At 72.6% G+C, this 57,100-nt stretch carries 46 protein-coding genes (1 of these 46 cut by a window edge); 20 read left to right on the top strand and 26 right to left on the bottom strand.

The window, feature by feature from the left end; all coding sequences use genetic code 11:
• On the top strand, positions 1-1,282 hold the 3' portion of the coding sequence (locus ACZ4UB_RS34060; RefSeq protein ID WP_468076298.1) for a phosphatase PAP2 family protein. It extends 257 nt beyond the left edge of the window; 1,282 of the gene's 1,539 nt are visible here — the last part of the coding sequence; its start codon lies off the left edge, out of view; it ends in the stop codon at positions 1,280-1,282.
• A 25-nt stretch (positions 1,283-1,307) separates the two neighbouring features.
• Here the strand turns inward: ACZ4UB_RS34060 and ACZ4UB_RS34055 are convergent, their stop codons facing one another.
• Positions 1,308-1,910, bottom strand: coding sequence for a hypothetical protein (locus tag ACZ4UB_RS34055; protein WP_468076296.1), 603 nt, complete (start codon positions 1,908-1,910; stop codon positions 1,308-1,310).
• Between the two features lie 171 nt (positions 1,911-2,081).
• Here ACZ4UB_RS34055 and ettA point away from each other — a divergent pair, with 171 nt between their 5' ends.
• From ettA to ACZ4UB_RS34040, 3 genes are read left to right on the top strand one after another with little or no spacing between them, the layout of a single operon-like run.
• On the top strand, positions 2,082-3,746 hold the full coding sequence (gene ettA / locus ACZ4UB_RS34050) for an energy-dependent translational throttle protein EttA (RefSeq protein ID WP_467967922.1): 1,665 nt from the start codon (positions 2,082-2,084) through the stop codon (positions 3,744-3,746).
• 19 nt (positions 3,747-3,765) lie between these two features.
• The gene (locus ACZ4UB_RS34045) at positions 3,766-4,221 is read left to right on the top strand and encodes an acyl-CoA thioesterase (protein WP_354380305.1); all 456 of its coding nucleotides are present in this window, start codon (positions 3,766-3,768) and stop codon (positions 4,219-4,221) included.
• Entirely contained in the window at positions 4,218-4,931 is a 714-nt protein-coding gene (locus tag ACZ4UB_RS34040; protein ID WP_468076293.1) for a DUF8010 domain-containing protein, read from the top strand. Before ACZ4UB_RS34045 ends, ACZ4UB_RS34040 begins: the two co-directional genes overlap by 4 nt.
• A 192-nt stretch (positions 4,932-5,123) precedes the next feature.
• Here ACZ4UB_RS34040 and ACZ4UB_RS34035 read toward each other — a convergent pair whose 3' ends face one another.
• A complete protein-coding gene (locus tag ACZ4UB_RS34035; RefSeq protein WP_354380303.1) occupies positions 5,124-5,528 on the bottom strand; it encodes a globin in 405 nt (134 codons plus the stop codon).
• Positions 5,529-5,640: 112 nt separating this feature from the next.
• On the opposite strand from ACZ4UB_RS34035, the gene ACZ4UB_RS34030 reads away from it, so the two are divergent.
• Positions 5,641-6,648 carry a methyltransferase domain-containing protein gene (locus tag ACZ4UB_RS34030; RefSeq protein WP_468076291.1) on the top strand — a complete coding sequence of 336 codons (1,008 nt, stop codon included), beginning with the start codon at positions 5,641-5,643 and terminating at the stop codon, positions 6,646-6,648.
• On the opposite strand, the gene ACZ4UB_RS34025 is transcribed toward ACZ4UB_RS34030, so the two are convergent.
• The 14 genes from ACZ4UB_RS34025 to ACZ4UB_RS33960 all read right to left on the bottom strand — a co-directional run bounded on the left by ACZ4UB_RS34025 (position 6,629) and on the right by ACZ4UB_RS33960 (position 25,305).
• Positions 6,629-7,504, bottom strand: a complete 876-nt coding sequence (locus ACZ4UB_RS34025; protein ID WP_468076289.1) for an FHA domain-containing protein — start codon at positions 7,502-7,504, stop codon at positions 6,629-6,631. The genes ACZ4UB_RS34030 and ACZ4UB_RS34025 overlap by 20 nt on opposite strands.
• A 100-nt stretch (positions 7,505-7,604) precedes the next feature.
• On the bottom strand, positions 7,605-8,936 hold the full coding sequence (locus ACZ4UB_RS34020; RefSeq protein WP_468076287.1) for a hypothetical protein: 1,332 nt from the start codon (positions 8,934-8,936) through the stop codon (positions 7,605-7,607).
• A gap of 44 nt (positions 8,937-8,980) precedes the next feature.
• Complete coding sequence (locus tag ACZ4UB_RS34015; protein WP_468076285.1) at positions 8,981-10,456, bottom strand: PP2C family protein-serine/threonine phosphatase; 1,476 nt, start codon at positions 10,454-10,456, stop codon at positions 8,981-8,983.
• A gap of 3 nt (positions 10,457-10,459) precedes the next feature.
• Positions 10,460-13,282, bottom strand: a complete 2,823-nt coding sequence (locus ACZ4UB_RS34010) for a serine/threonine-protein kinase (protein ID WP_468076283.1) — start codon at positions 13,280-13,282, stop codon at positions 10,460-10,462.
• A complete protein-coding gene (locus tag ACZ4UB_RS34005; protein WP_468076281.1) occupies positions 13,279-14,538 on the bottom strand; it encodes a hypothetical protein in 1,260 nt (419 codons plus the stop codon). Before ACZ4UB_RS34005 ends, ACZ4UB_RS34010 begins: the two co-directional genes overlap by 4 nt.
• A 38-nt stretch (positions 14,539-14,576) precedes the next feature.
• Positions 14,577-15,611: a glutamate ABC transporter substrate-binding protein gene (locus tag ACZ4UB_RS34000; RefSeq protein WP_468076279.1), complete on the bottom strand. Its 1,035-nt coding sequence runs from the start codon at positions 15,609-15,611 to the stop codon at positions 14,577-14,579.
• Positions 15,611-17,008 carry a hypothetical protein gene (locus tag ACZ4UB_RS33995; RefSeq protein ID WP_468076277.1) on the bottom strand — a complete coding sequence of 466 codons (1,398 nt, stop codon included), beginning with the start codon at positions 17,006-17,008 and terminating at the stop codon, positions 15,611-15,613. The genes ACZ4UB_RS34000 and ACZ4UB_RS33995 overlap by 1 nt, the downstream gene beginning before the upstream one ends.
• Before the next feature lie 170 nt (positions 17,009-17,178).
• Entirely contained in the window at positions 17,179-18,237 is a 1,059-nt protein-coding gene (locus tag ACZ4UB_RS33990) for an N-acetylglucosamine kinase (RefSeq protein ID WP_468076275.1), read from the bottom strand.
• Positions 18,228-19,493 (bottom strand): 6-phospho-beta-glucosidase, encoded by a 1,266-nt coding sequence (locus ACZ4UB_RS33985; RefSeq protein ID WP_354380294.1) that lies wholly within the window; start codon positions 19,491-19,493, stop codon positions 18,228-18,230. The genes ACZ4UB_RS33990 and ACZ4UB_RS33985 overlap by 10 nt, the downstream gene beginning before the upstream one ends.
• A gap of 5 nt (positions 19,494-19,498) precedes the next feature.
• Entirely contained in the window at positions 19,499-20,407 is a 909-nt protein-coding gene (locus ACZ4UB_RS33980; protein WP_468076273.1) for a carbohydrate ABC transporter permease, read from the bottom strand.
• Position 20,408: 1 nt separating this feature from the next.
• A complete protein-coding gene (locus ACZ4UB_RS33975) occupies positions 20,409-21,350 on the bottom strand; it encodes a carbohydrate ABC transporter permease (protein WP_468076271.1) in 942 nt (313 codons plus the stop codon).
• Between the two features lie 3 nt (positions 21,351-21,353).
• On the bottom strand, positions 21,354-22,691 hold the full coding sequence (locus ACZ4UB_RS33970; RefSeq protein WP_354380292.1) for an extracellular solute-binding protein: 1,338 nt from the start codon (positions 22,689-22,691) through the stop codon (positions 21,354-21,356).
• Between the two features lie 151 nt (positions 22,692-22,842).
• Positions 22,843-24,072, bottom strand: a complete 1,230-nt coding sequence (locus tag ACZ4UB_RS33965) for an ROK family transcriptional regulator (protein ID WP_468076268.1) — start codon at positions 24,070-24,072, stop codon at positions 22,843-22,845.
• Positions 24,073-24,243: 171 nt separating this feature from the next.
• Positions 24,244-25,305, bottom strand: a complete 1,062-nt coding sequence (locus ACZ4UB_RS33960; protein WP_468076328.1) for a mechanosensitive ion channel family protein — start codon at positions 25,303-25,305, stop codon at positions 24,244-24,246.
• Positions 25,306-25,661: 356 nt separating this feature from the next.
• On the opposite strand from ACZ4UB_RS33960, the gene ACZ4UB_RS33955 reads away from it, so the two are divergent.
• From ACZ4UB_RS33955 to ACZ4UB_RS33940, 4 genes are all read left to right on the top strand, one after another.
• The gene (locus ACZ4UB_RS33955; RefSeq protein ID WP_468076266.1) at positions 25,662-26,228 is read left to right on the top strand and encodes an HNH endonuclease; all 567 of its coding nucleotides are present in this window, start codon (positions 25,662-25,664) and stop codon (positions 26,226-26,228) included.
• A gap of 310 nt (positions 26,229-26,538) precedes the next feature.
• On the top strand, positions 26,539-26,721 hold the full coding sequence (locus ACZ4UB_RS33950) for a hypothetical protein (RefSeq protein WP_468076326.1): 183 nt from the start codon (positions 26,539-26,541) through the stop codon (positions 26,719-26,721).
• A 13-nt stretch (positions 26,722-26,734) separates the two neighbouring features.
• Positions 26,735-28,804 (top strand): 4-alpha-glucanotransferase, encoded by a 2,070-nt coding sequence (locus tag ACZ4UB_RS33945; RefSeq protein WP_468076264.1) that lies wholly within the window; start codon positions 26,735-26,737, stop codon positions 28,802-28,804.
• 20 nt (positions 28,805-28,824) lie between these two features.
• The gene (locus tag ACZ4UB_RS33940; RefSeq protein WP_354380288.1) at positions 28,825-29,061 is read left to right on the top strand and encodes a hypothetical protein; all 237 of its coding nucleotides are present in this window, start codon (positions 28,825-28,827) and stop codon (positions 29,059-29,061) included.
• Positions 29,062-29,221: 160 nt separating this feature from the next.
• On the opposite strand, the gene ACZ4UB_RS33935 is transcribed toward ACZ4UB_RS33940, so the two are convergent.
• Complete coding sequence (locus ACZ4UB_RS33935; protein WP_468076262.1) at positions 29,222-29,710, bottom strand: MarR family winged helix-turn-helix transcriptional regulator; 489 nt, start codon at positions 29,708-29,710, stop codon at positions 29,222-29,224.
• A 105-nt stretch (positions 29,711-29,815) separates the two neighbouring features.
• On the opposite strand from ACZ4UB_RS33935, the gene ACZ4UB_RS33930 reads away from it, so the two are divergent.
• From ACZ4UB_RS33930 to ACZ4UB_RS33915, 4 genes are read left to right on the top strand one after another with little or no spacing between them, the layout of a single operon-like run.
• On the top strand, positions 29,816-31,108 hold the full coding sequence (locus ACZ4UB_RS33930) for an MFS transporter (RefSeq protein WP_468076260.1): 1,293 nt from the start codon (positions 29,816-29,818) through the stop codon (positions 31,106-31,108).
• A 36-nt stretch (positions 31,109-31,144) separates the two neighbouring features.
• Positions 31,145-32,089, top strand: coding sequence for an EamA family transporter (locus tag ACZ4UB_RS33925; RefSeq protein ID WP_468076258.1), 945 nt, complete (start codon positions 31,145-31,147; stop codon positions 32,087-32,089).
• A gap of 42 nt (positions 32,090-32,131) precedes the next feature.
• Positions 32,132-33,055, top strand: a complete 924-nt coding sequence (locus ACZ4UB_RS33920) for a DMT family transporter (protein ID WP_468076256.1) — start codon at positions 32,132-32,134, stop codon at positions 33,053-33,055.
• Between the two features lie 10 nt (positions 33,056-33,065).
• Complete coding sequence (locus ACZ4UB_RS33915; RefSeq protein ID WP_468076254.1) at positions 33,066-33,962, top strand: LysR family transcriptional regulator; 897 nt, start codon at positions 33,066-33,068, stop codon at positions 33,960-33,962.
• Between the two features lie 263 nt (positions 33,963-34,225).
• Here ACZ4UB_RS33915 and pepN (ACZ4UB_RS33910) read toward each other — a convergent pair whose 3' ends face one another.
• Together pepN (ACZ4UB_RS33910) and ACZ4UB_RS33905 are read right to left on the bottom strand one after the other, a co-directional pair.
• A complete protein-coding gene (pepN, locus tag ACZ4UB_RS33910) occupies positions 34,226-36,826 on the bottom strand; it encodes an aminopeptidase N (RefSeq protein ID WP_468076252.1) in 2,601 nt (866 codons plus the stop codon).
• Between the two features lie 175 nt (positions 36,827-37,001).
• Entirely contained in the window at positions 37,002-38,030 is a 1,029-nt protein-coding gene (locus tag ACZ4UB_RS33905; protein WP_468076250.1) for an aspartate-semialdehyde dehydrogenase, read from the bottom strand.
• A 265-nt stretch (positions 38,031-38,295) separates the two neighbouring features.
• On the opposite strand from ACZ4UB_RS33905, the gene ACZ4UB_RS33900 reads away from it, so the two are divergent.
• On the top strand, positions 38,296-39,777 hold the full coding sequence (locus ACZ4UB_RS33900) for a M28 family metallopeptidase (protein WP_468076248.1): 1,482 nt from the start codon (positions 38,296-38,298) through the stop codon (positions 39,775-39,777).
• Positions 39,778-39,895: 118 nt separating this feature from the next.
• On the opposite strand, the gene ACZ4UB_RS33895 is transcribed toward ACZ4UB_RS33900, so the two are convergent.
• Together ACZ4UB_RS33895 and ACZ4UB_RS33890 are read right to left on the bottom strand one after the other, a co-directional pair.
• Positions 39,896-43,219, bottom strand: a complete 3,324-nt coding sequence (locus ACZ4UB_RS33895) for a S8 family serine peptidase (protein WP_468076246.1) — start codon at positions 43,217-43,219, stop codon at positions 39,896-39,898.
• A 274-nt stretch (positions 43,220-43,493) separates the two neighbouring features.
• Positions 43,494-44,060, bottom strand: coding sequence for a CGNR zinc finger domain-containing protein (locus ACZ4UB_RS33890; protein ID WP_468076244.1), 567 nt, complete (start codon positions 44,058-44,060; stop codon positions 43,494-43,496).
• A gap of 124 nt (positions 44,061-44,184) precedes the next feature.
• On the opposite strand from ACZ4UB_RS33890, the gene ACZ4UB_RS33885 reads away from it, so the two are divergent.
• Positions 44,185-44,646, top strand: a complete 462-nt coding sequence (locus ACZ4UB_RS33885; protein ID WP_468076242.1) for a VOC family protein — start codon at positions 44,185-44,187, stop codon at positions 44,644-44,646.
• A 14-nt stretch (positions 44,647-44,660) separates the two neighbouring features.
• Positions 44,661-45,608, top strand: a complete 948-nt coding sequence (locus ACZ4UB_RS33880) for a pyridoxamine 5'-phosphate oxidase family protein (protein WP_468076240.1) — start codon at positions 44,661-44,663, stop codon at positions 45,606-45,608.
• On the opposite strand, the gene ACZ4UB_RS33875 is transcribed toward ACZ4UB_RS33880, so the two are convergent.
• Positions 45,584-46,543 (bottom strand): hypothetical protein, encoded by a 960-nt coding sequence (locus ACZ4UB_RS33875; protein WP_468076238.1) that lies wholly within the window; start codon positions 46,541-46,543, stop codon positions 45,584-45,586. The genes ACZ4UB_RS33880 and ACZ4UB_RS33875 overlap by 25 nt on opposite strands.
• 371 nt (positions 46,544-46,914) lie before the next feature.
• On the opposite strand from ACZ4UB_RS33875, the gene ACZ4UB_RS33870 reads away from it, so the two are divergent.
• Positions 46,915-47,646 carry a hypothetical protein gene (locus ACZ4UB_RS33870; RefSeq protein ID WP_468076236.1) on the top strand — a complete coding sequence of 244 codons (732 nt, stop codon included), beginning with the start codon at positions 46,915-46,917 and terminating at the stop codon, positions 47,644-47,646.
• Positions 47,647-48,188: 542 nt separating this feature from the next.
• On the opposite strand, the gene pepN (ACZ4UB_RS33865) is transcribed toward ACZ4UB_RS33870, so the two are convergent.
• Positions 48,189-50,744: an aminopeptidase N gene (pepN, locus tag ACZ4UB_RS33865; RefSeq protein ID WP_468076234.1), complete on the bottom strand. Its 2,556-nt coding sequence runs from the start codon at positions 50,742-50,744 to the stop codon at positions 48,189-48,191.
• A 164-nt stretch (positions 50,745-50,908) separates the two neighbouring features.
• On the opposite strand from pepN (ACZ4UB_RS33865), the gene ACZ4UB_RS33860 reads away from it, so the two are divergent.
• Positions 50,909-51,556: a mycothiol-dependent nitroreductase Rv2466c family protein gene (locus tag ACZ4UB_RS33860; protein WP_354380272.1), complete on the top strand. Its 648-nt coding sequence runs from the start codon at positions 50,909-50,911 to the stop codon at positions 51,554-51,556.
• A gap of 48 nt (positions 51,557-51,604) precedes the next feature.
• A complete protein-coding gene (locus ACZ4UB_RS33855; protein ID WP_468076232.1) occupies positions 51,605-52,339 on the top strand; it encodes a hypothetical protein in 735 nt (244 codons plus the stop codon).
• A gap of 35 nt (positions 52,340-52,374) precedes the next feature.
• Here ACZ4UB_RS33855 and ACZ4UB_RS33850 read toward each other — a convergent pair whose 3' ends face one another.
• From ACZ4UB_RS33850 to ACZ4UB_RS33840, 3 genes are all read right to left on the bottom strand, one after another.
• Entirely contained in the window at positions 52,375-53,031 is a 657-nt protein-coding gene (locus ACZ4UB_RS33850) for a superoxide dismutase (protein ID WP_354380270.1), read from the bottom strand.
• Between the two features lie 176 nt (positions 53,032-53,207).
• Positions 53,208-54,629, bottom strand: a complete 1,422-nt coding sequence (locus ACZ4UB_RS33845) for an amino acid permease (RefSeq protein ID WP_468076230.1) — start codon at positions 54,627-54,629, stop codon at positions 53,208-53,210.
• 137 nt (positions 54,630-54,766) lie between these two features.
• A complete protein-coding gene (locus ACZ4UB_RS33840; protein ID WP_468076228.1) occupies positions 54,767-56,146 on the bottom strand; it encodes an amino acid permease in 1,380 nt (459 codons plus the stop codon).
• Between the two features lie 245 nt (positions 56,147-56,391).
• Here ACZ4UB_RS33840 and ACZ4UB_RS33835 point away from each other — a divergent pair, with 245 nt between their 5' ends.
• Complete coding sequence (locus ACZ4UB_RS33835; RefSeq protein WP_354380267.1) at positions 56,392-56,985, top strand: biotin transporter BioY; 594 nt, start codon at positions 56,392-56,394, stop codon at positions 56,983-56,985.
• The last annotated feature ends 115 nt before the right edge of the window (positions 56,986-57,100 follow it).

Genomic DNA, 57,100 nt, shown 5'->3' with positions numbered 1-57,100 from the left:
GTGGTCGGTCCGCCGGACCAGGCCGCTGCTGGAGGGCGTGCCCGCCGCGCGGCGGCCGGCCCGGCAGCCCCGGACCACCTCCTTCCCCTCCGGACACTCGGCCTCCGCCTTCGCCTTCGCCTCCGGGCTGGCGCTGGAGTCGCCCGGCTGGGGCCTCGTCGCACTCCCGGTGGCGGCCTCCGTGGCCTTCTCCCGGGTGTACACCGGGGTGCACTACCCGACCGACGTCATGGCCGGGGCGGCGCTCGGCGTGGCCGCGGGGTGCACCGTGAGGTGGCTGGCCCGGGACATCGAGCGCCAGCGGGTCTCGCCGGGCGACGAGCGTCCGGCGGCCGACGCCCCCGCGCTGGCGGACGGCGAGGGGCTCACGGTGATCGTCAACCAGGGGTCGGGGACCGCCGCCGAGGCCGGGCTCGACCTGGTCCGGGAGCGCCTGCCCAAGGCCGAGCTGATCGAATGCCAAGGGCCCGACCTGCCCGCCGAGCTGGCCGCGGCGGCCGCGCGCAGCGCCGTCCTCGGGGTGTGCGGGGGCGACGGTACGGTGAACGCCGCCGCCACCGCCGCGCTGCGGGCCGGAGTGCCGCTCGCCGTGTTCCCGGGCGGGACCCTGAACCACTTCGCGCTCGACCTCGGGCTCGTCGGGATCGAGGACACCTGCCGCGCGGTGGCCGCGGGCCACGCCGTCAAGGTGGGAGTGGGCCGCTTCACGCCCGGTCCGGCCCGGGCGGAACCGAGCGACGACCCGAGCGCCGCCCCGGTGCCCGCGCCCGGCGCTAGCGGCCGGGAGGAGTTCGGGTACTTCCTCAACAACTTCAGCATCGGCGCCTACCCGGAGCTGCTCGGGCACCGGCTGCGGTGGGGACCCCGGATCGGTGGCGGGCCCGCCGCGCTGCTGGCCTCCTGGAAGGTGCTGCGCGCCGAGCGCCCCGTGCGCATGCGCCTGGCCGGGCGGAGCCGGGCCGTCTGGCTGCTCTTCGCGGGCAACGGGACCTACCAGGGCAGCGGTCCGACCCCGCGGTACCGGATGAGCCTCGGCGAAGGGCTGCTCGACGTACGCCTCGTCTTCGGCGGGGGGCGCCCCGGTCCGCGCCTGCTGGCCGCTGCCCTCGCGGGCCCGCTCACCCGCTCGCCCGTCCACACGGCGACCCGGCTGCGCAGCCTGCGGGTCTCGCAGGTCCCGGAGGGCACCCCGCTCGCCTACGACGGCGAGTACGCGCTGGCCCCCGGAGCCTTCGTCCTGGACGAGCTGCCCGACGCCCTCACCGTCTACCGCCCGCACTGACCCCCGCACCGGGGCCGCGGGCGCGTCACACCCCCGCCGGCCCCGTGCCCACCACGTCCGCGGCCGCGCGCGGCGCACCGACCCGCGGCGCCGGATCCGCGCCGAGGCCGGTCCGCATCGCCGTGCGGACGGCGTCCCAGTGGTCGCGCAGGCCCAGTAGCTCCGCGTGGACGTCCTCGAAGGAGACGTCCGGGTCCTGGGAGCCCAGGCGCAGCACCCGGCTGTAGACCCGGGCCAGGACGTCCATCAGCCGGTCCAGCTCCCCGAGCACCTCCCCGGACGCGATCATCTGGGCCTCGGCGAAGGCGGCGTGGTGCCCGCTCCGGGCCTCCTCCAGCGCCGCCCGCTCCGCCGGGGTGACCTCGTCGTCCCGCACCAGCCACAGGAAGGTCATCAGGGAGATCCGGTAGCGGCGGTAGGCGGCGCCCGCCGCGATGTAGCAGTCCCGCCGCAGGCCCAGCTCCGCGACCTCCCGCTCGCGCAGCCACTGCGCGTGCGCGGCCCGCTGCTGCCGCTCGAACTGGTCCGCCTGCACCCGGGCCAGCATCCGCTGCGACAGGGCGGTGGCCAGCAGCGTCCCGGCCACCCCCACGACCGCCGCGGCCAGTGCGACCAGTCCGTTGTCCACGCCGATTCCCCCGCCCCCGGTGCCCCCGGTCCTCCCCGATGTCAGGGACATCCTGCCGTGCGGCGACTGGGCTCGGGGGCGGTCGCGGGACCCTTCTCGTTTCCCCCAGGGGGTGGACGCCTGGCAAGATGGGGTGTATCTGCCCACCATCGATCTGCCGGACGGTTTCTCTTGGCTGAGTTCATCTACACCATGCGCAAGACGCGCAAGGCGCACGGCGACAAGGTGATTCTTGATGACGTCACCCTGAACTTCCTGCCCGGCGCGAAGATCGGTGTGGTCGGCCCGAACGGCGCCGGTAAGTCCACCGTGCTGAAGATCATGGCGGGGCTGGAGCAGCCGTCCAACGGTGACGCGTTCCTGTCGCCGGGCTTCACCGTCGGCATCCTCATGCAGGAGCCCAAGCTCGACGAGTCGAAGACCGTGCTGGAGAACGTCCAGGACGGCGCGGCCGAGATCATGGCCAAGCTGAAGCGCTTCAACGAGGTCGCCGAGGAAATGGCGACCGACTACACCGACGCGCTCATGGACGAGATGGGCAAGCTCCAGGAGGACCTGGACCACGCCAACGCCTGGGACCTCGACGCCCAGCTGGAGCAGGCCATGGACGCCCTGGGCTGCCCGCCCGGCGACTGGCCCGTCACCAACCTCTCCGGTGGCGAGAAGCGCCGCGTCGCGCTCTGCAAGCTGCTGATCGAGGCCCCGGACCTGCTCCTCCTCGACGAGCCCACCAACCACCTGGACGCCGAGTCGGTGAACTGGCTGGAGCAGCACCTTTCGCAGTACAAGGGCTGCGTCATCGCCGTCACCCACGACCGGTACTTCCTGAACAACGTCGCCGAGTGGATCCTCGAACTCGACCGCGGCCGCGCCATCGCCTACGAGGGCAACTACTCCACGTACCTGGAGAAGAAGGCCACCCGTCTCAAGGTCGAGGGCCGCAAGGACGAGAAGCGCCAGAAGCGCCTCAAGGAAGAGCTGGAGTGGGTCCGCTCCAACGCCAAGGGCCGCCAGACCAAGTCCAAGGCCCGCCTCGCCCGCTACGAGGAGATGGCGGCCGAAGCGGACAAGATGCGCAAGCTGGACTTCGAGGAGATCCAGATCCCGCCGGGCCCGCGTCTGGGCTCGATCGTGGTCGAGGTCAACAACCTCAACAAGGCGTTCGGCGACAAGGTCCTCATCGACGACCTGTCCTTCACGCTGCCGCGCAACGGCATCGTCGGCATCATCGGTCCGAACGGCGCGGGCAAGACCACGCTGTTCAAGATGATCCAGGGCCTGGAGACGCCGGACTCCGGCGCCATCAAGGTCGGCGACACGGTCAAGATCTCGTACGTCGACCAGAGCCGCGCCAACATCGACCCCAAGAAGACCCTCTGGGCCGTCGTGTCGGACGAGCTGGACTACATCAACGTGGGCCAGGTCGAGATGCCGTCCCGCGCGTACGTCAGCGCCTTCGGCTTCAAGGGCCCGGACCAGCAGAAGCCGGCCGGTGTCCTCTCCGGTGGTGAGCGCAACCGCCTCAACCTGGCGCTGACGCTCAAGGAGGGCGGCAACCTGCTGCTCCTCGACGAGCCCACCAACGACCTCGACGTCGAGACCCTCTCCTCGCTCGAGAACGCGCTCCTGGAGTTCCCGGGTGCGGCCGTGGTCATCTCCCACGACCGCTGGTTCCTGGACCGGGTCGCGACGCACATCCTCGCCTACGAGGGCGAGTCCAAGTGGTACTGGTTCGAGGGCAACTTCGAGTCGTACGAGAAGAACAAGATCGAGCGGCTCGGCGCGGACGCGACCCGTCCGCACCGCGCCACGTACAAGAAGCTCACCCGCGGCTGAGACTGAGGCTGAGACAAGCATGGCCAGACACCTCTACCGGTGCCCCTTGCGCTGGTCGGACATGGACTCCTTCGGGCACGTGAACAACGTGGTTTTCCTCCGCTACCTGGAGGAAGCCCGGATCGACTTCATGTTCCGGCTGGCGCCGGGGGAGGGCAGCGAGTCCTTCACGGGCGGTTCCGTCGTGGCCCGCCACGAGATCGACTACAAGCTGCCCCTCGTGCACCGGCACGAGCCGGTCCTCATCGAGTCCTGGGTGACCCGGATAGGCGCCGCGTCCCTGACCATCGGCTACGAGGTCAAGGACGTGGCGGAGGGCGACCGGCCCGAGCAGGTCTACGTACGGGCCTCGACCGTGGTCGTGCCCTACAACCTCGCCGAGGGGCGGCCCCGCCGCATCACGGCCGAGGAGAAGCACTTCCTGCAGAAGTACCTCGACGAGCCCACGGGCCCGGAAGGGGCCGTCGCGGCATGAGCGAACGGCTGTGCCTCGCCGATTCCGGGGAGGCGGCGGACCTCGCCGCCTTCCTGGGCCGGCTCGTGCACTACGACCGGGCCGCCGCGGTCCGCCTCCAGGTGGGCGGCGGCGCGCTCGCCGTCTTCGGCCGCCCGCCGTCCTTCGAGGTGCTGGCGATCCGCACGGCCCGGCTCGCGGAGCCGCTGGCCGCGGCGCTGGACCGGACCGTCTCCGCCGGGGAGTTCCTGGAGGCGATCGACGAGGCCTCGGGCAGCGCGACCGTGCCCGCGGCCGTCACCGGGCCGCCCTGGACGGGAGTACTGCCGCCCCGCGGCGGTTGGCAGCAGGTGCCGGGGCTGCCCGGCGCCGAGGCGATGCGCGCGGCCGTGGCCGGGGCCGTCGCCGAGTTCCGCGCCCGCGACGAGGCCCTGCCCGCCGCGCACCGGACCCGCGCCGAGCGCGACCGGATCGGCCGGGAGATCTGGTCCCGCACCCTGGGCGAAACCGCGCTGCCGTTGCGTGCCGTGCACGCCGCGCAGTCCCTGGGCTTCCTGCGGCCGGTACGGTCCACCGTGCCCGCGCAGCCCGCCGTGCCCGACGCCCCGGAGCCGGTGGCGCTGCTGGCCTGCGGGAGCTGGCTGCGGCTGCGCACCCCGTACGGCTCCGTCGTCACCCGTCGCCCGGGCGAGGGCGGCGGCCTGGGCGCGCTCCAGGTCCGCCCCGTCTAGGGAACCTCCTGCGGAGCCTCCTGCGGACCCCGCCGGTTCCCGGCCCGCCCTCCGGGGGCGCCTCAAACGCCGGCGGGGCTGACGGGACCGGCTCCGGAGCGCCCTTCGGGGGCGCCTCAAACGCCGGCGAGGCTGACGGGACCGGCTCCGGGGCGCCTCGAACGCCGCGGCGGGGCTGAGGGGACCGGGCTTTCAGCCCTCGGTGTTGATCATCGAGGCGGCGGCGTACGTCACGTAGCGCCACAGCTGGGCCTCGTGCTCCGGCGCCAGGCCCAGCTCGTCGATCGCGTCCCGCATGTGGCGCAGCCACGCGTCGTGCGCCGCCCGGTCCACCTGGAACGGAGCGTGCCGCATCCGCAGGCGCGGGTGGCCGCGGTCGTCGCTGTAGGTGGTCGGACCGCCCCAGTACTGCATCAGGAACAGCGCGAAGCGCTCCTCGGCGGGGCCCAGGTCGGCCTCCGGGTACATCGGACGCAGCAGCGGGTCCTCGGCGACCCCCTGGTAGAAGCGCCGGACCAGGCGGCGGAAGGTCTGCTCGCCGCCGACCTGCTCGTAGAAGGTCTGCTCCTGAAGGGTGCTCCGCGGAATCTCGTTCACCCGACCATCGTCTCAGACGCCCGGACGGAGGACCCCGGTCCTAGGACCACCGGATGCCCACCGGGCGCCCGGCCGACGGGCGGCGCCGCGGCGTCGGCAGCACAGTGGAACCATGGGCGGCACGGAGACCAGAGCGACCCGGGACCTGCGGGAGACGGCCCACTCGGCCCAGGTGCGGGAGCTGACCGCGGCCGGGGTGCTGACCGACCCCGCCTGGCTGGCGGCCTTCGCCGCGGTGCCCCGGCACGTCTTCGTCCCCTTCTTCTGGACCGGCCGCGGCGCGGGCCACGAGCGGCTCTGGGCCGAGGACCCCGATCCCGAGTGCCGGGCCCGCTGGCTGCGCGGGGTCTACACGGACGCCCCGCTCGCGACCCGGCTGCGCGACGGCGAGCTGGTGTCCTCCAGCAGCCAGCCCTCCCTCATGGCGCGGATGCTGGACGCGCTGGAGGTCCGGGACGGGAACAACGTGCTGGAGATCGGCGCCGGCACCGGTTACAACGCCGCGCTGCTGTGCCACCGGCTCGGCGAGGACCTGGTCACCACGGTCGACCTGGACGAGGAGATCACCGAATCCGCCCGGGCCCACCTCGCGCAGCTCGGCTACCACCCGGCCGTGGTCACCGGGGACGGGGCGCGCGGATGCCCGGCCCGGGGCCCCTTCGACCGGATCATCGTCACCTGCACTCTGCCGCTGGTCCCGGCCGCCTGGCTGCCCCAGTGCCGTCCGGGCGCGCGCGTGCTGGCGCCGCTGTCGACGGGGCTGATCGCCCTGCGGGTGCGGGACGCGGGCTTCGCGGAGGGCCGGTTCCTGCACACCTCGGCGTACTTCGTCCCGCTGCGCGGAGCGGGGGCCTCGCCCCCGTGGGTGGCGGCCGGGCTCCCGTACGAGCTGTTGGAGAACGAGCGCTTCCAGTTCATGCTGATCCTCACGGCGGGCGTGCTGCACCCCCGCGAGGCCCTGGACCTGTGGCGCCGCGAGGACCGCCCGTCGCGCGAGCGCTTCGGCGTGACGGTCACCGACGAGGGCCAGTGGTCCTGGCTGGACGACCCCCAGGGACCGTACGTCTGGCCCCTGGGAGACGAACCGGAAGGGACACCCTTTAGCCCCGGCGGACGGTGACCGTGGTCCAGGCGCCGACGTGGACGCGGTCGCCGTCGCGCAGCGGCACCGGTACGTACGGCTGGATCGGGTCCTCGCCGCCGTTGATGTAGGTGCCGTTGGTGGAGTTCTGGTCCACCACGGCCCAGCTGCCGTCGGGCTGCTGGACCAGGACCGCGTGGGCGTGCGAGACGCCCGGGTCCTCCGGGGGCACCGACAGGTCGACGTCCGGGGACTCGCCCGTGGAGGCGCGGCGGCGGCCGATGGTGATCTGGCCGCCGGACAGCGGGAGGTGCTGCTCCGGTGAGTACGCGGGCAGGTTGAGCCCCGCGGCCTCGGGGCCGCTGCGCTGCATCATGGCCATGAAGTACGACCGGTCGGGGCCGATCGTCGCGGTCCAGGCGCCGCCCTGGGGCGGGATCGGGACCTGCTCGGGCTGCTCGTACGTCGGGCGGTACTCGGCCTGCGGCGGCTGCTCCTGCACCGGCGGCGGCAGCACCCAGTCATCCTCGCGCTGCAAGGACTCGGCGGGCCGGTTGACCTGCGAGGGTCGCGAATCGCGGTACTCGTAGGGGTCCTGGGTGTACGAGGCCTCCGCGGTCGGCAGCGGCTGCGCGCCCGTGGTCACGGCCGGCCCGCGGACCGGGGCGGGCCCGGGGGTGGTCGCCGGGTTCGGGGCGATCGGCGTGTACGAGGTCGCCGTCCGGGTCAGGAAGTTGAAGCGGCACTCCTCGCAGTACGGGGCCATCGCCTCGCGCGGGGTCCGGCATTGCGGGCACAGCTCCGCCTGCGCGGTGGGCTCGCCCCCGGCCATCGGGAAGCTGCCGTAGTCGTAGGAGGGCGGCGCGGGAGGCTCGTGGCCACCCGCGGGGGCCATGCGGTGACCGCATACTTCGCACCAGTCGTCGGAGACCGATTGGTGCCCGTTCGGGCAGGTCGGCATGTCGGCCGTTCCCCCTTCTCCCTGCGTCGGGACGTCAGTTTCGCTTCACTCGAACGGTCTGGGTCGACCGTGTTTCGAGGGTCATCTCGTCGGCGTCGGCGACCTTCGCCTTCAGCCGCACAGTACCCGCAGCGACATCCACGACATCCACCACCTTTGCCAGCAGTTTCGCAGTGTCCTCGTTCCCGGACACACCGGCCAGCTGCACGGCACGGCCGAGTTTGGCGGTGGCGCCGCCTATATCGCCCAGTTTGCGTGCTTCCAGGCCCTGCTGGATGGCCTCGGCCAGCTCGGCCTGGCCGGTGTAGTGGGCCACCTGCGCGTTGATGGCGGTGGAGGCGGCCAGGTCGTCCGTCCACACCGCGCGGACCAGCCCCTGGGACTCGGAGAGCGTCGTGGCCGCCTCGCCCTCCCGGCCCGGCAGGACCAGGGAGACCCGGGAGGCGAGCATCTCCTGGCCGACGGAGGCGCCGGGCACCCGGACGCAGACGTGGTACTCGCGGGACTCGTCGCCCCAGGAACCCGTCGGGTAGTCACCGGCGCGCGGGCCGGCCGCGGTGCGGCGGTCGGTCAGGTCCTGCACGGCGGGCGCGACCTGCTTGACGTACTGGATCTCCGCGCCGACCGGGCTCCACAGCCGCAGCGCGACGTCGGCGACCTCCTTGCCCATGACGTTCTCCATCATGAGCGTGAAGTCCTCGGCCAGGTGGGCCGGATCGGCCACGATGTCGGCGGTGCCGAGCAGCGCGCTCGCGATGCCCGTCACCTCCTTGACCTCCCAGTCGGTGCCCACCCCGCGGGCGTCACAGGTGAACCGCCCGGCGCAGGCGTCGAGGGTGGTGCGCAGCAGCTCCGGGCTCTCGTGCTCGTTGCGGCCGTCGGTCAGCAGGATGCCGTGCCGGATGGTGGCGGGGGACTGGCGGAGCAGGCCGTCGGCGAGGCGCAGCCAGGTCCCGATCGCGGTGCCGCCGCCGGGGGTGAGGGCGTCGAGGGCGCCCTTGGCCTGGGCGCGCGTCACCGGGTCCGCGACCGCGAGGCGGCCCTGGCCGGGGTAGACCTCCCGGGCCACGTGCGTACCGGAGATCACGGCGAACGAGGTCCCGTCGTGCAGGGTGTCGATCGCGGCCGCCGTGGCCTCCCGGGCGCCGGTCATCTTGGCGGGCGGGTACGCCATGGAACCCGAACAGTCGACCATGATCACGACAGCCGCGCCGCTGCCCGGGGTCGCGACGCGGGTGGCGGCCGCGCCGCCGGTGGACGTGACCGTCACGATGGCGTGCACGTCCTGCCCGCCCACCGGGAGGAACTCGTTCTGGTACACCTCCAGGGTGAAGCGCGGTGCGCTCGGCTTGGCGAAGTTCGCCATCAGGACGGTCTCCTCGGGTGTGCGGCGGGCTGGTTGGCGGGGGGTCAGGCGGCGGGTGCGGCGGTCGCCTCGGGCACCGCGAACGGCACGACGGCCACGGTCACGTTGTCGTGGCCACCGCCGTCCAGGGCGTGGCCGACCAGCACCTGGGCGCTGTGCAGCGGTCGGGCGGCGGCATCGGCGGGCAGCACCCGGGCCATGTCCTGCGCGGATTCGGCGTAGTTCCACAGTCCGTCGGTGCAGACGACCACGACGCCGGGCCGGTCGGGCTTGAAGGCGACGGTGTGCGGCTCCAGTTCGTACGCGTCGGCGCCGAGCCAGCCGGTGATGGCGTGGGCGCGGACGTCGGCGTAGGCCTCGGCCTCGTTCATCAGGCCCGCCGCGACCATCTGGGCCGCCCAGGAGTCGTCCTCGGTGAGGCGGGCGGGCGGGGCGGAGCGGTCGTCGGGCACCCAGTACGCGCGGCTGTCGCCGACCCAGCCGATGATCAGCAGCCCGCCCGCCGTGACCGCGCCGACGAGGGTGCAGGCGGGGGCGTTCTGCGCGCCGGGGACCTCCGGGGCCAGGGCGTTGACGGCGGTGGAGGCGGCCAGGATCGCCTCGTGCATGGCCTGCTGGGGCAGGGCGCCGCGCGGCAGCGCGTCCAGCAGGGCCTCGTTGGCGGCGACGGCCGCGGCGGCGGAGGCCTCGTCGGGGCGGCTGGCCGAGGACACGCCGTCGCAGACGATGGCGACGGTCGCGGCGCTGCCGTCGGGCAGCGCGGTGGCCGCGACCGCGAAGGAGTCCTCGTTGCGGTGGTGGCGCAGGCCGCGGTCGCTGACGGCGGCGACGCTGCCGAGCTCCTCTTCGAGGTGGTCCCGCTCGCGGGGCTGGGCGTGGCCGCAGTGCTCGCAGTAGCCGTCGGTGTCGACGCGGCCCGCGCGGCAGGCGACGCAGGTCTTGCCGGTCGGCTCGCCGCCGGGGCCGGTCCCCGCCGCGGGCGAAGCCGCGGCCGAGGCGGCGTCCGCACCGCTCCCGGGGTGGTCGGTGGTCGCCCCGTCGGGCGCGGCGACGCCCCACCCGGCGGGCTCGTCGACGAGGGTCGGCACGGGCGCGGCGGCCCCGGCCGTGGCCGACCATCCCGCGCCGTAGCCGGCGCTCCCCGCGGCCGCCTCGGCGCGAGAAGCGGAAGCAGAAGCAGAACCGGAAGCAGAACCGGAGGCCGAACCGGAAGCCGGACCGGACACGGAGCCGGCAGCGGCCGGCTGCCCGGGCGGGTACAGCGCGGGCGCGGGCGCCGGGCCCGCGACGTGCGACGCGTCGGACCAGCCCGCGGGGCCCGAGGGCTCCGGCGTGCCGGCCGACGGCGGGAAGTCGGGCCGGGCCGCCGCCCGGCCGGGAGGTGTCAGGGCGACCGTCGGGTGGTCGTCCGGAGGCGGGGGATCCGCGGACAGGGCGTATCCGCAGACCCCGCAGAAGAGGTCACCCTCTTCCAGCGGTTCCGCACAGCTGGGGCAGCCCGACGGCCGATGCATCGACATCACTCACACCCACGTCCGTGGACGGAAACGGTTTGCCCGTTCCACCAGTTCGATCCTCTCCTCGCCCCGCTGCGCCAGACGGGCCAGGACCCGGTAGGAGCGTTCCAGGCCGAAGCGCAGCCCCCGCTCGTCCAGTTGGCTGCCGAGCAGCGAGGTCCGGCCGGGGTCAGGACCCCGGCTACCCGACAGTACCCAGTCGAGCGCCGAGCCCAGAACCTCCGCCGTCAGCACCTCGTAGCGCACGGCGTCCAGACCGAACCGTCGCAGCGCCTCCACCTGCCCGGAGGCCGCCCGCAGATCGTCCAGGAGCGGCTCCTCGGGGGAGCGGTCGCGCAAGCGTGCCCGTACGGCCGCCACCCGCGCGGCCGTGTAGTGGATGGACGACTCCGGTACGGATTCCAGCGTGCGCACGGCCGCGACCCGGTCCCCGGCGGCCAGCTGGACCCGGGCCAGCCCGAAGGCCGCGCTCACGAAGCCCGGGTCGGTGACCCAGACCAGGCTGTAGTACTCGGCGGCATTGTCCAACTGGCCCAGCACCTCCGCGCACAGGCCCAGCGCCAGCTTCGGCGCGGGCTCGCCGGGGAAGGCGTCGTAGATCGCGTCGAAGGACAGCGCTGCTATTTCGTCGTCCCCGGTGGCCAGGGAGGCGATCCCGCGCGCCCACACCACCCGCCAGTCGTCGGGGTGGTGGACCTCCAGCTCGGTCAGGGTCTCTCCCGCCACGGCGAGTTCGCCCAGCTCCAGGTGGGCCCGCAGCGCGCGCAGCCGCAGCTCGGCGGAGTCGGCGGGCGCCGCCCCCAGCGCCCCGAGCAGGTCGGCGGGCGCCGACGCCAGCAGCGCGGCCAGGAAGCCGGCATTGGGGTCGGCCGGGTCCACCAGCGGCACCGGCAGGGCCAGCGCGGTGCCCCGGGCGTCCAGCCCGGCGAGCGCCGCGGATCCGGGCACCCCGGCGGGGTACGCCCGTACGGCGGGCGGGGCCGGGAGCGGGGCGGCCCGCGGCGCCGGAACGGACGCCCCGACCGGATCCGGTCGCGCGGCGACCCCGAGGGTGCCCGGGCCGCCCGTCATGTGCGTGGCCGTCGTCGCCAGCGCGGGCACCGGGGTGGCGCCCGTGACGGGCACCACGGAACCCACGACGGACACCGCGGCGGCCGGGGCGGTCGCCGTCACGGCGGACACCGCGCCGTGGGCGCTGCCCGAGCCCACGGCCGGGGTGGGCGCCGGGCGGCGCCGGCCGAACAGTGCGCCGCGCCGCGAGGTCACGTCCCGCGCGCCCAGCCGGGACACCTCGGCCCCGGCCTCCTCGGCGAACAACAGGGTGTCGGTGACCCGCAACTCCGGCCCGAACAGGGTGGACAGCTGCGGTCGCGGCCTGCCCGTCTGGAGCGCGACCACCTCCCGCAGCACGCCCGTCAGCTGGTCGGCCATCTCCTGCGCCGAGGCGAACCGCCGCCCCGGATCCGGGTCGGTGGCCCGCACCAGCAGGCGGTAGAAGGACTCATAGCGCCGGAAGACCTCGATGTGGTCGGGGTCCGGCAGGCTGTCCGCGAAGACGTTCGTGTAGCCCTGGAAGTCGAAGGTCAGCACCGCCAGCGTGCGCGCGACGGTGTAGAGGTCGGAGGCCACCGAGGGCCCCAGCTCGGCGACTTCGGGCGCCTGGTAGCCGACCGTGCCGTAGATCGCCGATTCCTCGTCGTCCATCCGGCGGACCGCGCCCATGTCGATCAGCTTGAGCTGGTCGGCCTGCTGGATCGCGTTGTCGACCTTGAAGTCGCAGTACAGGAGGTTGCGGCTGTGTAGGTGACCGAGTGCCTCCAGCGCCTCGATGCCGTACGCGCAGGCCTGCTCGACCGGCAGCGGGTCGCGCCGCCCGTCCGCCCGGCGCCGCTCGTTGGCGATCTCCTTGAGGGACTTGCCGCCGACGTACTCCATCACGATGTAGCCGTCCAGCGAGCCGGTCCGCTGGTCGAGGTGCTCGACGAAGTTGTAGATCCGTACGATGTTGGAGTGCTCGATCTCCGCGAGGAAGCGCCGCTCCGAGATGGCCGCGGCCATCGCGTCCTGGTCCCCGGTGTCCAGCAGGCCCTTGAGGACCACCCAGCGGTCCGAGACCGCCCGGTCCACGGCGAGGTACACCCAGCCGAGGCCGCCGTGCGCCAGGCAGCCCGCCACCTCGTACTGGCCGTGCACCACGTCGCCCGAGGCCAGCTTGGGCACGAAGGAGTAGGGGTGCCCGCACTTGGTGCAGAACCCCTCGGTCCGGCCCGGCCGGTCGCCGCGCGCCCGACCGACCGGGGCCCCGCAATCCGACTTCGAGCAGAACCGCTTGCGCTCCGGCACCTCCGGGTTCTCCAGCACCGCGGCCGAGGGATCGGGGCGCGGCACCTCCGGTACGGACACCAGCCCGGCGCCGAGCCGCCCGCGGCCCGAGGGCCCGGACGCCGAGCCCGAACTGCGCACCGACACCGAGCGGCTGGACGCGGCGGTCCCGGACAGGGCGCGCGAGAGCCGCCCCGAGACCGAACGCCGGGAGGACGAGGAGCGCGAGGACCGCGCGGAGCGGGCCGAGCCGGAACCGCGCGCCGAGGGCTGCGAGCCCTGGGAGCCGCGCGCTCCGGCGCCCCGCGCCGCGCTGGTCATCCCGGTGGGCGGCGACACCAGCTCACCGGCTCCGGCCGACGCGCCCGCGGGCGACGTGGCTCCGGCCGGCGCGGCGCTCGGCAGCGGCGCCAGTCCGCAGGTGTCGCAGTACAGCTCCCCGCCGCCCATGTCCTCGTACGTGCCCGGGCAGCCGGGCCGGCCGCACGGAGTCCCGATCAGGCTCATGCGTCCTCCTTCCCCGGCCCGACGGGCCGGTCCTGCTGCGGCACCAATGACTCGGCGGCGACCTGCTGGTAGCGCAGGACGGCCTGCTCGGCGGCCCGTAGGTCGCAGGGCGCGCTCCACAGCATCCGCCGGGCCGCGTCGTACCGCTCAACGAGCAAGGGGTCTCCCGCCGTTCCGTGCCGGGTCATCTTCGCCCGGTACGCGTCCAGCCTGCCCCGCAGTTCGGCCCGCACCGCCAGCGGTGCGGTCACGGCTGTCAACGACGCCCGGGCCCGCTGCAGTTCCTCCTCGGCCCGGGCCTCCAGGGACTCCAGCAGGGGGGAGAGCCGGTGCCACTGGGACTGGCGCCGGTACTCGGCGGCCGCCGCGAGCTGTTCCTGGAGCACGGTCGGCGGTCCGCTGACCGCCGGCACCTCGGAGGCCGCGATCTTCGCCAGCACCTCGCCGCGCGCGGTCCGCGCCTCCGACAGCGTCCGGTCGGCCCGCGACAGCACGTCGCGCAGGCTGATCAGCCGCTGCTCGGCGTCCTGCCGCACGGTCAGCACCGCCTCCACCTCGCGGCGTACGTCCTCCAGCGCGCGCGCCGCCCGGTCGTAGCGGGCGGTGTCCGGTCGCCCGCCACCGGGCGCCGAACTGCCCTGGGTGGGCGTCCAGAAGGCCAGCGGGTCCTCGATGACCTGGGCGCGCAGCTCCGCCAGCTCGGCGGTGATCGCTTCCAGTTCGTCGCCCGAGGGGTGTGCGCCCGGGCGGACGCCGACGGAGTGCGCCAGCGAGCGCGTGCGGTGCAGCTCGGCGGCGAGCAGGTCTATCCGGGCGGGCAGCGCCGACCACACCGCGTCGGCGGCCACCACCATGTCCAGCGACGACGCGTACAGCTCGTTCATCCGGGCGACCAGCTCGGCGAGCGAGAAGCGCTCGGCCAGCTGGGCACCCTCCACCGCGCCGCCCGCGATCATCACCCCGGCGCCGCGCAGCCGCTCGGTCAGCTCGACCAGGTCCTCGCGGCTCGGCCAGCGGCGCCGCTCGCGCAGCTCCCGGGCAGCGCTGAGCGCCCCGCTGTAGGCGTCGAAGTAGGTCCACAGGCGGGTGATGGCGGCGTCGGCGGCGGCCCACCGCTCGCGGGTGATCCCGACCAGGGCGGCGCCCTCCAGCAGTCGGCGCCCGGCGTGGTCCTGGAGGGCGAGCAGCGAGGTCTCGACGGCCTCGTGCTCCGCGTCGAGCCGGGTCAGCGCGCGGTCGACGTCGTCCCGGTCCATCACCGCGGACCCGGCTCCTTCTGTTTCCGCCACGGCGCTCAGCCGTCCCGGTACTTGGGCGTCGGCGGGCCGGGGATGCCGGGCAGTACGGATTCCAGGTGGGTGCGGTAGGCCTTGACCCACTGGCTGCCGTCACCGCCCGCCCGGTAGTTCTCCAGCACCTTGTTGATCCGGCGCACCAGATCGGTCGCGTCCTTGTTCATCGCGACGCCGTAGAACTCCTTGGTGAAGGGCGAGCCGACCAGCTTGATCGTCGGGTCCTGCGCGGCCTGGCCGGCCGCGAGCGCGTTGTCCGTGATGATGCCGTCGACCTCGCCCAGCTGGAGCCGGACCAGGCAGTCCAGCTGGTTGGGGACCGTGACCGACACCGATCCGAAGCTGCTCTCCTTGAGCTTGCTCTCGGCGATGGAACCGGCCGCCGTGCAGATCTTGCGGCCCTTGAGGGAGCCGTCGTAGCCCGTGATGGGCGAGCCCTTGGGCGCGAGCACCTGCTGGCCCGCTTCGAAGTACGCGGTGGAGAAGGCGACGTCCTTGAGCCGGGCGCAGTTGATCGTCATGGTCCGCACGACGATGTCGACCCGGCCCTCCACCAGCGCCGGTATGCGCTGACTGGTCGGGATCGCCCGGTATATGACCGCGTTCTCGTCGCCCAGGATGTCCTTCGCTATCGCCTTCACCAGGGCGATGTCGAAGCCGTCGAGCTTGCCGTCGACCGGATTGCGGTAGCCCCAGCGGAAGCTGTTCTGGTCGACACCGGCGACGAGCTTGCCCGCCGCCTTGATCCGGGCGATGGCCGCTCCGTCCACCCCCGCCGGCCGCAGGCTGGCCTCCGGGTCCTGGCAGGTCTCCTCCACGCCGGGGGCGGCCGGTGCCACCGCGGGCGCGGCGACGCCCTGGTGGACCGTGCCGGTGCGGCCCGGCTCCGGGGCCGCCAGGGCCAGCGGCAGCAGGACGGCGGCCGCCGTCACCGCGCAGGCGGCGGCCATGGCGCTCACCCCGCCCCAGCCGCGCAGCCGCCGCGGGACCTGCCCGCCGCCGTCGCCTCGCTCCACCCGCAGCCCTCGCATCCGCATCACCTGTACTCCGAAAGCCTGCGCCCGATGCCGAGCAGCGCGGCCGCCGCTCCGAGGACCGCCAGGGCCGCCCCGCCCGTGACCAGGCCGCCCAGGGCGCCGAGCCCGGCGCGGGCGGCCCGGGTGAACTCCTGCTGTTCGTGCGCGATGGCCTGCTCCAGGGAGGCGTCCACCGTGTCGAAGGACGCCCCGCTGCTGTCCTTGCCCCCGATGACCTGGGGCAGCGCGAGGTCGTAGTCGCCCTTGTTGTCGGTCTCCCGGGCGGCCGCGTGCCGCTGCTTCCACTGGGTCACGCCCTCGACGGCGTGCGCGACGGGCGTCCGGCCGCTCGTGTCGTCGGCGAGCCGCGCGGCCTCGGCGAGGCCCGCGTCGAGGTCCTTCATGTTCTTGGAGAAGTCGACGTCGTACTTGTCGGACTTCTTGTCGTCGGCGAGGACGGCGCCCCGCGCGATCAGCGTCAGGTTCTCATTGGCCCGCGCCTGGAGCGAGGAGATCCGGGCGTCATTGAGCACCTTGAGCGACTCCTGCCCGCCCGAGCGGGCCTCGCTCAGCTCGGTCCGGGCCACCGTGTGCCCCACGGCCAGCCACAGGAGCACCACCGTGGACGCGGCGGTCGCCGCCAGCAGCCCGTGGTTGAAGACGCGGTGCGTGCGCCGGTAGTTGCGCCGCTGGGCCCAGACCAGGGCCCCGATGGCGAGCAGGCCCGTACCGAAGGAGCCCACGGGGAACGCGCGGGCGTCGTCGTAGTCCTGGTAGAGCCGGTCCGTCTCCGCCCGGTAGAGCCGCTGCGCGGCGGGCAGCAGCTGGGTGCTCATCTGCTCGTTGGCGTAGCGCAGGTAGGCCCCGCCGAGCGGGAGCCCCTGCCGGTTGGTGGCCCGGGCCTGCTCTATCAGGCCGGTGTAGCGGGGCAACTGCTCGCCGAGCAGCGCGATCTCCTTGCGGGACTCCTCGTCGCCGCCGGTGTTCGCCGCCGCGTTGACCAGGAGCCGGGAGGCGTTGGCGATGTCCTTCTCGTAGCGCTCGCGGACCTCGCGCGGCTCCTGGCCGCCGGCGAGGAACCCGCTGGAGCTCGCCGTGTCCGCGTCGGCCAGCGAGCGGTAGATGCTCGCGGCGTCCGCGCTGAGCGGCTGGCTGCGGCCGACCACGTCGTCGGCGGCGCCCGACCGGTCGGAGATCTCCCAGACCGTCACCACGCCGAAGAGGAGCACCAGCGCGGCCAGGGCCGCCCCGATGATCCGCAGCCGCCCGGGCTCGGTGGTCGCCGCGTCCCGCAGCCGCTCCACGCCCTCCGCCCACGCGCTGCGCCGCCCCGGCAGCGCCGGGTCGCCGCCGGCGGGCCCGACGGGGCCGGGCGTGGTCGTGGGCGCGGACGCGGGTGCGCGCGATGTGATGGCCACCGTGACCTCCCCCTCGGTCGTGGACTGCTCGGGAGCAGTATGGCCGTACTGACGGCTCAGCACAGCACCCGGTGCTGGATCTTGAAGTGATGTGCCCCCCGGCACCCCTTCACCGTCAATACGTTCCTACGGCCGCCACAGTTCCAGACATGACCCGGCTCGGGGCGGGTTCACCCGAAATGGGCACGGAGTTTTCCGTACGCGGCAGCCGGCGCACCGATCGCGTCCAGCCCCAGCAGCCCCGCGCCCAGCACCGGCGGCGCGGTCACCACCGACACCCGGGCCAGCGGGGCCCGTTCGGCGAGACCCGCCCCGACCCGGTCGTTGAGCCGGGCGTGCCCGGCCGCCAGGACGCTGCCGCCCAGGAGTACGGGCGCCTCCTCTTCCAGCAGGTCGAGCCGCTCCAGCGCCACCGCGGCCAGGGCCACGACCTCGTCCGCCTGCCGCTCCACCAGCGCGCGCGCCACCGGGTCACCGGCCCCGGCCACCGCGAAGAGCACCGGCACCAGCTCGTGCGTGCGCTCCGGCGCGATCGCGCCCAGGTGCACGGCCTCGATCAGCTCGGTCATCGACGCCAGCTCGAAGTGCTCCGGCAGGGCCGCGGCCAGCGCGGTCGGACCGCCCCGCCCGTCCTCGGCCCGGGCCGCCCACCACATCGCCTCGGCGGCGAGGCCGCCCCCGCCGCCCCAGTCGCCGGAGAGCTGGCCCAGCGCCGGGAAGCGGGCGGTGCGCCCGTCGGGGCGCATGCCCACGCAGTTGATCCCGGCGCCGCAGACCACGGCGACCCCCAGCGGCGGCCCGCTGCCCACCAGACCGGCCCGCAGGATGGCGAAGGTGTCGTTGCGGACCTCGACGGTGCGCCCCCACCCCCGTGCCCGCAGTCCCTCGGTCAGCGCCTCCTCCTCGACCGGGAGGTCCGCGCCCGCCAGACAGGCCGACACGTGGGCGACCCCGTCCACGGAAGCAGAACCAGAACCGGAACCGGAACCAGAACCGGAACCCGCCAGGTGGGCCGAGCCCACCGGCAGGCCCAGGGCCCGGGCCTTCGCCCGGGCCTCCTCCAGGGCCGGGGCGATCGCGTCGAAGGCCGCCGCGACGCCGACCGCCTGCGGGCGGAAGCCCGGCCCGCGCGCGGTGACGAGCACCGACCCGTCCGCGTCGACGAGGGCGAGGTCCGTCTTGCTGTTGCCCGCGTCGACGGCCAGCAGCACGGTGCCCCTCACGCCCATGCCAGGTGCTCCTTGTTGTGCGCGAGGAGCCGGTCGGTCAGTTGCTCGGCCAGGTCGAACTGCCCGACCAGCGGGTGCGCGAGCAGCGCCTTGGCCACGCGCTCGCGACCGCCGCGCACCGCGGCGTCCAGCGCGAGGTCCTCGTAGGCCGTGACGTGCGCGATCAGCCCCGCGTAGAGCGGGTCCAGCCGGGGCACGGCCAGCGGCACCGGGCCGGAGCGGTCGACCCGCGCCTGCACCTCGATGACGGCGTCGTCCGCGAGGAAGGGCAGGGTGCCGTTGTTCAGCGTGTTCACCACCTGCACGGGGCTGCCGCCGTCGCCGAGCAGCGCCGCCGCCAGGTCCACCGCGGCCTCCGAGTAGAAGGCTCCGCCCCGCTTCGCCAGCAGCGCCGGCTTCTCGTCGAGCGCGGGATCGCCGTACATCGCCAGCAGTTCCCGCTCCATCGCGGCCACCTCGGCGGCCCGCGAAGGCTTCTCGCCCAGCTCCCGGACCACCTCGTCGTGCGTGTAGAAGTACTTCAGGTAGTACGAGGGCACGACGCCGAGCCGGTCCAGGACCGCGCGCGGCAGCCGCAGGTCGGCGGCGACCGCGTCCCCGTGCTCCGCGAGCAGCCGCGGCAGCAGGTCCTCCCCGTCGGGGCCGCCGCGGCGCACCCCGAGCTCCCAGGTGAGGTGGTTCAGGCCGACGTGGTCCAGGTGCAGCTCACCGGGGGGCACGTCGAGCAGCGAGGCGAACTGCCGCTGGAGGGTGATCGCGACGTTGCACAGGCCGACCGCCTTGTGCCCCGCCTGGAGCAGGGCGCGCGTGACGATCCCGACGGGATTGGTGAAGTCGATGATCCAGGCGTTCGGGTTGGTGCGCCGGACCCGCTCGGCGATGTCGAGGACGACCGGAACCGTGCGCAGCGCCTTGGCGAGCCCGCCCGCGCCGGTGGTTTCCTGGCCCACGCAGCCGCACTCCAGCGGCCAGGTCTCGTCCTGCTGCCGGGCCGCCTGTCCGCCCACGCGCAGCTGGAGCAGGACGGCGTCGGCGTCCGCGACCCCGGCGTCCAGGTCGGAGGTCGTGGTGATCGACCCGGGGTGGCCCTGGCGGGCGAAGATCCGCCGCGCCAGCCCGCCGACGAGCTCCAGCCGGTCGGCCGCGGGGTCGATCAGCACCAGCTCGCTGATCGGCAGGGTGTCGCGCAACCGGGCGAAGCCGTCGATCAGTTCGGGGGTGTAAGTGGAACCGCCACCCACTACTGCGAGTTTCATGTTTCCTAGCCTTTCACTCCGGTCAGGGTGACGCCCTCGACGAACGCCTTCTGGGCGAAGAAGAAGAGGACGATCACCGGGGCCATGACCAGCACGGTCGCGGCCATGGTCAGGTTCCAGTTGGTGTGGTGCGCGCCCTTGAAGGACTCCAGCCCGTAACTGAGCGTCCAGGCGGCCGGATTGTCGGAGGCGTAGATCTGCGGGCCGAAGTAGTCGTTCCACGCGGCGAAGAACTGGAACAGCGCGACGGCGGCGATGCCGGGCTTGGCCATGGGCAGGACGACCCGCAGCAGCGTCCGCAGCTCCCCGCAGCCGTCGACCCGCGCCGCGTCCAGGTACTCGTCCGGGATGGTCAGCAGGAACTGGCGGAGCAGGAAGATGGAGAAGGCGTCCCCGAAGGCCATCGGGATGATCAGCGGCCACAAGGTCCCGGACAGGTCGAGCTGCTTGGCCCAGAAGAGGTACATCGGGATGACCACCACCTGTGGCGGCAGCATCATCATCGAGATCACCAGCAGCAGCGAGAGCCGCCGGCCGCGGAAGCGGAACTTGGCGAGGGCGTAGGCGACGGGCACCGAGGACACCACGGTCAGCAGCGTGCCGAGCCCGGCGTACAGCAGGGTGTTGCGCCACCACAGGAGGAACCCGGGGGTGTGCCACACCTTCGCGTAGTTGCCCCACTCCCAGGTGTGCGGCCACAGGTCGCGGGTGAGCGCCTGCTGGTTGCTCATCACCGAGGTGAGGAAGAGGAAGACGAAGGGGAGGACGAAGAAGAGCGCGGCGGCCACCCCGAGGGAGTGGACCGCGACCCAGTGCAGCACCTCGTCGCGGCGGTGGCGGGCCGTCGCCGGACCGGTCGCCGCGGCGGGCGGGGCCGTCTTCGGGGGCACGGTCGTGCCGGTGGTCACGGCCATCTCAGTCACCGCTTCCGATCAGTCCGCCACGGCGCCGCATCAGGAGCGCGGTGAAGGCCATGGACAGGGCGAAGAGGACGAGCGCGATCACACAGGCGGTGCCGTAGTCGAAGCGCTGGAATCCGAGGTTGTAGACGAGCTGGGGCAGGGTCAGCGTGGACTTTTCCGGGTAGCCGGGCTCGAACTGCTGGCCCGAGCCGCCGATCACCCCGGCCGCCACCTTCCCCGCGATCATCGGCTGCGTGTAGTACTGCATGGCCTGGATGACCCCGGTGACCACCGCGAAGAGGATGATCGGGGAGATGTTCGGCAGGGTGATGTGCCGGAACCGCGCCCAGGACCCGGCCCCGTCCAGCTCCGCGGCCTCGTACTGCTCCCTCGGTACGTCGAGCAGCGCGGCCATGAAGATCACCATCAGGTCGCCCACCCCCCACAGCGCCAGCGCGGTCAGCGCGGGCTTGGACCAGTCGGCGTCGGTGAACCAGCCCGGCGCGGGCAGCCCGACGGCCTCCAGCATCGTGTTGACCGGCCCGGTACCGGGATTGAGCAGGAAGACGAAGCCGAGGGTCGCGGCGACCGGCGGGGCCAGGTAGGGCAGGTAGAAGAGGGTGCGGAAGATCCCGACCCCCGTCTTGATCTTCGTGATGAGCAGGCCGACGCCCAGGCCGAAGGCCACCCGGCAGGCCACCATGATCACGACCAGCCACAGCGTGTTGCGCATCGCCGGCCAGAACATGGGGGACTTGGTGAACACGTACGACCAGTTGGCCAGGCCGTTGAAGACCGGCGGGCGGAAGCCGTCGTACTGCATGAAGGAGAAGTACACGGTGGACAGCAGCGGGTAGGCGAAGAAGACCGCGAACCCGATCAGCCACGGGGACATGAAGGCCGCGGTCCGCAGCGCGGAGCGGCGCCGCTTCGCGCGCGGGGTGAAGGTCGTCATGGCCTACTCGGCCTTCGCGATGTCCGTGTCGATCTGCTGGTCGGTCTTGGCGAGCCCGGCCTGGAGGTCGGACACGGCGCCCTTCTCGACCCCGTACGCGAAGTCCGCGAAGGTCAGCTGGTAGGTGCCGCCGTCGGCCTGGGCCGGGGTGGTGTTCGACTTCGCGTGCTTGGCGATGTCGATGAAGGTCTTGAACTCCGGCGTGACCTGGAGCTTGGGCGAGTCCAGGGCGGCGAGCGTGGAGGGGATGTTGTGGATGTCGTTGGAGAAGGCCACCACCGCGTCGGTGTCGGTGGTCATGTACTTCACCAGCTCCCAGGCGGCGGTCTGCTTGGGGCTCTTGGCGGCGATGCCCATGACGGTGCCGGACAGGTAGCCCTTGCCGTAGTCGGCCAGCTGGTCGTCCGGCACGGGCAGCGGCGCGGTGGCGATCTCGAACTTCGCCCCGGCCGCCTTCGCCATGGCGGCCCGCCACTCGCCGTCGATCTGCATGGCGACCAGGCCCTTGTGGAAGGGGTGTTCGGGACTCCACTCGTCACCGAAGGTCGTGCGGAACTTCTCCAGCTTGTCGTAGCCGCCCAGTTTGGCGACCAGGTCCTTCTGCGCGTTCAGCATCTTCGTGAAGGCGGGGTCCTTGGCCAGGTTCGACTTCCCGTCGGCGCCGAAGTACGTCGGGCTCCACTGCGCGGCCAGCCGCATCGGGGTGGTCTCGTACCCGTGGAAGGTGGGCATCAGGCCGAGCTGTTCGTAGCTGTCGCCGCTCTGCTTGGTGAGCGTCTGCGCGTCCGCGACGAACTGGCTCCAGGTCTTGGGCGGTTCGGTGATCCCGGCGGCGGTGAAGGCGGTCTTGTTGTACACGAGGCCGTAGGCGTCGTTGAGCAGCGGCAGCGTGCACTGGTTGCCCTTGAACTGGGTGTACTCCAGCAGGGTCTTGGGGAAGATCTTCGTCTTGTCGAGGCCCGACTTCGCGAGGAAGGGGTTCAGGTCCGCGAAGGCCTGCGAGGTGCAGAACTTGCCGACGCTGTCGGTGCTGAAGGACGACACGACGTCCGGGGCCTTGCTGCCGCCCGCCCGCAGCGCCTGGTTGATCTTCTCGTCGGTCATGTTGCCGGTGACCTTGACCTTGATCTTGGGGTGCGCCTTCTCGAACCGCTCGATGTTGGCCTCGATGGCCTTGACCTCGCGGGGCTCCACCCAGCCGTGCCAGAAGTTGAGGGTCACCTCTTTGTTCGGGTCGTCGGAGGAGCCGGCGCCGCTCTGCCCGGTACACCCGGTGGCGAGGGCGGATATCGCGGTGAGTGCGGCCGCGAGGGTGGTGAGGCGGCGGGTGCGTCCGGGCATGGCGGTGTCTCTCTCTGCGCGGGGAACGTCCGGTCGGGGTCCAGCGGGAGATGCGGGAGGTGCGGGGAGGTGCGGGGAGGTGCGGGTCGTGCGGGAGGAGCGGGCGGTGCGGCAGGTGGGGCGGGTGCGGCAGGTGGGGCGGGCGGGTGGATCAGCGGGAGGTGTCGAACACCTCGTCGCGGGTGGCGGCGAGCGCGCTCTCCAGCGCGCCGCGCAGCACGGGCCGCGTGCGCACCTCGCCGGTGACCAGCCGGGGCCGGGACGGGGCGAGGTCGGCGAGCTCGGTCTCGATCAGTTCGCGCAGCGGGTCCCCGCCCGCGGTGGTCACGGCACCGGAGAGCACCACGATCTCCGGGTCCAGTACGGAGACCAGGGAGGCGAGACCGGTGGCGAGCGCCAAGGCGTACGCCTCCAGCAGCCGCAGGTGCGCTCCCACGGGGTCGGCCGCGGCCCGCTCCAGCAGCTCCACCGCGCTGGCCACCTCGGCGGCGTGCCCCGGCGTGCCCGGCGCGGGCGGCTCCGTCCACGGCATCTCCAGGCCCAGCCCGGCGGCCAGCGCGGGCAGCACCTCCACGCCGGCCAGCTCCTGGTAGCCCCCGGAGTTCTCCCGGGTCACATGGCGCACCAGGGGCCGTCCGGGCACCGGCAGGTAGCCGACCTCGCCCGCGCCGCCGGTCCAGCCGCGGTGCAGCCGTCCGGCGATCACCAGGGCGGCGCCGAGGCCCTCCTCGTTCCACAGCAGGACGAAGTCCTCGTGGCCGCGGGCCGCGCCGAGGCGCTGCTCGGCGATGGCGGCGAGGTTCACGTCGTTCTCGTACTCGACGGGCATGGGCAGCGCCGCCGCCAGCTCCTCCAGGAGGGTGGGGGAGTGCCAGCCGGGCAGGTGGTCGGCGTAGCGCAGGACCCCCGTGCGCGGGTCGAAGGAGCCGGGGGAGGCGATGACCAGGCGGTGGACGTCGCCGCGCTGGAGCCCGGCGGCCTTGACGGCGTCGCCGAGCGCCTGGGTGACCTGGTCCACCACGGGGGTGCCCGGGCCCGGGTTGGGCAGCTCGCAGCTGCCCACGACCTCACCGGTGAGGTCGGCGACGGCGGCGACGATGCGGCCCGGGGTGACGTCGAGCCCGGCGGCGTAGGCCGCTCGCGCGTTGATCGCGTACAGCTGGGCGTTGGGTCCGGGGCGTCCGGTGGCGGTGCCGGTGGCGACGACCAGTCCGCGGGCCTCCAGTCGGGCCAGCAGTTGGGAGGCGGTGGGCTTGGAGAGGCCGGTGAGCCGGCCGATCCGGGTCCGCGACAGGGGGCCGTGGGCCAGCAGCAGGTCCAGTGCGGCGCGGTCGTTCATCGCGCGCAGCAGGCTGGGGGTTCCGGGGGTGGTGCTGGCCATGGGGTGTTCTCTCCCTGACGCAGGTGTGAACTGTTAGGTAAGTTTCCTATCAGCTGTCGGCCCATGTCAATGGCGGTGCGACAACGACGCTGCCCCCGCGGGGAACGACCTGCGGGGGCAGCGGCGGGCGCGATGGCGGGAAGGCCGCGCGAGCTGCGCGGACCGTGGCGCCTACTTGGTGATGCGGGGCATTCCCGGTCCGACGGGCGGCGGGATGGGGGTGGTGGCCATCGACTGGGGCGAGGCCGGGTTCGCCAGCGCGGAGGGTGCGGCGACGGCGGCCGACGGGTCCGCGGCCTCCTCCTCGTCCGCCGCGGCCGGCAATCCACCGACGATCCCGATGCCCGCGTCGTCGAAGGCCTCCTTGATCCGCCAGCGCAGCTCGCGCTCCACCGAGAACTGCTGGCCGGGCATGGTCTTCGCCGCGACCTTGACGGTCATCGACGCGAGGAGCACCTCGTCCAGGCCCAGCACCTCCACCGGGCCCCAGAGCCGCTCGTCCCACGGCGTCTCCTTCGCCATGGCCTCCGCGACGCCCCGGATCGCCTCGCGGATCCGGCCCATGCTCTCGGACGGCTTGACCTGGATGTCCACGCTCGCCGTCGACCAGCCCTGGCTGAGGTTGCCGATGCGCTTGATCTCGCCGTTGCGGACGTACCAGATCTCGCCGTTGTCCCCGCGCAGCTTGGTGACCCGCAGGCCCACCTCGACGACCTCGCCGGAGGCCACGCCCGCGTCGATCTTGTCCCCGACGCCGTACTGGTCCTCAAGGATCATGAACACGCCGGAGAGGAAGTCCGTCACCAGGTTCCGGGCGCCGAAACCGATCGCCACACCGGCCACACCGGCGCTCGCCAGCAGCGGGCCGAGGTTGATGTCGAGGGCGCCGAGCACCATCAGCCCCGCCGTGCCCAGGATCAGGAAGGACGCCACCGAGCGCAGCACCGACCCGATCGCCTCGGAGCGCTGGCGCCGGCGCTCGGCGTTGACCAGCAGCCCGCCCAGGGCCGTGCCCTCGACGGCCTCCGCACCGCGGTTCATCCGGCCTATGAGCTTGGTCAGCGACTTGCGGACCACCGAGCGCAGCGCCGCCGCTATCACGATGATCAGCAGGATCTTCAGGCCGAGGAACAGCCAGTCGGCCCAGTTGTCCTGGATGAAACCGGCGGCGTTGTTGACGCTCTGGGTTGCTTCCTCGGTGTTGCGGGGCACGACGGGTGCGTCGTCGGCCAGCGGATGCGGGGCGGCGGGCCAGGGCACGGCAGGAACCTCCAGGCGTAGCGGTCTGCCCGGCGAGGACACCCCCGGACGGGGTCCGGAGCGGATGCGCGGGCAGACCAACCACACTAACGGGGCAAGGCCCGTGACCCCGTTGCCGTGTTCCGGGGAGAGAGGGGACTCACGTCGCGGCGGCGGCGTCGTGCGGTCGGTGTGTCGCCGACGTGCCACCGATGCGCTGCCGATGTGGGCGAAAACACCTCCGACCCGTTACGGGCGCGTGGTGGCGCTTCGACCAGCGGTGAGGAGAGACTGGAAGGCAGATCGTCCCGGCGCGAGCCACGCGCCGCCGGCGTACAAGGAGGCAGTCCGTGCCGCACGTCCTGGTCCTCAATGCGTCGTACGAGCCCCTCGGCGTCGTACCGCTCCGCCGTGCGCTGGTCCTCGTCCTGGAGAACAAAGCGGTCTCCCTGGAGGAATCCGGCGCCTTCCTGCACAGCTCGACGAGGGTCGTCCCCGCGCCCAGCGTGGTCAGGCTCAAGCGATTTGTGCGGGTCCCCTACCGGGGGCCCGTTCCACTCACCCGGCGCGCGCTCTTCGCCCGTGACGGCGGGCGCTGCATGTACTGCGGGGCCGTCGCCACCAGCGTCGACCACGTCATCCCGCGCAGCCGGGGCGGTCAGCACGCCTGGGACAACGTCGTCGCCGCGTGCCGCCGCTGCAACCACGTCAAGGCCGACCGGCACCTGCTGGAACTGGGCTGGCGGCTGCGCCACCAGCCCGCCCCGCCGTCGGGGCTGGCCTGGCGGATCATCGGCACCGGGCACCGGGACCCGTGCTGGATGCCCTACCTCCAGCCGTACGGGGCCGCCGACGCGCTCGACCGCATCGGCGTGGCCGCGACCGACCCGTCCCGCATCGGCGCGGCGGTGTCCTGACCCCGGCGGCGGACCCGGCGGCAGGTGCGGTCCCCCCGCCGGGAGCCGCTGGGGGGCGTGCGGTGCGGGTCGCGCGCCCGTCCGGGCTCCAGTGCGCCGGGTCGCGGAGGCTCGGGTTCCGCCGGAGGCGGGCGTTCTGGTGGGGAACGCCGGGAATGCGGCACGGCCGGATGGGTAGGGCTGCGGTGTTCCCCGTAACGGGTCCCGCCCGCGCGTCGTCAGCCATGCGAGGAGTACCGCCGTGAACGCCCGCCCCGCCCACCAGCCCGCCCGCCCCGCCCGCTCCAGACCCGCCGCCGCCACGGCCGTCGTGCCCCTGCTCGCCCACCTGCCCCGGCGGCTCTCCGTGACCGAGGGCGCCACCTCCGGCCCGCTGACCAGCGAGTCCCCGCTCGCCGACACCGCCCACGCGCCGCTCACCAGCGAACCGCCGCTCACCGACGAGGCTCCGCTGACCAGCGAGCCGACCACCCCCGCGGCCGCCGCGGGTTAGCCGAGGGATACGCATGGACCTGGCCCGGCTCGCCGCCCACCACGGGGTCGCCACCTCCTACCACCCCTCCGAGGGCGTGACGGTCCAGGTGCCGGAGCGGACGGTCGTGGCCGTGCTCGGGCTGCTGGGCGTCGAGGCCGGGACCCCGCGGGAGGTACGGGGCTCGCTCGCGCGCGCCGAGCGGGAGGCGGCGGAGCGGCTGCTACCGGTCACCCTCGTGCACTGGGCGGGCGCCGAGCCCCCCGCCGCCCTCGCCGCGCTGCCGCCGGGCACCGAGGTCCGGCTGGTACCGGAGGCGCGGGAGGGGACGGCGGGCGAGCCGCTGGTCTGGGAGACCGGGCCGCGGGGGCCGCTCCCGGCCGCCGGGCTGCCGCTGGGGGTGCACCGGATCACCGTGACCCGGCCCGACGGGCGGACCGGCGCGGCCACCTTGATCGTGGCCCCGGACCGGGCGCCGGCCGCGCCGGAGCGCGCCCACGGGCTGCTGGTGCAGCTCTATTCGCTGCTGTCCGAGGACTCCTGGGGCATGGGCGACCTCGGGGACCTCGCGCGGCTCGCGCGCTGGGCCGCGCGCACCCACGGCGCCGGCTTCGTCCAGGTCAACCCGCTGCACGCGGCGGTCCCCGGCACGCCGACCGACCCCTCGCCCTACCGCCCCTCCTCGCGCCGCTTCCCCGACCCGGTGCACCTGCGGATCGAGGACCTCCCCGAGTACGCCGCCTGCCCGGACCGGGTGGCCCTGGCCGAGCTGGCCGCGCGGGGCGCGGGGCTGCGCCACCTGGTGCTGGAGAAGGACGCCCTGATCGACCGGGACGCGGTGTGGGCCCTCAAGCGGGCCGCCCTGGAGCTGTTGTACGCCGTCCCGCGCGAGGCGGACCGCGAAGCCGCCCTGGAGCGGTTCCGCGCGGAGGGCGGGCCCGCGCTGGCCCGGCACGCCGAGTGGTGCGCACTGGCGGAGCGGTACGGGGCCGACCCCGCGGCCTGGCCCGCGGACGCCTCGGCCGGGCCCGCGGAACTCGCCTTCCACGGCTGGCTGGCCTGGCTGACCGACGCCCAGCTGACCGCCGCCCAGCGCGGGGCGCGGGAGGCGGGGATGTCGGTGGGCATCGTCCACGACCTCGCGGTCGGGGCGCACCCCGAGGGCGCCGACGTGCGGGCCGCGCCCGGTACGTACGCCACCGGTGCCTGCGTGGGGGCCCCGCCCGACGCGTTCAACGCGCGCGGGCAGGACTGGGGGCTGCCGCCCTGGCGCCCCGACCGGCTCGCCGCCTCGGGCTACGCGCCCCTGCGCGACCTGCTGCGCGGGGTGTTCCGCTATGCCGGGGCGCTGCGGATCGACCACGTGATGGGCCTGTTCCGGCTCTGGTGGATCCCCCGGGACACCCCGCCCGCGGAGGGCACGTACGTCTCGTACGACGGCGAGGCCATGCTCGCGGTCCTGGTGCTGGAGGCCCACCGGGCCGGGGCGCTGGTCGTCGGCGAGGACCTCGGCACCGTGGAACCGGGGGTCCGCGAGGCCCTCGCCCGGCGCGGGGTGCTCGGCACCTCGGTGCTGTGGTTCGAGCGGGACTGGGCGGGCGGCGCTGCCCCGCTGCCCCCGGCGCACTGGCGCGCCGACTGTCTGGCCACCGCCACCACCCACGATCTGCCGCCCACCGCCGCCAAACTGGCGGGGGCTCACGTCGAACTGCGCGACCGGCTGGGCCTGCTGACCCGTCCGGCCGAGCTGGAACGGGCCGAGGACGCGGCGGACACGCAGGAGTGGCTGGCGGTGCTGGACCGGCTCGGTCTGGACACCAAGGGCGAGGAGGCCGCCGTACGGGCCCTGTACGGCTTCCTGCTGCGCACCCCGGCCCGGTTGGTCGGCGTGTGGCTGCCGGACGCGGTGGGCGACCGGCGGCCGCAGAACCTGCCGGGGACCTGGGACCAGTACCCCAATTGGCGGCTGCCGGTGGCCGACGGGAGCGGACGGCCGCTCACGCTGGAGCGGATCGCCGCCTCGCCCCGGGCGAACGCCCTGTTGAGCGCGGTGCGGGAGGGCGCGCACCCCCGTACGGCACCCCCGGGCGCGCGCGCTGTTTAGGTGTTCGCTACGTTTGCACCGTGGACAAGAAGAACGCTCTGCGCGCCGGCGCTGTCACGGCCGGAACGACGCTGATGATGCTGCTGATGACGTCTCCCGCGCTCGCGCTGACCCGCGACGACGGTGACGACCCGGGCAAGGGCCTGAGCATTGCCGAGACGCTCGGCCTGTTCGTGGCCGCGCCGATCGTGCTGTTCCTGGTCATCGCGGGCCTCGTGATGGTCGGCGACAAGTCGGGCAAGACGCAGGAACAGTAAGTAGGGCCGAGGCGGGTCCGACCCCGAGGGGTCCGACCCCACGTGGCTTCCGGGGCGCCGGAGGTCCACAGCCCGGTACGTGACGCGTGACGCGTGACGTACCGGTGGCACTGTGGACCTCCGGCGCCCTTTCGGCGTTCCCTCAGAGGTCGCTGTTCCCTCAGAGGCCGCCGAGCAGTTTGCGCAGCAGGGCGGTGAGGACGGCGACCTCGTCGTCGTCCAGGCCCGCCAGGCCCGCGCGCTGGCCTTCCAGCCCCGCCGTGACCGCCTCGTCGATGAGGGCGAGGCCGCGCTCGGTGATCGTCACCTGCAGCCCCCGCCGGTCGTGCGGATCGGGGCTGCGGCGCAGCAGCCCGGCCTTCTCCAGCTTGTCCAGCCGCCCGGTCATGCCGCCCGTGGTGAGCATGAGCGTGGCCGAGAGCTGGCGCGGCGAGAGGGTGTAGGGCTCGCCGGACCGGCGCAGGGTGGCGACGACGTCGAACTCCCCGCGGGAGATGCCGTAGCGGGCGTAGGTCCGGTCCATGGCGTCGCTCATCGCCTTGCTGATCCGGTAGATCCGGCCGAAGACGGCCATGGGGGTCACGTCCAGGTCCGGGCGGACCGCGTTCCACTGGGCGGCTATCGCGTCGACCGCGTCCTTTTCGCTCATGCGTCGAAGTATCCCGAGTCTCCTCAGTAGATCGCAAGGAAGTTGCTTGACGGAAAGTAGCTTAGGAGTAAGCTACTTCCTAACAACCTACTTGGGGGAGCGGACGTGTCGACGAAGCGGCGGGTGGCGGTGGAGCGGGTCACCGGGGAGCGGGAACTGCTCGTGGCGGCGGGGATCAACGCCGTCGGGATCGGCATGTACATACCGTTCACGCTGGTCTTCTTCCGGCACGTCACCGGGCTCTCCTTCGCCGCCGTCGGCATGGTGCTCACCGTCACCGGCCTCGCGGGGCTGGCGCTGATGCCGCTCGCGGGCACGGCCGTCGACCGCTTCGGCGCCAAGCCGGTCGTCCTGGTCCTCTACGGGATCCGGACGCTCGGCTTCCTCGCCTACCCCTTCGCGACCTCGCTGTCCGCCTTCGCGGTCGTCGCCCTGTTCACTGCCCTCGCCGACCGCTCCTTCGCCCTCGTCCAGCAGTCGCTGATCGGCGAGGTGGCGCGCGGCGCGGCCCGGGACCGCCTCCAGGCCTCCCTGCGGGCCCTGCAGAACGCCGGGATGGGCGCCGGAGCGATGATCGTCTCCGGCGTGCTGGCCCTGTGGGGCACGGGCGGGTTCTCCTGGACCGCCGGGGCCAACGCCCTCGCCTTCGCGGCGGCCGGACTGCTCGTCAGCCGGGTCCGCCCGGTGCGCGACCCGGGCGCGGCGTCCGAGCGGTCCGCGGGGGCCGGGCGCCCGGCCGCCGGGTACCGGATGGTGCTGCGGGACCGCCCCTTCCTCGGCCTGGCCGCCGCCAACTTCCTGACCGCCCTCGGATACTCCGCCCTCTCCGTCCTCTTCCCGCTGTACATCGCCACCTGGCTGCGCGGCCCCGACTCGCTCACCGGCGCCGCCTTCACCCTCAACACCGTGCTGTGCGCCGGGGCGGGCGTCCTGATAGCGAGCCGGGTGCGGCGCTCCGGTGCCCGTCGGACCCGCTCCGCAGCCCTCGGGTCGCTGCTCTTCGCCGCCGCCTTCGTCGGCCAGATCGTGCTCGGGACCGTGCGCCCCGGCTCGACCGGCCTGCTGATCGCCCTCATGGCGATCGTGGTCGTCTACACCGTGGGCGAGCTGATCCACAGCCCCTCCGGCGGCGCCCTGTCGGTCTCCGCCGCCCCCGAGGCGGTGCGCGGCCGCTACCTCGCCACCTACCAGCTGTCCTACTCCCTCGCCGGCGCGCTGGCGCCGTCCCTCTTCACCGCGCTGCTGAGCGTCGACGGCCGACTGCCGTGGGCCGTGCTCGCCGTCGCCTCGGTCGGCGCCGCCGCGGCCCTGGTCCGGCTGGAGCGCCACCTGCCCGACGAGGCCGTCCACGCCGAGCCCCCGGTCCCCGTCGCCGCCCCGGCGCCGGTCGCCGCCTGAACCCCCGCCGCCCGTACGTCACCTGAGGAGTCCGCCATGAAGCGCCTCGCCACCGTCGCCCTGACCGCCCTCGCCCCGATCTCCTGGGGTTCCACCTACGCCGTCGCCACCGAGCTGCTGCCCCCCGACCGGCCCCTGTTCACGGGGGTGATGCGGGCCCTGCCCGCCGGGCTGATGCTCATAGCCGCCGCCCGGATCCTGCCCAAGGGCGCCTGGTGGTGGAAGTCCGCGGTGCTGGGCGCCCTGAACATCGGCGCCTTCTTCCCGCTGCTGTTCCTCGCCGCCTACCGGCTGCCGGGCGGGGTCGCCGCCGTCCTCGGCTCGCTCGGCCCGCTCGTGGTCATCGGGCTCGCCGGGCTGCTGCTGGGCGAGAAGGCCGGTACGAAGTCACTGCTCGCCGCGATCGTGGGGGCCCTCGGGGTCAGCATGGTCGTACTCAAGGCCGGGGCCGCGCTCGACCTGGTCGGCGTACTCGCCGGCATCGGCTCCGCCGCCTCGATGGCGGCCGGAACGGTCATGACCAAGCGCTGGGGCCGCCCCGAGGGCGTGGGCCCGCTGGCCCTGACCGGCTGGCAGCTGACCGCGGGCGGGCTGCTGCTCCTGCCCGTCGCCGCCCTGGTCGAGGGGGCCCCGCCGGCCCTCGACGGCAAGGCCTTCCTCGGCTACGGCTACATGATGCTGATCAACACGGGGATCGCGTACTGGCTCTGGTTCCGCGGGATCGGCCGGCTCACCGCGACCTCCGTGACCCTGCTCGGCCCGCTCTCGCCGCTCACCGCCGCCGTCATCGGCTGGGCCGCGCTGGGCCAGGCGCTCACCCCCGTCCAGGTGGCCGGGATGACGATCGCCTTCGCGGCGACGCTCGTGGGCCAGCTGCCGGGCCGCACCCGCACCCGCACTCCGCTCGAAACGTTCATGATTACTGAACAGAACGATCGAAACATTTCGATGGACCTGGTCAATGGGCAGGTGCGACGGTAGCACCGGAAACCACCCGCACCCGACCCCAGGGGGAGACACACAGTGGCCGTCATGGACCGCGTCCGTACCGCTTCGAAGGCACAGCAGGGCAGCGCGAAGAAGGGCGTCGCCGGGCTCGGTGTGCTCCTCGCCCTGATCGCCACGGTCGTCTGGTCCGGCAGCTTCGTCGCCACCCGGGACATGGCGGACTCCGTCCCGCCCGTCCAGGCCGTCTTCTGGCGCTGGATCATCGCGATCCTCGCCGTCGCCCCCTTCGCCGCCCGGCAGGCCTGGCGGCAGCGGGCCCTGATCCGCCGCCACTTCGGCTACATCGCGCTCGCCTCGCTGCTCGGCATAGCGATGTACAACACCCTGGTCCACCAGGCCGGGCTCACCACCCCCGCCGGCACCATGGGCATGATCATGGCGGCCTCGCCGGTCGTCATGGCCGTCTACTCCCGCCTCGGCGGCGAGAAGCTGGGCCCGCGCCGCACCGGCGGCATGCTGCTCGCCGCCTTCGGCGTGCTGCTCCTCGTCGGCCACGGCTCGTTGGGCTTCGACTTCGCCGCCGGCGACCTGTGGATGTTCGCCGCCGCCCTGTCCTTCGCCTCCTACAGCGCCCTGCTGCGCCGCAAGCCCGCCGAGATCGGCGGCCCCGCCTTCCTGCTGACCACCTTCGTCCTCGGCGCCCTGATGCTCGCCCCGCTCTACGCGGTCTCGGTCCACGTGCGGGGCGGCTTCGAGGTCGCCCCCGCTACGGTCGGCCCGCTGCTCTATGTCGGGGTCTTCTCCTCCGCCGTCGCCTTCTTCGCCTGGAACAAGGCCGTCTCGCTGATCGGCGCGGCCCGCGCGGGCGTCGTCTACTACCTCCAGCCGGTCTGCGTCGCCGTCCTCGGCTTCCTCCTCATCGGCGAACGGACCGGCCCGACCGAGCTGCTGTGCATGGCGCTGATCCTGGGCGGTGTGACCCTGGGTGCCCGCCGGTAGGTTCGGTCCCATGCACGACTGGGACATCAAGAAGCTGCGGATCCTGCGGACCCTCGCCGAACGGGGGACCGTGACCGCGACGGCCGAGGCGCTGAACATGACGCCCTCGGCCGTTTCGCAGCAGCTGACCAACCTCGCCAAGCAGCTCGGCGTGGGACTGCTGGAGGCGCAGGGGCGCCGGGTCCGGCTCACCGACGCCGCGCACCTGGTCCTGCGGCACACCGAGGCGGTCTTCGCCCAGCTGGAACGGGCCGACGCGGAACTGGCCGGCTACCTGGCCGGTGAGGCGGGCGAGGTGCGGGTCGGCGCCTTCTCCACCGCCGTCCCCGCGCTCGTGGTCCCGGCCGTCGCCGCGCTGCGGCGCAGCCATCCGGGGATCGAGGTGCGGGTGCGGGAGGCGGAGGCCGCGGAGGCGTACGAGCTGCTCTCCGCCGGGTCGGTGGACCTGGCGCTGTCCCTGGCGGCCCACGCGCCGACCGCCCGCGACCCGCGGTTCACCCGGATCCCGCTCTTCGCGGACCCGCTGGACGTGGCGCTCCCGGCGGAACACCCGCTGGCCGGGGCGGCGGGGTTGCGGCTCGCGGATCTCTCGGGCGAGCGGTGGATCTTCGGGGGCAGCGGGCCCTGGTCGGAGATCACCCGGGCCGCGTGCGAGGCGGCGGGGTTCGTGCCGGAGCAGGCGCACTCGGCCGCCGGGTGGACGGCGATCCTGGCCATGGTGGAGGCGGGGATGGGGGTGGCGTTGGTGCCGCGGATGGCGGTGACGCGGAGGGGGTACGGGGTCGCGGTGCGGGTGCTGGAGGCCGATCGGCCTGCCCGGCACGTGATCGCCGCCCTCCGCCGCGGAGCCGAAGCCGCCCCCGCCGTGGCCCGCGTCCTCACCGCCCTCCGCGAAGCGGCCCCCTAACGCAGGCGGGCCCACATCTACCCCGCCCCGAGCTCCGCCCGACCCCGCGCCTCAAACGCCGGCGGGGCTATATCTAGCCCGCCCGGCGTTTGAGGGCCCGCCGGAGGCAATATCGGTGGGCGGGCTCGGCTGATCGTCGCGGGCTCTGCCCGGACCCGCGCCTCAAACGCCGGCGGGGCTGTATGTAGCCTGCCCGGCGTTTGAGGGCGCGTCGGCGGGGCTATATGGAGCCCGCCCGGCGTTTGAGGGCGCCGCCCGGGGGGTTAGGACGCGGCGTCGGCGGCCTGGGCGCGGAGGGCTCGTTCCACGCCCGAGCGGGACTCCGAGACCAGGCGGCGCAGGGCGGCGTTCGGCTCGGCCTCCGACAGCCACGCGTCCGTCGCGTCCAGCGTCTGCTGGGAGACGAGGAGCGCCGGGTACAGGCCCACCGCGATCTGCTGCGCGATCTCGTGGCTGCGCGAGTCCCACACGTCCTTGACCGCCGCGAAGTACTTCTGCGCGTACGGCGCCAGCAGCTCCCGCTGGTCGGTCTGCACGAAGCCGCCGATCACGGCCTCCTGCACGGCGTTCGGCAGGTCACCGGACTCCACCACCGAGGCCCACGCCTCGGCCTTCGCCTCGGCGGTCGGCCGCGCGGCGCGCGCGGTCGCCGCGTGGCGCTCGCCCGCCGCGGTCTTGTCCCGCTCCAGCTCCGCCGCGATCGCCGCCTCGCCGAGCAGGCCCGTCGCGACCAGCCGCTCCAGGAACGCCCAGCGCAGCTCGGTGTCGACCACGAGGCCGTCGATCTCCGCGTGGCCGTCCAGCAGCGCCGACAGGAAGGTCAGCTGACCCTCGGTGCGGGCCGTCGCCGCGAAGGCGCGGGCCCAGGCGAGCTGGTGGTCGCTGCCGGCCGGAGCCGCGCGCAGGTGCTCCAGCGTGGCCTCGGTCCAGGTCGCCAGGCCGCTCTCGCGCCAGGCCGGGTCGGCGTACAGGTCGATCGCCAGCTTCACCTGGCGGTGCAGCGACTGCACCACGCCGATGTCCGACTCCTTGCCGATGCCCGACAGGACGAGGGCGAGGTAGTCGCGCGCGGCCAGCTCGCCGTCGCGCGTCATGTCCCAGGCCGAGGCCCAGCACAGCGCGCGCGGCAGCGACTCCTGGAAGTCGCCCAGGTGCGCGGTGACCGTGGCGAGCGACAGCTCGTCGAGGCGGACCTTGGCGTAGGACAGGTCGTCGTCGTTGAGCAGGACGACGTCGGGGCGCTGGAGACCGACCAGCTCCGGTACGTCCGTCAGCTCGGCGGCGCTCACGTCCAGCTCGACGCGCCGCTCGCGCAGCAGCCGCCCGCTCTCCCGGTCGATCGAGTAGAAGCCGATCGCGATCCGGTGCGGACGCAGGACCGGCTCGCCCTTGGCGCCGGCGGGCAGCGCCGGGGCCTCCTGGCGGACGGCGAAGGAGGTGATGACGCCGTTGGCGTCGGTCTCGATCGCCGGGCGCAGGATGTTGATGCCGGCCGTCTCCAGCCATGCCTTCGACCAGGTGGTCAGGTCGCGGCCGGAGGTCTCCTCCAGCGCGCCGAGCAGGTCGGACAGGCGGGTGTTGCCGAAGGCGTGGGCCTTGAAGTAGGTCTGGACGCCCTTGAAGAACGGCTCCATGCCGACGTAGGCGACGAGCTGCTTGAGGACCGAGGCGCCCTTGGCGTAGGTGATCCCGTCGAAGTTGACGAGCACGTCGTCCAGGTCACGGATGTCGGCCATGATCGGGTGCGTCGAGGGCAGCTGGTCCTGCCGGTACGCCCAGGTCTTCATGGAGTTGGCGAAGGACGTCCAGGCGTGCGGCCACTTCGAGTCCTCGGCGTAGGCCTGGCAGGCGATCGAGGTGTAGGTCGCGAACGACTCGTTCAGCCACAGGTCGTTCCACCACTCCATGGTGACCAGGTCGCCGAACCACATGTGCGCCAGCTCGTGCAGGATGGTCTCGGCGCGCAGCTCGTACGCCGCGTCGGTCACCTTCGAGCGGAAGACGTACTGGTCACGGATGGTGACCGCGCCCGCGTTCTCCATCGCGCCCGCGTTGAACTCCGGCACGAAGAGCTGGTCGTACTTCGCGAAGGGGTAGTCGTAGGCGAACTTCTCCTGGAACCAGCGGAAGCCCTGCCGGGTCACGTCGAAGATCGCGTCCGCGTCCAGGAACTCGGCGAGCGAGGGGCGGCAGTAGATGCCGAGCGGGACGGACTGGCCGTCGGCGCCCTCGTAGCTGCTGTGGACCGCGTGGTACGGGCCGACGATCAGCGCGGTGATGTAGCTGGAGATCCGCGGGGTCGGCTCGAAGCGCCAGACGTCGTCCTTGACGTCCGCGGCCCCGGCCCCCTCGGAAATGTCCCGCGGGGAGTTCGAGATCACGGTCCAGCCCTCGGGGGCCGTCACGGTGAACTGGAAGGTCGCCTTCAGGTCGGGCTGTTCGAAGCTCGCGAAGACGCGGCGCGCGTCCGGCACCTCGAACTGGGTGTACAGGTACGCCTGCTCGTCGACCGGGTCGACGAAGCGGTGCAGGCCCTCACCGGTGTTGGTGTAGGCGCAGTCGGCGACGACGCGCAGCTCGTTGCGGCCGGCCAGCAGGCCCGGGAGCGCGATCCTGGAATCCTGGAACACGGCGGACGCGTCCAGCGCGGTGCCGTTCAGCACGACCTCGCGGACGGACGGCGCGACCAGGTCGATGAAGGACTCCGCGCCCGCCTCGGACGCCTCGAAGCGCACGGTGGTCGCGGAGCGGAAGGTGCCGCCCTCCTGCGCACCGCTCAGGTCGAGATCGATCTCGTACGAGTCGATGGTCAGCAGCTTCGCGCGCTGCTGGGCTTCTTCGCGGGTCAGATTCGTGCCAGGCACGCGGCATCTCCTTCGATGGTGACGTTGCCCGGCCATCCTTCCATGCGGGCCGCGTCACCGCGTCGGAGTAATCCACGGGCGAACACGGGCGATATCGCCGGGTGTGTCACCCGCCCCGGACGCACCCCCGGGGGCGGCGCCGTGGCGGCGCCGCCCCCGGGATGTGCGCGCGGGATCAGCCACGCAGCTCCTCGGCCACCAGCTCCGCGATCTGGACCGCGTTCAGCGCGGCGCCCTTGCGGAGGTTGTCGTTGGAGAGGAAGAGCGCGAGGCCGTTGTCGACGGTCTCGTCCACGCGGATGCGGCCGACGTACGAGGCGTCCTTGCCCGCCGCCTGGAGCGGGGTCGGGATCTCGGACAGCTCGACGCCCGGGGCGCCGGCCAGCAGCTCGTAGGCGCGCTCGACGCTGATCGGAGCGGCGAAGCGGGCGTTGACCTGGAGCGAGTGGCCCGAGAAGACGGGGACGCGCACGCAGGTGCCGGAGACCTTCAGCTCCGGGATGCCCAGGATCTTGCGGGACTCGTTGCGGAGCTTCTGCTCCTCGTCGGTCTCGAAGGAGCCGTCGTCGACCAGGTTGCCCGCGAGCGGCACGACGTTGTAGGCGATCGGGCGCTTGTAGACGGCCGGCTCGGGGAAGTCCACGGCGCCGCCGTCGAAGGTCAGCTGGTCGGCGGCCTCGGCGACCGCGCAGGCCTGGCCCTTGAGCTCGGCGACGCCCGCCAGGCCCGAGCCGGAGACGGCCTGGTAGGTGGTGGCGACCAGCGCGGTCAGGCCGGCCTCGTCGTGCAGGGGGCGCAGCACCGGCATCGCGGCCATGGTGGTGCAGTTCGGGTTCGCGATGATGCCCTTGGGGCGGTCCTTGATCGCCTGCGGGTTGACCTCGGAGACGACCAGGGGGACCTCGGGGTCGCCGCGCCAGGCGGAGGAGTTGTCGATCACGACGGCGCCCTGCGAGGCGACCTTCTCGGCCAGCGCGCGGGAGGTGGCGCCGCCCGCCGAGAAGAGCACGATGTCCAGGCCGGAGTAGTCGGCCGTGGAGGCGTCCTCGATGGTGATCCGCCGGCCCTCCCACTCCAGGACGGTGCCCGCGGAGCGGGCCGAGGCGAACAGCCGCAGCTCGTCCATCGGGAACTTCCGCTCGGCGAGGATGCCGCGCATGACTCCGCCGACCTGTCCGGTGGCTCCGACGATTCCGACCCTCACGGTGACTCCTCTTGTCCGTACGACGCGGGCGCGCGTGAAGCCATCATGCGTTCGACCCCACGAGCCTTGTCCAATCCATTGTCCGAGGAACGGACGGTGTCCAGATCGTGTACCCCCGTGACGAGTGTGTGGCGGCCGTGTTGCACAGCCACCGAACGTCCGTTTTGTCGGTTCCCGGGTGGCTACGGTCCGGTCTGTCATGACCGATATGCGGACGAGCCGGTCCGCAGGTCGAACCATCGCCCCACACCCGGGAGGAACCCCCGTGCGCGCCCACCGCAACCGCCGGTCCATACCGGCGCTCGCCGCCCTCGCGGCCGCCGCCGTCGCCGCTCCGCTGCTGCTGACCGCCAGCCCGGCCGCCGCCGCCCCCGCGCGCGACGGGAAGCTCGCCAAGGAGCTGGTCGAGGAGGTCACCGCCCGCGGGGCCTACCGCCACCTGGCGAAGTTCCAGCAGATCGCCGACGCCAACGGCGGCAACCGGGCCGCCGGCTCGCCGGGCCACGCGGCCTCCGCCGCCTACGTCCACGACACCCTGAAGAAGGCCGGGTACCAGGTCTCCTACCAGGACTTCGACATCTTCGAGGCGCACACCAAGACGGAGAAGACCATCGTCCTCGGCGCGGACACCCGCGAGCTGGCCACCGCGGCCTTCACCTTCACCAAGTCCACCCCGGCCGGCGGCCTGGTCGCCCCGCTGGCCCTCGCCCGGGTCGACGAGACCCCCGGCTGCGACGCCGCCGACTACCCCGCCGGGGCCTTCGCCGGGAAGATCGCCCTGGTCAAGCGGGGCAGCTGCACCTTCGTGGAGAAGCAGAAGGCGGCCGCCGCGGCCGGTGCGATCGGGGTCATCGTCTACAACCACAGCGGGACCACCCCGGTCCGCGGCGGCTTCTCCTCGCCCGCCGAGGGCGTCATCCCGAGCGCGGGCATCACCCTCGCCGACGGCGAGGCGCTGACCGCGGCCGCCGCCAAGGGCGAGGTGTCGGTGCGCCTGGACCTCGACCAGGAGCACGTGAAGAAGACCACGCGCAACGTGATCGCCGAGACCCGCGGCGGCCGCGCCGACAAGGTGGTCTCGCTCGGCTCCCACCTGGACTCGGTCCCCGAGGGCCCGGGCATCAACGACAACGGCTCCGGCTCGGCCGGTCTGCTGGAGGTCGCCCTCAAGCTGGCCGACGAGGGCGCCAACAAGAAGGGCAAGGGACCCGCGAACAAGGTCCGCTTCGCCTGGTGGTCGGCGGAGGAGCTGGGCCTGCTGGGCTCGGAGCACTACGTGGCCCAGCTGTCCGAGAAGCAGAAGAAGGACATCGCGCTCTACCTGAACTTCGACATGATCGCCTCGCCGAACCCGGTCCAGTTCGTCTACGACGGCGACGACTCGGACAAGGTCGGCGAGGGCGCCGGTCCGGCCGGATCGGCGCAGATCGAGGCGCTGATCAACGGCTTCCTCGACAAGAAGAAGAAGCCGCACGAGGGCAGTGACTTCGACGGCCGCTCCGACTACGGCCCCTTCATCGCGAACGGCATCCCGGCGGGCGGCACCTTCACCGGCGCCGAGGGCATCAAGACCCCCGAGCAGGCCAAGCGGTACGGCGGGACGGCGGGGGCCCCGTACGACCCCAACTACCACGGGGCCGGCGACACCCTGAAGAACCTGGATCTCAAGGTCTTCGACACCAACCTGGACGTCATCGCGTACGCGGTGGGCACCTACGCCCAGGACCTGAGCTCGATCGGCAAGTAGCCGCACGAGAAGGGGGGACGGGGGAACGGGGGAGGGGCGGTGCTCGATGAGCACCGCCCCTCCGTCATGCGGTCATGCGTTCATGCGGTCACGCGTCATGCCGTGATCGGGTCGACCGTTACGGGAGGACCTTCTCGATCTGCACGCTGCCGGTGCCGGCGGCGGTGCCGCGGCCGTTGAGCAGCTGGACCTGGCCGAAGAACTGACGGCCCTCGGGGGCCGCGCTGTTGACCAGGACGTTCGCCGAGACGCTCGCCGAGGCACCGTTGGCGAGGTTCACCTTGGCGGCCTCGTCGACCTGGATGGAGCCCAGGGCGGAGGAGAAGAACACGTCACGGTAGTCGTACGTGGTGGTGCCGGACGGCACCGCGTAGCCGGTGACGATGATCGTGTAGGTGCCGGCGGCCGGGTTGGCCAGGCTCACGGCCTCCTCGGAGTCACCGTCGGCGGAGGAACCGACCTTGACGCCGTTGAGCTGGACCTCGAGGTCCAGGTCGGCGGCGGTGTCGGAGACGCCGCCGATGGCGATGTCCAGACGCGAGACGCCCGCACCGATGGTGACGGTCGAGGTCTGCACCTCGCCGGCCTTGATGGTCGGCTTGGCGACCTTCGCGGAACCGAGCTGGCCGCCCTGGAGCTTGCCGTCGGTGATGGCCGCGCCGTCGTTCTTGACGGTCCACTGGACCGGAGCCGCGGTGCCCTGCTTGACCTCGGGGAGCACCTTGACCGCCGGGTCGAAGCCCGCGCCCAGGACGCTGACGTCCAGCTTGAACGGGTTGTCGAGCAGCGGCGACGTACGGCGCGCCTCGACCTCGATCTCCCAGACGCCGGGCGTCGGGTTGGGGTACGAACGGAGGTCGGGGCGGCAGGTGTTGGCCGGGTTGTCGTAGTTCGGGTAGCACTGCGTCGTCGCGCTGTCCTCGACGCCCACGCCGTACGGGTGGATCGAGATGAAGCGCGTCTGGCTGCCCGCCGCGAGACCACCGAGCGCGACCTCAAGGGTCTTGGCGCCCTGCGGCACGGTGACGAAGTACGACTTGTTGCTGTTGCGCTGCACGGACGAGGTGTCCGAGAGGCCGAAGGACGGCTTCGCCAGCGGGGTCGCCGCGACGACGGTCGTCATGATCTGCTTGTCGATGCCCTCGGTGGTGGCGTCGTCCAGCTGCAGGATGCCGCTGTGCGCGCCGGCCGTCTTGGCGTTGGCCTCGACCTTGATCGTGACGGGCTTGTTCAGCGGCAGGGTGACGTAGTCGTAGCCGCCGACCACCTTGAAGGTGCCGTCGTTGTTGCGCCAGGTCAGGTCGTGGCGGGTGCCGTACTTGACGCCGGTGGTGCGGGTGACGACGACGTCGTAGACCTTCTTCTGGCCGACCTTCAGGCCGCCCTCGCGGTCGTAGAGGCCGGTGCCGAAGCCCGGGGTCTTCAGGAACTGGTCGATCGCGGTGTCGACCGGGGCCTTGACGGCGAAGTCATTGGCCTTCGGAGCGCGCTGGATGGACTCCCACGCGCCACCGATGTTGATCAGGCCGGCGCCCTGCTCGTGCGCGGAGGCCCCGTCGATCTTCTTCGCGGTGCTGGTGAGCGCGATGCGCAGGCTCGCCGGGGTCAGCGCGATGTTGTTCTGCTTGGCGGCCGAGATCAGCAGGGCGCTGGCGCCCGTCGCCTGCGGCGAGGACATCGAGGTGCCCTGGAGCATCGAGTAACCGGCCGGCAGGGTGTAGCCGGCCTCCTTGACCGGGGAGCCGGGCAGCCAGGTCTGGGTGGTGTTGATCGCGGCGCCGGGGGCGGTGATGGTCGGCGTCAGGCCGCCGTCCTCGCGCGGACCGCGCGAGGAGAACGGGAAGAGCGCGTACTTCTTGGTCACGCCGGAGCCGTAGTTGGCGGCCCAGGTCTCCTTGGAGACCGCGGCGCCGACGCTGAGCACCTTGTCGGCGAGGCCGGGGTCACCGATGGTGTTGACGCCCGGGCCCTCGTTGCCCGCGGAGATGACGAGCTGGACGCCGTAGGTGTCGATCAGGCGGGTGTACAGCTCGGACCGCGCGTTGTTGCCGTCGTTCAGCGCCGGCAGGCCGCCGATGGACATGTTGACGATGTCCACGTGGCGGTTGACGACGAGGTCGATCATGCCCTCGGTCAGCGCGATGTTGGTGCAGCCGCCGGTCCAGGAGCAGGCGCGCGAGGAGACGAGCTTCGCGCCGGGGGCCTCACCGTTCATCTTGCCGCCGAACAGGCTGTTCGCCGCGGTGATGCCCGCGACGTGGGTGCCGTGCTCGGACTCGATGATGCCGATGTTGACGAAGTCGGCCTTCTTGCCGACCCAGTCCCCGCCGTACGGGTCCATCGGGACGTCCTTGCGGATCTCGATGGTGAACGGGATCCGCTCGGCGACGTCGGTCGCCGGGTTGTCCGTGCCGAAGTAGCCGATCTGGTAGCCGTCCTTGTACGGCTTCATCGGCTCGTTGTTGGTGAAGTCGCCGTCCTGGTCGGTGTCGACGCGGACGGTGCCGGCCACCTGGTCGTACAGCATGCCGAACTTGTCGGTGGTGTCGCCGTCGCGGTTGACGTCGCCCTTCATGTCACCGGTGGCGGTGATGGACTCGCTGAAGCGGCTCCACTGGTACGAGCCCTCGGGGGCCTTCCAGCTCTGGCCGCCCGCGGTGAAGGAACCGCCGGTCGCGGTCACCGGGGTGATCTGCGGGCGCCAGGTCGCGTCGTTGTCCGCGATCGGGTCGGTCGCCGTCACCCAGTCGACGATCTTGCGCTCGCCGGTGGTGGTCTTCTGGAGCGCGGGGTGACCGAGGTCGACGCCGGAGTCCAGGATGCCGATGGTCACGCCGCGGCCGTCGGCCTGCGGGTTCTGCTTCACGAAGTCGACCGCGCCCGTCTCGAAGGACGGGTTGTACGGGTTCTTCGCGGGGGTGTTCTTGTCGGGCCCGGGGTAGGTCTCGGACGCCGTCTTCTTCGCAGGCGCGTTCTCCTGCTGGGCGTCGGGACGCGGATCCGGCAGCGAGATCTCGTGACGCAGGTCGATGCCGTGCACGGTCGACAGCTTGGCGGCGGCCTTGAGGGCCGCGTCCGCCTTGTCGGTCGGCAGCGTGGCGCGCACGTAGCCGAGCTTGTCGTACGTCTGGCCCACCGAGGCGCCCTGTACGGCGTCCAGCTGCTGGGCCACCTGCTTGGTCTCGCCGGGGGCGGTCGCCACCATCACGGTGACGTTCTTCTCGCCCTTGGCCTGCGCCTGCTGGAGCAGTTCGGCGTCGGCGGAACCGAGCTTCTGGTCCGCGGACTTGACCGCGGCGGAAGCGGCCGGGTCGACGGTGCCACCCGCAGCGAACACGGGCACCGCGCCGGTGGCCGCGAGGGCGGCCACCAGGCCCGCGGCGGCCGCGACGCGTGCGACGCGTCGCGTGCCGGATATGGAGCCGGGGGATTCGAGGGTCATCAGCATCCCTGGATAAGTGAAAGAAACGGTCCGGATTTCGGTGCCGGATGACCGGTCAGCTTGGCGCAAGTGACAGCTGTTTGGGGAGGGTTGTCATTGACCGTGACCTGTCATGGCGGATAGTCGCCACCGCGGGGTATGCGCCACTGGGGGCCTAAGGGGGCAGACCGGTACCAACCGAGGGTGCTGAAGAGGAGATTTGTAGACTCGCTGACCGGATGTCAGCGCATGGACCGCGCCGGGGTGCGTTGCGGGTGTGACAGATTCACGGCCTTCAGCGCTCGCGCGTGCGCGCGTAATGACGGGAGGCCTTCGCCCGGTTCCCGCAGGCGGTCATCGAGCACCAGCGCCGGGTGCCGTTGCGCGAGGTGTCGTAGAAGCGCAGGACGCAGCTCTCCGAGGCGCACTTGCGGATCCGGTCGGGCGCGGCGGTCAGCAGGTCGAGGTAGCCGCGGGCGGCCGTCCAGGCCGGGCCCCAGGCCGGGTCGGCGAACTCGGCCCGCTCGCCCGGCCCTTCGGCGGTCAGTGTGGCCCGGATCCGGCCGTGTTCGAGCACCGCGTCGACCAGCGCGCGGGCCCCCGCGTCGGCGGGGTCCGCGACCGCGCGGGCCAGTGCCTCGCGCGCGGTCAGCAGGTGGATCAGGGTCGGCGGGTCGGCCCGGAAGCGGCTCTCGAGCCCGGTGGAGCGCAGCCAGAGGGCCACTCCCTCCACCCGGGTCAGCCCGGCGGCGCCGGCCCCGGCGAAGAGGTCGGTGAGCACCCCGTCCTGCATCCAGCGGGTGTTCAGCAGGTCCAGGGCGATCGGTTCCCCGGTCAGCGGCCGCGGATCCGTCGTCGTCATGCCTGCTCCTGTGGCCCCTCGAAGGTCGAACTAACCCCTCAAGGATACGTGACCGGTTGACTGTGCTGCTTCTAACCTTTAACTTTGATGTAGAAGGTTAGTCGCTGGAAAGGAACCGGCCATCATGACGACGACCGCCATCAGCGCGCTGCGCACCGGCCACATCGGCCTGAACGTCACCGATCTCGACCGCTCGCTCGGCTTCTACCGGGACGTGCTCGGTTTCGAGCAGCTCGGCGAGGGCAAGGAGGCGGACCGCCGCTACGCCTTCCTCGGCCAGGACGGCGCACTCGTCCTCACGCTCTGGGAGCAGGCGAGCGGCCCCTTCGCCCCGGCCGTCGCCGGACTGCACCACCTGGCCCTGTCGGCGGACACGATCGAGGAGGTGCGGGCGTACGAGGAGCGGCTGCGCGCGCTCGGCGTCGACTTCGCCTACGAGGGGGTCGTCCCCCACGGTGAGGGCGCGGCCTCCGGTGGGATCTTCTTCCACGACCCCGACGGCACCCGGCTGGAGATCTCCGTCCCGGCCGGGGTCGAGGGCGCTCCGGCGCCCGTATCGGCCGCTCCGACCTGCGGTTTCTTCTAGAAAGGGGTACGGGCGTGACGTACCGCCGAGGTTCCTTGGACGTACAGCGGCGCGTGGGTGTCCGGGAGGCCGCCGAGCACGTCGGGCGCTCCGTGGGCAGTGGCATCCGCGAGGTCGCGGCCGTCTTCCTGGAGCAGCAGCCCTTCCTGGTGGTCGGGGCCGCGGACGGGGCGGGGCTGCTGTGGGCCTCGCAGCTCACCGGCCCGCCCGGCTTCGTGCGGGCCACCGGACCGCACCGGATCACGGTGAGCGGCGGGGTCCCCGAGGGCGACCCGCTCGCCGGCGTGCTCGCGATCCCCGGGACCGCCGTGGGCACCATCGCCCTCGACCCGCGGACCCGGCGCCGGATGCGGCTCAACGGGGTCGTGGACGCGGGGGCGGTGGCGGCGGGCCGGTTCAGCGTCGAGGCGGAGCAGGTCTTCGCCAACTGCCCCAAGTACCTGCAGAAGCGGCAGCCGTTGGCGCTGGTGCCGCAGGGGGGCGGGGTCGAGCGGCGCGGGGGAGCGCTCACCCCCGACCAGGAGGCGTGGGTGCGGTCCGCCGACACCTTCTTCGTGGCGACCACCGCCGACGGCGGGGTCGAGGCCAGTCACCGCGGCGGCCGGCCCGGATTCGTCCGGGTGGACGCGCCCGGCGAGCTGTCCTGGCCGGACTATCCCGGCAACGCCATGTTCCTGACCCTGGGCAATCTCGTCACCGACCCGCGGGCCGGGCTGCTCTTCCCGCACTGGGAGAGCGGGGCGCTGCTCCAGCTCAGCGGCCGGGCCCGGACCGAGTACGCGGCCGACGGCTCCCGGACCGTCCGCTTCACCGTGGCCTCGGTGATCGAGAGCCGCCACCCGGGGCGGCTGCGCTGGAGCGGGCCGGAGTACTCCCCGGCCAACCCTCCCGTCGACGCCGGGACCGCCACGGGGGTCGGCCCCGCGTCGGAGGGGGGTCACCGGGGGAGCACGACGAGGTAGGCGGCGGGCTCGCGGTCGGCCGAGGCGGTCAGCGCGGTCCGGACGACCGCGGCCTGCTGCTCGGCGTAATCGCGCAGCTTGCGCGGGGTGATGTGCAGGACGGTCACCCCGAGCCGCTCCAGGGCGTCCCGCTTGCGCGCGCACTCCGACCACTGCTCGTCCTCGCCCTGGCGCGGGGCCCGGGTGTCCAGCTCCACCGCGACCGCCTGGTCGGGCCAGTAGGCGTCCACCCCGCCCAGGTGCGGGCCGCCGGGGACCCGCAGGTCCACGTTCCACACCGGCTCGGGCAGGCCGTACAGGCGCACCAGGTCGTACAGCCGGTCCTCGGCGATGGCCCGGCCCTCCGCCAGCAGCGACTCGACCGCGTCCACCACGTGCGGGCGGTTCAGCAGCCGGGCCACCGTCAACTCCCGGACCAGTGCCGCCGGTTCGCAGTGGCCGCCGCGCACCGCCTCGCTCAGCAGGCGCCGTACGGTCTGGGCGTCCGAGAGCTGGGCGACGGCGTCGGCCACGGCGCGGGCGACCGGGGCCACCGGGAGTCCGGTGACCTCCTGCGGGCGGGGCGGGGTGTGCGAACGGACCACCCGGACGCAGCCGGTGGAGCGGAGCCGGCGGGTGCCGGGGACCAGCACGTCGAGTTGGGGCAGGGCGAGCAGGGTGGGCGCGGAGGTGAACCGGTAGAGCGCGAGCGCCGCGAGCCCCGTGATCATGACCTCGCCGCCGCGGCGGCCCGCGTACAGCAGCGCCGCGTGCAGCCGCTCCTCGCTGGTCGCGGGGCCCGAGTGGAGCAGGAACACCCCGGGCAGGATCTGCTGCCAGGGGCGGCCGGCGGCGTCCGAGGCGGTGACGCCGTGCTCGCGGAGCTCCGCGAGGGTCAGGACGCGGGGGCGGGTGCCGGTGAGGTGCCGGAGGGGGAGGGGCGTGTTGTGGTTCATGAGCCGGGGATTCCGCATCCGGCGGCCCCGCTAACCGCTGTTACACGCTCGTCGACAAACCGGGACAAGCCAGGGCTAAAGTACGGGCGTTCGACTGTCGATAGGGCCCCCACCTCCAGCCCGCTCGACGAGGTTGGCTCTCTGCGGTGTCGAAGGAGGCGTCGATGAGCTTCTCGATTCGACGCCCCGGTAGCCGGGCTCGGCATGCCAGTACCGCCCCCTTCTCCTGACGCGCTGCCTTTTCGCTGGTCGGAGGGCCTACGGGGCAACCGGTCAGATATGGCCGGTCTGGCGGCCTGGTCGCAGGGGGGCGGCCCGGCCAGTCTCGGAGGCGACGACCGGATCGAATCGTTCCGAAGACAGGGACCCCCATGCCGATGACCGTGCCCTCCGCCTGGCCGGAGGTCACCGCCCTCACCGAGCCCGCTCTGCCGGACCGGATCGACGACGTCCGTCCAGGTGACATGAACCGATCCAACCCAATGAAGGACATCATGACCGAACCACTGCCCTCGGACATCCAAGTGACCGCTGACCAGGCCGGCTTGGGCGCACATGGGCGCAGCTACGGAGATACCCGGGGCAAGGACTTCATCCAACGCCTGGACGTGTTCGAGAACGGCATCGCGGTCCGGGCCAAGGACGGCACGTGCCTGGCCATCACCTGGCCCGAACTGAAGATGTATGAATCCGCCACCAGCCTGTACGGCAATGTTTCACACTTCTACAACTTCGAGGACTACAAGGGCCACAACTTTCCCATCAACGCGTCCTGGAAGAAGTCCGACGAAATGGCCCAGGTGCTCCGCGTCGCCATCGCCGACTCATGGGTACCCGGCGCGCTGTCCAGCATCGCGGAAGGCAGGCCCTGGATCTTCGTGTCCGATCCCGCGAAACCCGCGTACAAGCTGGCGCTGGGCCGGGAAGGGATAATCTTCGGCACGGTAACGCTCCCCTGGGACCGCATCCAGTACGTACGACTGAGCAGCGGCAACCTGGTCATCAAGAGGCACAAGAAGTTCCGGCCCGCCGTGTACCCGTCGGGTTGGATTCCGAACGTCTACAGCTTCATGCGCATAGCCGAGACCCTGCACGCCGGCTAGAGCGCGCGGCCGTCCCCGCACGAGGCCCGGCGTTCGAGGGCGTCTGTGAGTCCCGCCCGGGGGTCGGGCGTTGCCTCCGGCGGCGCCTCAAACGCCGGCGGGGCTGGTTTTGTGGCCGCCCACCTCCAGCCGGCCCGGCAAGGGCGTCTGCGAGCCGCGACCACCTCCAGCCGGCCCGGCGAGGGCGTCTTTGAGCCGCGCCCACGTCCAGCCGGCCCGGCGTTTGAGGGCATCTTTAAGCCGCGCCCACCCCTAGCCCGCCCGGCGTTTGAGGGCGTCTTGGGTGGCGCCCGGGGTCGGGCGTTGCCTCCGGCGGCGCCTCAAACGCCGGCGGGGCTGGATTTGTGGCCGCCCACCCCTAGCCCGCCCGGCGTTTGAGGGCGTCTGTGAGCTGCGCCCACCCCTAGCCGGCCCGGCGTTTGAGGGCATCTTTAAGCCGCGCTCATCCCCAGCCCGCCCGGAGTTTGAGGGCGGGTTGCCTTTGGTGGGGCCTCGAACGCCGGCGGGGCTGGATTGCGGCCGCCGGTGTTCGAGGGGTGGGGTCAGGACTGGGAGGCCGCGTCGCAGAGCTGGGCGCGCAGGGCGCGGGACAGGTCGTCGCGGGCCTCCAGGACCAGCCGGCGCAGCGCCGGCGCCGCGTCGGCGTGCTCCGTCAGCCACGCGTCCGCGAGGGCCAGCGTCGCGTCCGTGTCCTGGAGCGCGGGGAACAGCCCGCGGACCACGTCCATGCCGATCTGGATCGACCGCTCGCTCCAGACCCGCTCGATCGCATCGAAGTACCGCTGCGCGTACGGCGCCAGCAGCTCCCGCTGCGAGGACTGCTGCATCCCCGAGATCGTCGCCTCGACCAGCGCGTTCGACAGGGCGTCCGACTCCACCACCACGGCCCACGCCTGCGCCTTGACGGCCTCCGACGGCCGCGCCGCCAGGCACCGCACCTGGTGCCGCCGCCCCGAGGCCGTGTCGTCGCGGGTCAGTTCGGCGGCCAGCACGCCCTCGTCCACCGCGCCGTGCGCGCTCAGCGGCAGCAGGAAGTCCCAGCGCAGCTCCTGGTCCACCTCCAGCCCGTCGATCCGCGCGCTGCCGTCGAGCAGCCCCAGCAGCAGCTGGTAGTCCCCCTCGGTCGTCGCACCGGCCGCGAAGAAGCGGGCCCAGGTCAGCTGGTGCTCCGAGCCCGGCTCGGCCAGCCGCAGCTCCTGCAGCGCGCAGGCCGCCAGCACCCGGCCGCCCTGCTCGCGCCACTCCGGCGCGCCGTAGTGGGTGACCGCGCTCTGCGCCTGCGCGTGCAGCATCTGGAGCACGCCGACGTCCGTCTCGCGGCCCGCGTGGGCCAGGACCAGCCCGAGGAAGTCCCGCGCGGGCATCAGCGCGTCGCGCGTCAGGTTCCACAGCGCCGACCAGCACATCGCCCGCGCCAGCGGGTCGGTCAGGTCACCGAGGTGCGCGCGCAGCGTGGCCAGCGAGCCCTCGTCGAAGCGGATCTTGCAGTAGGTCAGGTCGTCGTCGTTGACCAGGATCAGGTCGGGCCGCTCGGCACCCGCCAGCTCCGCGACCACCGTGCGGGCGCCCGCGACGTCGGCCTCGGTGCGCGCGTAGCGGACCAGGGTGCTGTCCTGCAGCCGGTAGAGGCCGATCGCCACCCGGTGCGGGCGCAGTTCGTCGCCCTCCTGGAGCACGGCGAGCTCGGTGATCCGTCCGGCCGCGTCGTAGGTCACCAGCGGGGTCAGCGCGTTCACGCCGGCCGTCTGGAGCCAGGCCCGCGACCACTGCGCCATGTCCCGGCCGGAGACCTCGGCCAGCACCGTCAGCAGGTCGTCGAGGGTGGTGTTGCCGTAGGCGTTGGCCTTGAAGTAGCGGCGCGCGCCTTCGAGGAAGGCGTCCCGGCCGACGTAGGCGACGAGCTGCTTGAGCACGGCCGCGCCCTTGGCGTACGTGATGCCGTCGAAGTTCAGCTTCGCGTCCTCCAGGTCACGGATGTCGGCCGTGATCGGGTGCGTGGACGGCAGCTGGTCGGCCCGGTAGGCCCAGGCCTTGCGGTTGTTGGCGAAGGTGACCCAGCCGTTGTCGAAGCGGGTCGCCTCGACCATCGAGAAGGTGCCCATGAAGTCCGCGAAGGACTCCTTGAGCCACAGGTCGTCCCACCACTTCATGGTGACCAGGTCGCCGAACCACATGTGCGCCATCTCGTGCAGGATGACGTTCGCGCGCCGCTCGTAGGAGGCCCGGGTGACCTTCCCGCGGAAGATGTACTCCTCGCGGAAGGTGACCATCCCCGGGTTCTCCATGGCGCCCAGGTTGTACTCCGGCACGAAGGCCTGGTCGTACTTGCCGAAGGGGTACGGGAAGTCGAAGTGCTCGTGGAAGAAGTCGAAGCCCTGCTTGGTGACCAGGAAGACGTCGTCCGCGTCGAAGTGCTTGGCCAGCCCCTTGCGGCACATCGCACCGAGCGGGATCGTCAGGTCCCCGCGCGTGTAGGTGTCCGTGACGTAGTGGTAGGGACCCGCGACCACGCAGGTGATGTACGTCGAGATCGGCGCGGTCTCGGCGAAGCGGCGGGTGTTGCCCTCGCGGGACTCCTCCGCGCCGTTGCTCCAGACCTGCCAGCCCTCGGGCGCCGTCACCTCGAAGCGGTAGGGGGCCTTCAGGTCGGGCTGTTCGAAGTTCGCGTACACCCGCCGGGCGTCGGCCGGCTCGTACTGGGTGTAGAGGTAGACCTCGCCGTCCTCCGGGTCGACGAAGCGGTGCATGCCCTCACCGGTCCGGCTGTAGGCGCAGTTGGCGTCCACGACCAGCACGTTCTCGCTGGCCAGGTCCGCCAGCGCGATCCGCGAGCCGTCGAAGACGGCGGCCGCGTCGAGGGCGGTGCCGTTGAGGGTGACCGCGTTCACCGAGGGGGCGATCAGGTCCGCGAAGGTGGCGGCGCCGGGCACCGCGGAGCGGAAGCGGATCGTCGTCACCGAGCGGAAGGTCCGTGGCCCCTCGGCCGGTTCGCTCTCGTCCACGGCGGACCGCAGGTCGAGGACGACCTCGTACCCCTGGACGGACAGCAGCTCGGCCCGCTCACGGGCCTCGTCGCGGGACAGGTTTTCACCGGACACGGGCACTCCTTCGTGCGTGTTCACGTGTTCACGTTTTCGGTTCGAATCCTCCCACGGGGAATGCGTCCGGCCGTCGGGCGGTTGCGACGGTGAGCGCGCCCCCGGGTGCGCCCCCCGATCCGCCCCCAGCCGTGTCCCCGAGGACCGCCGTCACGAGGAGAGTCATGCCCGACACCCAGGTGCCCGAGAAGACCCCGGTCGACTTCTGGTTCGACCCGCTCTGCCCCTGGGCCTGGATGACCTCCCGCTGGATGCTGGAGGTCGAGAAGGTCCGCGACATCGAGGTCCGCTGGCACGTCATGAGCCTCGCCGTGCTGAACGAGAACAAGCTCGACGAGCTGCCCGAGCGCTACCGCGACCTGCTCGGCCCCAAGGGCCTGGAGCCGGTCCGCGTGGTCGTCGCGGCCCAGCAGAAGCACGGCAGCGAGGTCACCGGCAAGCTGTACACGGCGCTGGGCACCCGCTTCCACAACGAGGACCAGGGAGCCGGCCGCGAGACCATAGCCGCCGCCCTCGCCGACGTCGGCCTCCCGGCCGAGCTGATCGAGTACGCCGACTCGGACGAGTTCGACGAGATCCTGCGCGCCTCCCACAACAACGGCATAGACCGGGTCGGCCAGGAGGTCGGTACGCCGGTCATCTCGGTGCCCGGCGCCGACGGCGAGGACGTGGCCTTCTTCGGCCCGGTCGTCACCCCGGCCCCGCGCGGCGAGGCCGCGGCCCGGCTGTGGGACGGCACCCTGCTGGTGGCCTCCACGCCCGGCTTCTTCGAGATCAAGCGGACCCGTACGGTCGGCCCGAACTTCGGCTGACCGCACGGCCGAGTAGCAGCCGCCCGGTTCCTCCCTTACCGTCCCGTTATGGGGACTGGGCAGGCCGGGCGGCCGGGTACGGACACGGTGGTGCTGGGCCGCGACGGAGGCCGGGCGGACCCGCACCAGCCGAACGGGAACGCGCCCCACGGCAGCCTCCCGGCCCGCCCGCGCGACCGGGTGCTGCGCGCCGCCGCGCTCGCCGTACCCCCGCTGTGGACCGCGCTCGGGGTCCGGCACGCCGCGGGGACCCTGCGCCACTACCTGCGGGGTACGGGGCGCCCGTACCGGGTCGACGCGCGGGCGCTGCTGGCCGTGCCCGTCGTACGGGCGGAGGTCGACCGGCGGCTCGCGCAGTGGCGCGCGGACGCCAGGGCCGTGGGCGAGCCGGGGGCGTACGCGGCGGACAGCGGCTGGCGCGGGGTGCTCATCACCCGGCGCGGCAGCGCGGACTGGTGGCTGGCGCTGCGCGGGGCCGAGTACCGGATCAGCGGCACGGTCCGGGTGCACGGGGACGGGTCGGTGGTCACCGACTACCGCTTCCAGATCCACAAGAGCTGGAACTTCGACCACGGCGAGTCGGAGTTCGGCATCCCCTTCACGCCCTTCGCCCGGCTGCACGAGACCGGCCTGGCGCACGAGTTCACGGCGGTCGGTGAGGTGGACGGGCTGGTGGACGCGGCGGGTCCGGCGGGTCCGGCGGGTCCGCCGGACGCGGAAGGCCCCCGCGAGTCATGTCCTCGCGAGGGCCCTCCGGTGGAAACGTCCGCAAGTGAAGGGTGAGAAGACGATCACGAGGCGGACGGCTCAGTGGCTGATCAGCCCTTGGCCGGGATCAGCAGCGGGGTGTTCGCCTTGGCGTCGGCGAAGCGCTTGGCCACGTCCTGCCAGTTGACGACCTTCCACATGGCCTCGATGAAGTCCACCTTCTGGTTCTTGTACTGAAGGTAGAAGGCGTGCTCCCAGGCGTCGAAGACCAGGATCGGCACGGAGGCCGCGCCCACGTTGCCCTGGTGGTCGTAGATCTGCTCGACGATCAGGCGGCCGCTGACGGGCTCGTACGCGAGCACGCCCCAGCCGGAGCCCTGCGTCGCGGAGGACGCGAAGGTGAGCTGCTTGCGGAACTTCTCGAACGACCCGAAGGACTCGGTGATGGCGTCCGCGAGGTCGCCGAGGCCGTCCTTCTCGTCCGGGACGCCGCCGCCCTCGTCCGTCTTCGGGTTGGCCATGTTGTGCCAGTAGATGCTGTGCAGGATGTGGCCGGAGAGGTGGAACGCGAGGTTCTTCTCCAGGCCGTTCAGCGCGCCCCAGTTCTCCTTGTCGCGCGCCTCGGCCAGCTGCTCCAGCGTGGTGTTGGCGCCCGCGACGTAGGCGGCGTGGTGCTTGTCGTGGTGCAGCTCGATGATCTGCGGGTTGATCACCGGCTCCAGCGCCGCGTAGTCGTACGGCAGCTCAGGAAGCGTGTAGATGGCCATGCGGGTATCCGGTCCCCTCAGTGTTCTTATTGCAACACTTGCGCAACTGCACGCTAGCAGCATCTATTTCCGCAGGCAGCTAAGGGTCACCTGCCTTGACGGGACCCCGGGTACGCCGAAGGCCGGGTCCACGCATGCGCGCGAACCCGGCCTCGGAGGGATGGTGTGAGGGACCGTCACCCGGCCGCGCGGGCCGCCGCCGCGCGCTGGCGGACGTATCCGGTGAGCGCGAGGGCGACCGTGAGTCCGCCGGTGAACAGGACCTGGATCCGGGTGTCCTCGCCCGCGGCCATCAGGACCAGCACCCCGGCCACCCCGGCCAGGGCCACCCAGGTCAGGTAGGGGAAGCCCCACATCCGCACGACGAGCTTGCGCGGATCCTCGCGCTCCGTGCGCCGGCGCAGCACGAACTGGGAGACGGCGATGAAGCCCCAGACGATCAGGATCACTCCGCCGACCATGTTCAGCAGCCAGGCGAACAGGGTCTCCGGGTACCAGTAGGACAGCAGCACGGTGACGAAGCCGAAGCCCGAGGAGGCGAGGACCGCGCGGCGCGGCACCCGGTGGGTGAGCTTGCCCAGCGCCTTGGGCCCCTGGCCGCGGGAGACCAGGGAGTAGGCCATGCGGGACGAGCCGTAGATGTTGGCGTTCATCGCGGACAGCAGCGCGATCAGGATGACCACGTTCATGACCTGGCCGGCGGCGGGGATGCCCAGGTGGTCCAGGGTGGCGGCGTAGGGGCCGTGTTCGGTGACGGCCGGGTCGTTCCACGGCAGCAGCGTCACGATCACCAGCATCGAGCCGACGTAGACGATCGCGATCCGCCACATGGTGGTCTTCACGGCCTTGGCGACGCCCCGGACCGGGTCCTCGGACTCGGCGGCGGCGATGGTCACCGTCTCCAGGCCGCCGTAGGCGACGACCGAGGCCAGCAGGCCGACGAGCAGCCCGTCCACGCCGTTCGGCAGGAGGCCGCCGTCGTGCACCAGGTTCGCGGTGCCGGGGGAGGAGGTGCCGGGCAGGACGCCGAGGACGGCGAGCACGCCCAGGCCCAGGAAGAGCGCGATGGCGCCGATCTTGAGCGCCGAGAACCAGAACTCGAACTCGCCGAAGTTGGCGACGGCGCCCAGGTTGGAGCCGCAGAACACCGCCATGAAGATCAGCACCCACATCCACGAGGGGGTGCCCGGGAGCCAGCCCGTCACGATGTGCGCCGCGCCGATGGCCTCGATGGCCACGCCGACGCACAGCAGGATCCAGAACATCCAGCCGGCGGTGAAACCGGCCCACGGGCCGATCGCGCGCTCGGCGTGCACCGAGAAGGAACCGGAGGCGGGGTTCGCGGCGGACATCTCGCCGAGCATCCGCATCACGAACATCACGAGCAGTCCGGACACCGCGTAGGCGAGCACGATCGAGGGCCCGGCGGCGGCGATCCCCGCCCCGGAGCCCACGAAGAGGCCGGCTCCGATGACTCCGCCGAGGGCGATCATCGAGAGGTGGCGCTGCTTGAGGCCGTTGCCGAGGGGGGATCCGGTGGGATCCCCGGGCGTCCGGTCCTCTTGCTGCTCGGGCGGTGTGGCGGTGCTCTGGCTCATCAGGGTGTGCCTGTCCGGTGTGCGGGTGGACGGGGTGAGGTGCACCAGTTTGCCTACCGTCCGTTTATCGGACGTTCCCCGTCCACGATGTGGACGCCCTCTTCACCCGAAGTGATCATCCACCCGCGACCGTGCCATCAGGAGCGGGCGGCCCGCAGTTCGCGCGCCCCCGCGACGAGCAGGACGACGAGGGCCGCACCGCCCGACCACAGGAGCTGCGGGCGCGCGTCGTCGTCGAAGAGCATGAGGACGAGGACGGCCGCCATGCCGGCGAGCGCGAACCAGGTCAGGTACGGGAAGCACCACATCCGCAGGGTCAGCCGGTCCGGCATCTCCCGCTCGATCCGGCGGCGCAGCTTCAGCTGCGAGACGGCGATCAGTGCCCACACGAAGAGGAGCACGGCGCCGACGGCGTTGAGCATGTAGAGGAAGACCGTGTCGGGCCACAGCAGGTTCAGGACGACGGAGACGAAGCCGAAGGTGACCGACGCGAAGACCGCGCGCCGCGGCACCCCGCCCCGCGAGACGGTCAGGAGCGCCTTGGGCGCCTCGCCGCGCTCCGCGAGGGAGAAGACCATGCGCGAGGAGCCGTAGAGGTTGGCGTTCAGGGCGGACAGGAGGGCCACGAACACGACGATGTTCATGATCTGTCCGGCGCCGGGGATGCCGATGGAGTCGAGGACGGCGACGTAGGGGCTCTCGCCGGGCTTCATCGAGTCCCAGGGGAGCAGGGTGACGATGACGAGCATGGAGCCGATGTAGAAGAAGAGGATGCGCCACACCGCGCTGCGCACGGCGCGCGAGACCGAACGGGCGGGGTCGTCGGATTCGGCGGCGGCGATGGTGACGACCTCGAGGCCGCCGAAGGCGAAGACGACGGCGAGCATGCCGGCGATGACTCCGCTGAAGCCGTGGGGCGCGAAGCCGCCCTGACCGCTCAGGTTGGTCAGCCCGATGGGGTCGGTGTCCGGGAGGAGGCCGAAGATCGCCAGGGTGGACAGGACGAGGAAGAGGACGATCGCGCCGACCTTGAGGGTGGCGAACCAGAACTCGAACTCGCCGAAGTTGCGCACGGCGGCGAGGTTGCTCGCGGTGAAGACCACCATGAAGATCAGCACCCAGGCCCACTGGGCGATCTCCGGTACCCAGCCGTTCGCGATCTTCGCGGCGCCGGTGGCCTCCACGGCCAGGACCACGACGAGCAGGAACCAGTACAGCCAGCCCGCGGAGAATCCGGCCCAACGGCCCAGTGCCCGCTCGGCGTGCACCGAGAACGAGCCCGAGGCGGGCATGGCGGCCGACATCTCGCCGAGCATCCGCATCACCAGCATCGCGAGGACGCCCGCGAGCAGGTAGGACACGATGATCGCGGGACCGGCGATGGTGATGCCCGCGCCCGAACCGACGAAGAGCCCGGCGCCGATCACGCCGCCCAGGCCCAGCATGGTCAGATGGCGCTGCTTGAGCCCGTGGCCGAGGGGCTCCTGGGGGAGATCAGGCAGGGGTGCTTGTGACATCTCCACAGTGTCCCCGAGCGGGCCGGGGCCACGCAAAACGGTTTACTTATGGCTAAAAATAGCGGTGACGCAGGTCACTTCGCCGGCTGTGGGGGTGGCGATGACCGCCCGCCTTTGTGGATTCCCCACCAAGTAGGGGATCACTGCTTTGTCTCTGCGCGACGCTGAACGGTCGGGGGGCACGGGACTAACGTCACCTTGTCCCCACCGTCCTGCCCCGCAGCACCCGAACCCCCGGAGTCCCGATGAGCACCGCTTCCGTTCCGACGACCGCCGCCTTCCGGCCCGGTGCCGTCCTCGCCGACCTGCTCCCCGCGAGCCGGGTCCGCGACATCGCGCTCGTCGTCGGCGGGGCCGCGCTGACCGGCCTCGCCGCGCAGATCGCCGTACCGGTCCCCGGCTCGCCGGTCCCGGTCACCGGGCAGACCTTCGCGGCCCTGCTCGTCGGCACCGCCTTCGGCGCCCGCCGCGGCTTCCTCTCGCTCGCGCTCTACGCCCTGGTCGGCGCGGCCGGGATGCCCTGGTTCGCGAACGGCACCTCGGGTGCGGGCGGCGCCTCCTTCGGCTACGTGCTGGGCATGCTGCTCGCCGCGACCGTCGTCGGGGCCCTCGCCCGCCGCGGCGCCGACCGGTCGGTGGTGCGCACCGCCCTGACGATGGCCGCGGGCTCCGCGGTGATCTACGCCGTGGGCGTCCCGTACCTCGCCCTGTCCACCGGGATGTCCTTCGGCGCGGCCGTCGCCGCGGGCCTGACCCCGTTCCTGATCGGCGACGCGCTCAAGGCCGTCCTCGCCATGGGGCTGCTCCCGGCCGCCTGGAAGCTGGTCGGCCGCGGCTGATCCCCGCACCGGCCCCCGAAAGCGGGGGGGGGGGGGGGGGGGGGGGGGGGGGGGGGGGGGGGGGGGGGGGGGGGGGGGGGGGGGGGGGGGGGGGGGGGGGGGGGGGGGGGGGGGG

It is taken from the genome of Streptomyces sp. NPDC028419 (assembly GCF_055565515.1).
The sequence above is the reverse complement of the archived record's forward strand: the minus strand, read 5'-3'. Positions and strand labels throughout refer to the sequence as shown.

What these genes read in the sequence shown, in the direction of transcription:
- ACZ4UB_RS34045 (WP_354380305.1), top strand. Translation starts at nt 3,766, where the DNA reads ATGGCCAGACACCTCTACCGGTGCCCCTTGCGCTGGTCGGACATGGAC.
- ACZ4UB_RS34040 (WP_468076293.1), top strand. Translation starts at nt 4,218, where the DNA reads ATGAGCGAACGGCTGTGCCTCGCCGATTCCGGGGAGGCGGCGGACCTC.
- ACZ4UB_RS34030 (WP_468076291.1), top strand. Translation starts at nt 5,641, where the DNA reads ATGGGCGGCACGGAGACCAGAGCGACCCGGGACCTGCGGGAGACGGCC.
- ACZ4UB_RS34025 (WP_468076289.1), bottom strand. Translation starts at nt 7,504, where the DNA reads ATGGCCCCCGCGGGTGGCCACGAGCCTCCCGCGCCGCCCTCCTACGAC.
- ACZ4UB_RS34020 (WP_468076287.1), bottom strand. Translation starts at nt 8,936, where the DNA reads ATGGCGAACTTCGCCAAGCCGAGCGCACCGCGCTTCACCCTGGAGGTG.
- ACZ4UB_RS34015 (WP_468076285.1), bottom strand. Translation starts at nt 10,456, where the DNA reads ATGTCGATGCATCGGCCGTCGGGCTGCCCCAGCTGTGCGGAACCGCTG.
- ACZ4UB_RS34010 (WP_468076283.1), bottom strand. Translation starts at nt 13,282, where the DNA reads ATGAGCCTGATCGGGACTCCGTGCGGCCGGCCCGGCTGCCCGGGCACG.
- ACZ4UB_RS34005 (WP_468076281.1), bottom strand. Translation starts at nt 14,538, where the DNA reads ATGGACCGGGACGACGTCGACCGCGCGCTGACCCGGCTCGACGCGGAG.
- ACZ4UB_RS34000 (WP_468076279.1), bottom strand. Translation starts at nt 15,611, where the DNA reads ATGCGGATGCGAGGGCTGCGGGTGGAGCGAGGCGACGGCGGCGGGCAG.
- ACZ4UB_RS33990 (WP_468076275.1), bottom strand. Translation starts at nt 18,237, where the DNA reads ATGGGCGTGAGGGGCACCGTGCTGCTGGCCGTCGACGCGGGCAACAGC.
- ACZ4UB_RS33985 (WP_354380294.1), bottom strand. Translation starts at nt 19,493, where the DNA reads ATGAAACTCGCAGTAGTGGGTGGCGGTTCCACTTACACCCCCGAACTG.
- ACZ4UB_RS33980 (WP_468076273.1), bottom strand. Translation starts at nt 20,407, where the DNA reads ATGGCCGTGACCACCGGCACGACCGTGCCCCCGAAGACGGCCCCGCCC.
- ACZ4UB_RS33975 (WP_468076271.1), bottom strand. Translation starts at nt 21,350, where the DNA reads ATGACGACCTTCACCCCGCGCGCGAAGCGGCGCCGCTCCGCGCTGCGG.
- ACZ4UB_RS33970 (WP_354380292.1), bottom strand. Translation starts at nt 22,691, where the DNA reads ATGCCCGGACGCACCCGCCGCCTCACCACCCTCGCGGCCGCACTCACC.
- ACZ4UB_RS33965 (WP_468076268.1), bottom strand. Translation starts at nt 24,072, where the DNA reads ATGGCCAGCACCACCCCCGGAACCCCCAGCCTGCTGCGCGCGATGAAC.
- ACZ4UB_RS33945 (WP_468076264.1), top strand. Translation starts at nt 26,735, where the DNA reads ATGGACCTGGCCCGGCTCGCCGCCCACCACGGGGTCGCCACCTCCTAC.
- ACZ4UB_RS33935 (WP_468076262.1), bottom strand. Translation starts at nt 29,710, where the DNA reads ATGAGCGAAAAGGACGCGGTCGACGCGATAGCCGCCCAGTGGAACGCG.
- ACZ4UB_RS33925 (WP_468076258.1), top strand. Translation starts at nt 31,145, where the DNA reads ATGAAGCGCCTCGCCACCGTCGCCCTGACCGCCCTCGCCCCGATCTCC.
- ACZ4UB_RS33915 (WP_468076254.1), top strand. Translation starts at nt 33,066, where the DNA reads ATGCACGACTGGGACATCAAGAAGCTGCGGATCCTGCGGACCCTCGCC.
- ACZ4UB_RS33895 (WP_468076246.1), bottom strand. Translation starts at nt 43,219, where the DNA reads ATGACCCTCGAATCCCCCGGCTCCATATCCGGCACGCGACGCGTCGCA.
- ACZ4UB_RS33890 (WP_468076244.1), bottom strand. Translation starts at nt 44,060, where the DNA reads ATGACGACGACGGATCCGCGGCCGCTGACCGGGGAACCGATCGCCCTG.
- ACZ4UB_RS33885 (WP_468076242.1), top strand. Translation starts at nt 44,185, where the DNA reads ATGACGACGACCGCCATCAGCGCGCTGCGCACCGGCCACATCGGCCTG.
- ACZ4UB_RS33875 (WP_468076238.1), bottom strand. Translation starts at nt 46,543, where the DNA reads ATGAACCACAACACGCCCCTCCCCCTCCGGCACCTCACCGGCACCCGC.
- ACZ4UB_RS33870 (WP_468076236.1), top strand. Translation starts at nt 46,915, where the DNA reads ATGCCGATGACCGTGCCCTCCGCCTGGCCGGAGGTCACCGCCCTCACC.
- ACZ4UB_RS33860 (WP_354380272.1), top strand. Translation starts at nt 50,909, where the DNA reads ATGCCCGACACCCAGGTGCCCGAGAAGACCCCGGTCGACTTCTGGTTC.
- ACZ4UB_RS33855 (WP_468076232.1), top strand. Translation starts at nt 51,605, where the DNA reads ATGGGGACTGGGCAGGCCGGGCGGCCGGGTACGGACACGGTGGTGCTG.
- ACZ4UB_RS33850 (WP_354380270.1), bottom strand. Translation starts at nt 53,031, where the DNA reads ATGGCCATCTACACGCTTCCTGAGCTGCCGTACGACTACGCGGCGCTG.
- ACZ4UB_RS33845 (WP_468076230.1), bottom strand. Translation starts at nt 54,629, where the DNA reads ATGAGCCAGAGCACCGCCACACCGCCCGAGCAGCAAGAGGACCGGACG.
- ACZ4UB_RS33840 (WP_468076228.1), bottom strand. Translation starts at nt 56,146, where the DNA reads ATGTCACAAGCACCCCTGCCTGATCTCCCCCAGGAGCCCCTCGGCCAC.
- ACZ4UB_RS33835 (WP_354380267.1), top strand. Translation starts at nt 56,392, where the DNA reads ATGAGCACCGCTTCCGTTCCGACGACCGCCGCCTTCCGGCCCGGTGCC.